This is a genomic window from Desulfuromonas sp., from assembly GCF_002868845.1.
GTDB lineage: Bacteria > Desulfobacterota > Desulfuromonadia > Desulfuromonadales > BM501 > BM501.
Map to the genome: position 1 here is coordinate 1 of NZ_PKUB01000039.1, position 56,075 is coordinate 56,075.

A 56,075-nucleotide genomic window follows, 5' to 3' on the forward strand; every position below is an offset into this window, starting at 1 on the left:
AGTTCTCTCACAGAGAGGCCGGATATACGGCAGCAATCCTGTCCCTGTCATTCAGTTCACAAGCCCTTGCAAAGCGGGGGGAGACCATATATGAGCGAAGGCGAACGGGCGTGAGGCCGATTCTGATTTAGCTTTGCCCGTCCAGCAGACGATGCAGAACGACTGAATTCAACGACAGCGAAGTGCCACACTAGAATGACCTATTGACAGGGGGTGCCATGATGGGAACCAAGCTTCCCGCGACAATTCTGCTCTTTTCCGCCCTGACCCTCGGCGGCGGCAGCGCCGCCCTGGGCGAGGATTTCGATCCCAACGCGTGGTTCGACGAATGTCCCGACGCCCTGTGCGGCGCGCCTCCGGCCGGGGGCGCCGGCGGCGGGGGGGGCGGGGGCGGACCGATCATCGTCAACTACGACCTCGGCCCCAAGTTCTCCCTGCAGGAGGATATCGACGCCGACGGCATCGTCGATACCCGCGACAGTTGCCCCTTCACCCCCAACGACCAGAGCGAAAACGGCGACGGCGACGACCACGGCGACGCCTGCGACAACTGCCCGGGCGTGGCCAACAACCTGCAGACCGACATCGACGGCGACGGCCTGGGCGATGCCTGCGACATGGATCTGGACGGCGACGGGGCGCCCAACGTTGACGACAACTGCGTCGCCGTCCACGACCCCACCCTGGCCGATTACGACGGCGACGGCGTCGGCGACGTCTGCGACGAGGACGACGACAACGACGGCGTCCCCGACCGGGTCGACAACTGCAGCAAGGTCTACAACCCGGGCCAGGAGAACAGCGACTTCTACATGATCGGCGACGTCCTCGGCGATTCCTGCGACGACGACCTGGACAACGACGGCTTTTTGGAGAGCGGCGGGGGCGAACGCGACCTCTGCCCCAACCTCCACACCTACCAGAACACCGATATCGATGACGACGGGGTGGGCGACGCCTGCGACAACTGTCCCGTCATTGCCAATGCCGGTCAGGCCGACGCCGACCGCAACGGGCTGGGAGACGCGTGCGATGGGATATAGACACCTCTGCTTTTTGCTGATCCTGCCCCTGCTGCTGCTCGGTTCCGGCTGCTCCGAGGGCGACCTGGAGCGGACCCAGGCGCGCAGCAAGCTCGCCCTCCAGGGGACATTCATCACCGAGAGCCCCGACGAGATCCGGTTCCCGGTCAAGGTGCTGTTCGCCATCGACTGCTCCCTGAGCATGGGCGATGAGATCAACGGACAGCTCGCCGGCTCCGACCCCTACTTCCTGCGCATCGAGGCGGTCCGCAACTTCATCAACGAGTACAACAGCAACGAGAACACCTCTTTCGAGGTCATGCTCTGGAACAACGACGTCTTCTCCCGCACCCGCACCGCCGACGGCCACGGAGGGTTCACCAAGGATCCGGCGGAGATCAACCGGGTCCTGGACGGCGCCTACAACGACACCATGACCGACTACCTCGGGACCCTCGACGCTGTCTACGGCGACATCGCGCGGGATATCCGCAACACCGACGACGAGGAGAACCTGATCCGGACCAAGTACATCGTCGTCTTCCTGAGCGACGGCATGTCCAACGTCCAGGGCGGCCGCCAGCCCGACGCCGACATCTGGAACGGCGCCAGCGACATCGCCGAGATGGTCGAAGAGAGCGGCGTCGGCGGCTTCAATTTTCACACCTTTTTGCTCCTCGGCATGTTTCCCCCCACCTCCGAGGGCCAGCAGGCCCAGTCCCTCGCCGAGGCGACCCTGGAGGGGATGGCCGACCGGGGCAACGGCCAGTTCCGGCGCTTCGACAACGCCGAGAGCGTCGACTTCATCAACATCGTCGACATGCGCCTGACCGTCGAGTACAAGATCAAGTACCTGCTCGCCTACAACTTCAACGTGCGCCCGGGCGTGGAGCTGGTCCACGTCGACAGCGACGGGGACGGCCTGCCGGACGAGGAGGAGGTGCTCTACGGCAGCGACCCGAACCTGGCCGACAGCGACGGCGACGGCCTCGGGGACTATTTCGAGGTCAAGATGAGTTCCCCGGGGCACGAGCTCGACCCCCTGGTGCAGGACAGCCCCTGCGACCTGGCGCCGGGCGGGGTATGGCCCGACACCGACGACGACGGCCTGACCGACTGCGAGGAGTACGTGAAGGGGACCAACCGGCGCATCGTCGACACCGACCGGGACGGCATTCCCGACGGCATCGAGTTTCTGACCGGCACCAACCCCCTGGAGGTTCAGTACACCACCGACAGCGATTTCGACGGCTCCGAGGACTGGCTCGAGGTGCAGCGCCACACCAACGTTCTGTCCAACGATCCGAAGATCAGGGAGCGCTACAGCTACAACTACGACATCGTCGACAACGGGCTGGTCCCCATCGAGCAGGGCTCCTCCATGCCCTCCTACGTGCGCGAGTACAACTTCCACATCTCCAACATCGACATCATGGACACCGCCGGCTTCGAGGACGAGGAGGGCGTCGTCCTCCGGCCGGAGGGGGACAACCGGCTGCGGTTCTACGTCGCCGAGGTGCCGGAGGACAACCCCGACTCCCCGCCCGTCTTCCGCATGGCGGAGATCGTGGTGAACATGAACGACGAGGGTCGGAACATCGTCCTGACCCCTGCCGATTTTGAACTGATGCCATGAAAGAGGGTGATCTGATGAAAAGAAGCCGCGCTTTGATTTGGGGATTCTGCCTGGTGCTGCTCTCCGCCTGCTCAGGCGGCGACCCGGAGGGGGACGCCTCGGGGGCCAAGACCCTCTCCCTCGGTTCGGAGGTCTCGGGCGCCATCGCCGAGGTCGGCGAGGTCGACTGGTACCGCTACCGGGCCGTCGAGGCGAACAACGTGCTCCAGGTCAGGTGCTCCTCCAACACCTTCCGCCCGGACGTCGATCTGCTGGTGACCGCCTACGAGGTGGACGGGGAGGGGAACAGGGTCCGGATCTACGGCGACCACGCCCCGGAGGGGAGCCAGCTGCCGGCGGACCTCGCCCTGAACCTGTACATCGACACGCCCAAGGATCTCCTCATCGCGGTGCGCGACCTGCTCGACTACGAAGCCTCGTAGCATCCCTACTACCTTTCCCTCGACTATCTCCAGGGCGGCGACGGGGACGAGAACTTCGCCAGCGCAAGTTTCCTGGCGGTCGATGACCCCGGCAGCGGCTACGACGGCAACATCGGCCATGTCGGCGACGTCGACTGCTACACCTTTGTCGCCGGCGCCGACGGCGTGTACGCGGTGACCGTCGATTACACCCCCTTTGCCGGCGGCACCGACGTCGATCTGAAGATCGAGATCTACGACGGGGACGGGGCGCTGGTGATGAGCGATTACGGCCAGAAGAGCAAGTACCGGCTCCTTCCCTGCCTGGCCGCCGGCGACTACTACGTGCTGATCGAGGATTTCGGCCGCGACGACTACGACACCTCCTCCAACTACCACATCGCCGTGCAGACGGCAGCGGCGGCCGAAGCGGGCGCCGACGACAACCGCGGCGAGGCGACCGTCCTCTCCTTCGATGCCGCCCTGCAGAGCTATCTCGGCAGCGGCGCCCTCGAATACGCCGGCGACCAGGACTGGTACCACCTGCCCCTGGCGGGGATTCCGGCCAGCGGGCTGCAGGTCCTCGAGATCAGCTTCGACGACGGCGGGGCCGGCAGCGCCTTCCGGTACCAGATCCAGCTCGAAGACGTATTCGGCGAGGTGCTCCTGGTGCACGACTACCTCGGCGGCTCGGCCACCTACAGGACCGAGATCCTGGCTGGCGGCGGCGATCACTTCCTGAGCGTCCAAAGCGCCGAAGGGCAGGCCGTCGAGGCGGCGGCGCCCTACGAGCTGTCGGTGCAGGTCCTCGACGTCGACGACCCCGCCGAGGCCGGCGCCGGCAACGACAGCATCAACACCGCCCAGGCCCTCGCCCCGGCCAGTACCCCCGAGAACGGCTGGACAGAGGCCAAGATCGCCTACCGCGGCGATGACGACTGGTACTACCTCGATACCGACAACGGCAACCCCCGGGTGCTGGAGATGTTCATGGAGACCGAGGAGCCGTCCCTGGCCGACTACGCGGTCAGCATCCTGCGCGACGACCTGATCGAGAAGGTCTACGACAGCAACGGTGAGGACGGCCCCACCGAACTCAAAACCAGCATCCTGCTGCCGGCCGGGAGCCCGGTCGGCCCCGTCACCTACTTTTTCAAGGTCTCGGACGCCCAGGGCGACGAGGGCGACGGCCTGGTGCCCTACTATATCCGGGGCAACCTGGTCGACATCCCTTCGGCCCTGCCGGCCGATCCCGGCGCCCCGGCCGGGGCCGTCTACTACGATGAAGCCTCGGAAGGGAGCAACCCCGGCGACGCCCATGTGCGCCTTGAACACAATTCCCTGCTGCAGAAGGAATACGCCGTCAATACCGCGCTGCTCGATTTCAACGGGCCCAACCCCTCCCCCGGCATCACCCGCTCGGCCGCAGGCGGCCTGACCACGATCGCGTTCCCCTGGATCGGCGGCTACATCGACTACCAGGGCGATCAGGACTGGTTCGAGCTCGACCTGGGGCCCCTCTATCAACAGGGCGTTCCCGCCGACAGCGACTGGTATTACGACCTGCAGGTGGAGTTGTACGTCGGCGGCGCGGGGTCGCCTGTGGAATACGTCTGGAAGGTCTACCGCGACCACAACGACAACCGCATCCTGGTCGACCGGGCGGGCGATTCGGACGGCTTCTTCGCCAGCGCCGGCGACAGCGATACGGCGGTGGCGCCGCTGAATCTTTTCACGCCCGCGGCCGGTTCCGGTGACCAATTCTGGGTGGGGGATGCCTGGGAAGGCAAGTTCTATCTCAGCCTCGGCGATTTCAACTTCGTCGATGCCGGCCGCCCCGACGACGACTGGGGCTACGAAGTGCCTTACTACTGCAGGCTGACCCTCGTTTATCACCCGGGCGTGTCGCACCCGTAGCAGCGAACAGCCTCCTCGCTGGCTGAGTATTGATCGGAGATGAGCCGTATGGCTCGCAGCACCCGTGTTGCCCCTGACCTGAATAGGAAAGGGGCGTGTTTTTTCTGATGCTTAACCCCCCATGAGGGCCTTGTGGTTTTCATGTTGGGCGAATTGTGAAATTTTTTTTATAAAGTTTCTTGAGTTGTCGGGTTGCCCTGCTAGTATCTGATTATATTTGGGCGGTCAGCGCAGGGCAAATCATCATGGGCCCGTGTTTAAGTCGTTTTTATTATTGAAATGAAAGAAGTGATTTATATTTTTTAAATGGAGAAGGCGATGCAGGGATTAAAATTGAAAGCAAAAAGCGTAACACATGACCATCTCTTGGGTGTTGCAAACAGTTGTCTTTCAATTAAAGAAGAACAGAAAACCATAAGGATTTTGGATGTAGGTTGTGGTAATGGAGACCTTGTTAGTTATCTCTACTTGAGTTTCGAAGCAAAATACCCAAACAAAAATGTAGAGTTGTATGGCTTTGACGTTTTTGAGCATGGAGCAAAAAAAAATGATTATCTCAATGGTGTCATTGGGAAGCTGAGTTCTTTCGGACCGAGTGTTCCTTGGGGTGAAAGAATTACAACAATATCTAATTCAGAGCGTTGGCCCTACGAAGATGATTATTTTGATTTGATTTTATCCAATCAGGTCTTGGAACATGTTCATGATCATGACTTTTTGTTTTCAGAAGTAGCTAGAACCTTAAAGCCTGGAGGGTTCTCTGCCCACTTATTCCCATTGAGTAGTTGTTTTGTTGAGTGTCATATACTGGTTCCTTTAGCCCATAGAATTAAAAATTACGAGTTGCTAAAGAGTTTCATAAGGTTTTTTATTAGGGTTAAGGCGATAAGGCATTTCCCAGATTTATTGGAAAAAAACATGTCCCTGACGAGGCTCTCTGAATCTTATGCAGACTATCTTGTCAATTATACAAATTACCCGAGCACTGCAAAATGTTTGCGCTTGGGCAGAAAATACAAGATGAGAACTTCTTTTAAGTATACTAAGAATTTTTATTTACAGAAGCTAAGGTCTATGGTTGGACTTAATCCCAGACGCACGTATGACAAAAATAACACCTTTGCAGATTATGGTCTTTTCATGTTTTTGAAATATGTTTCCTGTGTCACCCTTTTTATGCAAAAGGAAAATATCAAATAGGGGCATTCAGAGGGCACAAGGCAGATTCTAGTCAAAAGTGTACCGCCGGAGGTATCCCGGAGGCACAATAACGATTTAAATTTTGCGAGGCCGACCGTGGGACATCGGCCGTAGGGAATTCCCGACCAACGTTTCCACCTCCAGAATAAACCTTTCACTTCCAGCCGGGCGCCCTGTCCGGGGCCCTTGAAGGATGTGGCGGGTCTTTTCCACTTCATCTTCACCTTGAAGAAACTCTACCCAATTGCCAACCATCTCAGTCAGGACGCGGCCCCGGTCCAAGGGATCGGTTTCGGCTTACTTCGCATGGCAGCGCGCGCTGGACCAGGGGGAGTCGAAGGCGGATGCCACCATGTTCGATAAGGCATGTCGGCTATTCCCCCCGGCGCACCCCGTTTTCGTCGATCCAGGCGCTGACGAGGCGGGCGGGGGTGATGTCGAAGTAGATGTTGCGCACCGTCAGCCCGGGGCGCTCCGGGGCGTCGAGTTCGGCGGGGTCCATCTCCTCCAGGGGCGGCGGGTCCGTGGTGGATTCGTGGCGCTTGAAACTCTCGCAGCAGACGTAGAAGGGGATGCCCTGATCCCGGGCGGCCAGGGCGAGGGGGTAGGTTCCGGCCTTGTTGACCACCGAGCCGTCGGCGAGCAGGCTGTCGGCTCCCACCAGGGCGAGGTCGGCCTGTCCGGCGAAGAGGCCGAGCTGGGCGTCGGTCACCAGGGTCACGGGGATGCCCCACCCGCAGAGAGACTCGGCCAGTTTGTGCCCCTCGCAGAGGGGGCGCGACTCGCTGATCACCGCCGTGACGCCCTCCTCCCCGAGTCGTGCGAAGACCGTCAGGACCGTGGAACTGAGGCTGTGGGAAAGAACGGTTTTCCCCGCTCCGATCAGCCTGGCGGCGTGCGCCGCCGCCCTCTCCACCGCGACCCTCGAGATCCGGCAGAGTCTGTTCGCGGCCTCGGAGGCGCCCTGGCGGAGAGCCGCCAGGTCTTCTTCCGGAAGGGCGTCGAGGTCCCTTAGCCAGCGCGAAAGCAGGTTGTCGATGGGGGCCATGCTCGGCCGGGCGGCAGCCAGGGCGGCGGCCTGCTCCCGCAGGAGGCGGCGCAGATCCGGCGGGGCGCCCGCCGGGTTCTGCAGGGCGCTGTCGCAGAGGGCCTTGAGGCAGAAGCGGGCGAGCTCGCTGGCCCCCCGGGTGCGGTCGACGGCCAGCTCGACGCATCGCCTCTCGAACTCGCTCTTAGCCATCGGTCTCTCCCACTTCCAGGCAGGCCGACAGGGCCTCGGCCAGGGCCGGCACGGTCTCGAAGCTCTTCACCTCTTCCGGCCTCACCCAGCACGATTCCACGTGCTCCCAGTCGAGGCGGAGCCCCGATGCGTCGTCCAGGTCGAACAGGAAGGGGTGGACGATCCAGCACACCTCCAACTTTCGGTCGAGCACCTCGAGGGGGGCTCCCGCCCTCGCCAGGCGGAGCCTGTCGGCGGGCAGGCCGGTCTCCTCGCGGATTTCTCTCAGGGCCTGGGCGAGGGCCGTGGGGTCTTCCAGAAAGCCGCTCACCCCGGCCCAACGGCCCCGGTAGCTGCCGACCCGGTCGCTTCGCCGCAGGAGCAGGATCCTGCCGTCGTGTCGCAGGAAGGCGGTCACCACCGCCCGTCTTTCCATCTCGGCCGGGACGGCCCTGGGAAGGGTCAAGGAACTCTCCTGTTCTTTGTTCAGGCCGGGGGCGCCCCGGCGACGGGGAAATGAGTCCGGCCTTTCGGGGAGAGCGAAAACGATTTGCCTTTGCCTGGGGTGACGGGACGTTGTATTTTAGGGCGCCCGGCCCGAAGCCGAGGGAAGGAGGCGTGGAAGTGAGAAGAGAGTCCCGAAAGCACATGTTGCAGCGCTACAACAAGGAGCGCCAGCGCAACCTGTTGGCCCGGCCCGGCGCCCACGATTTCGTCCTGGTGCTCGACAACCTCAAGCCGGGCTTCAACGTCCCCAAGATCTTTCGCAGCGCCGAGGCGTTCGGTGCCAGAGAGGTCCACCTGGTCAACATCGGCCCCTTCGACCCGGCGCCGGCCAAGGGCTCCTTCCGCAAGGTTCCGGCCCGTTTCCACGACGATTTCCGTCCGTGCCAAGACAGCCTCCGGTCCGAGGGGTACGATCTGTTCGTTCTCGATCCGGGGTGCCCCGACGTGCTCGGCGCCTTCGAGCTGCCTGAAAAGAGCGCCTTCGTTCTCGGCAACGAGGAGTTCGGGTTCAGCTTCGAACCGACCGATTACCCCTGTTTGCGCCGCCTGTCCATCCCTCAGTTCGGGAGGGTGCAGAGCCTCAACGTGAGCATCGCCGCGTCTATCGTCATGTACGAGTATCTTCGTCAGAGAGGGACGGGGCCGTGAGCCCGGTCTCCTGAGGCGGTGGGGCGGGTTGAGGCTTCACTGGTGGTAATCGCCCTCGCGCCTCTCCTTGCCCTGAAAAAACATTCCCCTCACCCCGCGCAGCGGGTCCCGGCCGACCTGGACCCACCCGTCCGAGCGTTTGAACCTGTCGATGAGTCCGAAATCGACCAGATTCTCGAGGTCCTTGGGCTCGATCGAGCCCTTTTCCCCGTTTTTGAAAACGACAGAAATTCGCATCGCGGTTACCTCATGTCCTGAGGGATTTCATTCCTATATAGCCAACCATATCCTGCGGGCCTTGCAAGACGGGCGAAACGTTTTTTCGCTTGACAAAACGCGGGCAGGGCTTTTTATGGGTCGCAGGCCGAAGGGAAAAGGGCTTGGGGGGGAGGCGCCTTTCCCGCAGACCCGAAAAAGGGCCCCCGAGGGGGCCCTGTCGAGGCTCCGGTACCGGGAGAGTTACTTCTTGTGGCAGTCCTTGCAGCCGGTGGGACCTTTGCCCTCCTTCTTGTGGCAGCCCTTGCAGAGTTCGTGGGCTTTGTCTTTTTCCAGTTCGAAATGGCCCGGTTCGCCGGCGCCGTGGAAGGTCTGGCAGCCGTAGGCATCGGCATGGGTCTTGTGGGGGAGGGAGACGGCCCCCATCTTGTTTTCGAGGGTCATCATTTCCGGGGCCTCGGCCGCCACGGCGACCTTGGACACCGTCGTGGAGACTTCCGCGCCCGCCTGCTCGGCCGCCGCAGTCACGGTCTTCTCGGTCGTGGTGACGGTCTGGGAGACGGCGGTCCCTGCGGCGCCGCCTTCAAACAGCTCTTCCAGGTTCTCTTTGCCCTGGGCCTGCTCGGAGGTGCCCTCCATCATCCCGGCCATTGTCTCCTTGGCCGCCTCGGTCGTCTCCCCGATTTTCTCCCCGGCGCTCTTCGCAGCCTCGGTCACCTTTTCGGCGGCCATCCCCGCGGCTTCTTCGGCCTTCGCCGCGGCGCTTTTGGTCTTCTCCATCATCTTCTCGGTCATCGAGGGCGCGCCCGCCGTCTTCTCCGCGGGGGCCTCCTCCTGTTTGCCGCAGGCCGTCATGAGCAAGACGGCGCATGCCATTGCCAACCACGCTTTGCTTCTCATACCTTCTCCTTTCCGTGTTCGTTTTTTTCTGTGAGAAATGAGTTTACCAGCAAATGTGTCATTCTCCAGAGGGGGAGCATCCGGGCCTCATTTGGTCCAAAGAAGCCGAGCCCGCCTCCGGCCCCCGCCGCTTCCCTATCCAAAGACTCTCTTCTTTAACCATGAAAATACCATGTCTCCGCGCACCTTTCGCAAAGGCCTGTTATTCTTGATGACAATGGCGATTCTCTGACGGCGGCGCGCCCGGGTCTTATGCCCGCGGGCCGAACCTCCGGCGGTCCCCCAGTATTCGAGAAAGCGAGGACGTTCCCCGATGAACCTGGCGCATCAATTTCGCGACAGCTGCGGAGTGGGCCTGCTCGCCCACCTGCGCAACGAACCGAGCCACGGGCTGCTGACCGACTCCATCCGCGCCCTGGACCGCATGATGCACCGCGGTGCGGTCGCCGCCGACGGCAAGAGCGGCGACGGCTGCGGCCTGCTCTGCGCCATGCCGACCCGTTTCATGCGCCGGGTGGCCGGGGAGGAGGGGGTGCCGCTGCCGGAGACATTCGCGGTGGCGACCCTCTTCCTTTCCGACCCGCAGGGGCAGCAGGCGCTCTTCGCCGAGGCCTGCGCCCGCAACGATCTCCGGGCGGTCCTCTTCCGCGAGGTGCCCCTCGACACCGACGCCCTCGGCGAGTACGCCCTGGACCGGATTCCGAAGATCGTCCAGGCTTTCGTGACCCCGGCCGAGCTGATCGCCACCCGCCGCTTCGACGCCCTGCTCTACCTGACCCGCAAGGAGCTGGAGCATGCCCTGGCGGACGATCCCGGCTTCTACATCCCGAGCTTCTCCCGCACTCTCGTCTCCTACAAGGGGCTGGTGACGCCGAGGAACCTGCCCCGGCTCTTTCCCGATTTGAAGCGGGAGGAGTTCGCCACCGGCTTCGTCCTCTTTCACCAGCGCTTCTCCACCAACACCCTGCCCGAGTGGCGCCTGGCCCAGCCCCTGCGCACCCTGGCCCACAACGGCGAGATCAACTCCATCCGCGGCAACCGCTTCAACGCCCTCGCCAAGGCGGCGGCGATGCGCAGCACGGTCTTCTCCGACGACGAGCTGGGGCGCCTGATGCCGATCCTGCAGGCCGGGGCGAGCGACAGCGCCAACCTCGACAACATGTTCGAGTTCCTTCTGGTCAACGGGGTCGATTTTTTCAAGGCGGCGCGGATGCTGATCCCCCCGGCCCGCCACAACGTCGCCCACATGCCGGCCAAGCTGCGCTCCTTCTACGAGTACACCGCCCCGGCCTGGGAGCCCTGGGACGGGCCGGCGGCGGCCTGCGTCACCAACGGCCGCTACGTCGGCTGCGTCCTCGACCGCAACGGCCTGCGACCTGGCAAGTACGTGATCACGGTCGACGACCGGCTGCTGCTGACGAGCGAGTACGGGGTGCTCGGCACCCCTCCGGAGAAGGTGCGGAGCCGCGGCCGCCTGCAGAGCGGCGAGATGATCGCCGCCGACCTGGAGCAGGGGCAGATCTTCTTCACCCGCGACATCGACCGCTACCTGATGAACTCCCAGCCCTACAACGAGTGGCTGACCGACCGCACCTACTACCTGCAGGAGTTCATCGAGCTTCAGTTCGAGGAGCTCGGCGACTACCGGCCCGACGACCTGCACCGCCTGCAGCGCTACCACAACGTCACCAACGAGACCGTGGAGCAGATCGTCAAGCCGATGCTCCTCGAGGGCAAGGAGTCGACCGGCTCCATGGGCGACGACACCCCGCCGGCGGCCTTCTCCACGGTCCAGCGCAGCTTCAGCGACTATTTCCGGCAGAAGTTCGCCCAGGTCACCAACCCCCCCATCGACCCCTACCGGGAGACGGTGGTGATGTCGACCACCATCGGCATCGGCGAGATCGGCAACCCGCTGATCGAGACCCCCGACCGGGGCCGGCGCCTGAAGAGCATCTCGCCGATCCTCTCCCGCGACATCTTCGACGCCCTCCTCTCCTTCGGCGACCCCCACAAGCCCCGTTACGAGCCCTGCTATCGCCACCGGAGCTTCGCCACCGGCTTCGCCGAAGACCTGGAGGGGAGCCTGGAGGCCCTCGGCGGGCGGGTCGTCGCCGCGGTTCGCGAAGAGGGGGTGCGGGTGGTGATCCTCGACGACCGCTGCCTCGGCCCGGAGACCCGAATCATCCCCATGGCCCTGGCGGTCGGCTATCTCAACGGGCGCCTGCTGCGGGAGGGGTTGCGCCACCATGTGTCTCTGGTGGCGGTCACCGGCGCGGTCACCGACGCCCACGGCGCCTGCGTGCTGATCGGCTACGGGGCGGTCGCCGTTTACCCCTGGCTCCTCTACGCCACCGGCCTGCAGGCCTGCGAGCGCCAGGGGGCCACCGCCCGGGAGACCCGCCTCGCCCTGCTCAACCTCTACCGGGCCCTGACCCGGGGGATCCTCAAGGTGATGTCGAAGATGGGCATCAGCACCGTCTCCAGCTACCGCAACGCCGCCCTGTTCGACATCCTCGGACTTTCCCGGGAGGTGGTTGCGGCGTGCTTCCCCGCCTCGCCGGCCCTGCTGCCCGGCCTCGGCTGGGCCGAGCTGGAGGAGCGGATCGCCACGGTCCACCGCCGGGTCTTCCGGCAGAGCTACATGGAGCCGGTCTACCCCCTGGAGCTTGGGAGCTTCTACCGCGCCAACCCCGGCGGCGAGTACCACGACTTCGGCTCGGAGGTGATCGCGGCGCTGCACGCCTATGCCGCCACCCTGCGGCGCGAGGACTACCTGAAATTCCGGAAGCGGATCACCGGTCGGGGGCGCCGCTTCGTGCGCGATTTCCTCGTCTTCGCCAGCGCCCGGGCGCCGGTGCCGCTGGAGGAGGTGGAGCCGGTCGAGGCGATCACCCGGCGCTTCGACTCGGCCGCCATGTCCCTCGGCTCCATCTCCCCCGAGGCCCACGAGGCCCTCGCCGAGGCGATGCACATCCTCGGTGGCCGCTCCAACAGCGGCGAGGGGGGCGAGGACCCGGAGCGGCTGAAGACGGTCCGCAACAGCAAGATCAAGCAGGTCGCCTCGGGCCGCTTCGGGGTCACCCCGGCCTACCTGCGCAGCGCCGAGGAGATCCAGATCAAGGTCGCCCAGGGGGCCAAGCCGGGCGAGGGGGGGCAACTGCCGGGCGAGAAGGTGACCCCCCTGATCGCCTCCCTGCGCTTCACGATCCCCGGGGTCACCCTGATCTCGCCGCCGCCCCACCACGACATCTACTCCATCGAGGACCTGGCCCAGCTGATCTTCGACCTCAAGCAGGTCAATCCCGAGGCCCGGGTCTGCGTCAAGCTCGTCTCCAGCGAGGGGGTCGGCACCATCGCCGCCGGGGTGGCCAAGGCCTACGCCGACCGTATCGTCATCTCCGGCGCCGACGGCGGCACCGGGGCGGCGCCGCAGAGCTCGATCAAGTTCGCCGGCAACCCCTGGGAGCTGGGCCTGGCCGAGGTCAACCAGAGCCTCAAGGGCAACGGCCTGCGCGATCTGGTCCAGCTGCAGACCGACGGCGGCCTCAAAATCGGCGCCGACGTGGTCAAGGCGGCCCTGCTCGGTGCCGAGTCCTACGGTTTCGGCACCGCCCTGCTGGTGATGCTCGGCTGCAAGATGCTGCGGGTCTGCCACCTCAACCGCTGCACCGTCGGCGTCGCCACCCAGGACGATGCGCTGCGCGCCCACTACGTCGGCACGGTGGAGAAGGTGGTGGATTACCTGCGCAACGTGGCCGAGGACGTGCGCGAGGTTCTCGCCGGGCTCGGCCTGCGCAGCCTCGACGAGGCGATCGGCCGGGTCGACCTGCTGCAGGCGGACGACCACCCGGAGGCGCGGAAATTCGACTTCTCCGAGCTGCTGCGGCCCGCCCCCGGCCCCTCCACCTGCCAGAGGCGCAACGATCCCTTCGACCGGAATGCTTTCGAGAAGTCGGTGCTTCAGGAGGTCACCCCGGTCATCAAGAACCCCCTGGAGGAGATCGTCGTCGAGCGCCGCATCGCCAACATCAACCGCTCCTTCGGGGCCCTGATCAGCGGCGAGATCGCCCGCTACTACGGCGACGCCGGCCTGCCCAAGGAGGCGATCACCTTCAGGTTCACCGGGGCCGCCGGCCAGTCCCTCGGCGCCTTCCTGATCCACGGGGTCAACATCTATCTCGAGGGGGTGGCCAACGACTACGTCGGCAAGGGAATGAGCGCCGGCCGCATCATCGTCACCCCCCGCCCCTACCAGGAAGGGGCCGCCGCAGTCGGCAATACCTGCCTGTACGGGGCCACCGGCGGCAAGCTGTTCGTGGCCGGCACCGCCGGCGAGCGCTTCGCGGTGCGCAACTCGGGGGCCCTGGCGGTGGTGGAGGGGACCGGCGACCACGCCTGCGAGTACATGACCGGCGGAACCGTCGTCATTCTCGGCGAGACCGGGATCAACTTCGGCGCCGGCATGACGGGGGGGGCGGCCTTCGTCTACGACCGCCACAAGAACTTCATCGACAAGCTCAACCGGGAGCTGGTGGAGGCGCGGCGCATCGACGTCGACCAGGACAGCGAGGCCAAGCTGTACCTGAAGAAGATCCTGGTCAGCTTCCACAACCGCACCCGCAGCCCACGGGCGCGCCGCATCCTCGACCATTACCGGGAGGAGCTGGCCTATTTCTGGATGATGACGCCGAAGGACATGCGGGCGCCGCTCAATCCGAAAGAGGGAGACTAGGAGCCAGGAAAGGATTACAAGCTAAAAGACCAATTGGGCAACATCAATAAGGCGCCGGCTGTGCCGCAGGTGCGGTGCAGACGGCGGCCGCCGCAAGAGGCACCTATGCAGAGTTTCATCGATAACGAGAGGCAGGAGCCGGAAAAGCGGGACGTCAGCCGCCGCACCCGCTCCTTCGAGGAGATCTACCGCTTCTTCACCCGCCGTCAGGCGGCCCAGCAGGCCGAGCGCTGCGTGCAGTGCGGCGACCCCTTCTGCACCACCCTCGGCTGCCCGCTGAACAACGCCATCCCCCAGTGGCTGGAGGCGATCGCCGAGAAGGACCTGGAGAAGGCCTTCCGCCTCTCCAACGAGACATCGCCCTTTCCCGAGATCCTCGGCCGCATCTGCCCCCACAACCGGGTCTGCGAGGGGGCCTGCACCCTCGAGGACGGCTACGGGGCGATCACCATCGGCGCCATCGAGGCCTCGATCACCGACCTCGGCTTGAAGGCCGGCTACCGGCTTCCCTTCCCCGGGGTTCGGAGCGACAAGAAGGTCGCCGTGGTCGGCTCCGGCCCCGCCGGGTTTTCCTGCGCCCATTTCCTGCTGCGCGCCGGCATCGGCGTCGACATGTACGAGCGCTCCGAGCTGCCCGGGGGACTCCTCTCCTACGGCATTACCGGCTTCAAGCTCGGCAAGGAGCTCATCGCCCGCCGCTTCGGCATCCTCCGGGCGGCGGGCCTGGGTCTGCATCTGGGCAAGGAGGTCGGCACCGACCTGCCCCTCAACGGACTGCTGGACAAGTACGACGCCGTCTTTCTCGGTCTCGGCGCCACCTACGGCAAGCGGGCCGGGATCGAGAACGAGGACCACGAGCAGGTCTTCCTGGCCATGGAGTACCTCTCCAACGTCCAGCGGCGGCTCTACGGGCAGCCGTGGATGGAGGGCTTCGCGGTCGGCGGCAAGCGGGTCGTTGTGGTCGGAGGCGGCGACACCGCCATGGACTGCGTGCGGACCGCGGTGCGGGAGGGGGCCGAGAGCGTGACCTGCCTCTACCGGCGCGACGAGGCCAACATGCCCGGCAGCGCCAAAGAATTCCACAACGCCGTCGAGGAGGGGGTCGTCTTCCTGTTCAACGAGGCCCCCGCGCGTATCGACCTGGACGCCGGCGGGGCCCTCGTCGGCCTCGATGCCGTGCGCACCCGCCTCGGCGAACCCGGCCCCGACGGCCGGCAGAAGGTGTTCGACGTGGAGGGGGGCGAGCACTGCGTGCCGGCCGACGTGGTGATCATGGCCCTGGGGTTCGACACCGGGGCGACCCGCTACCTGCGCGATGCCGGGGTCGAGCTTGGCAAGTGGGGCCAGGTCGTCATCGATCCCGCCACCGGCCGGACCGCCAAGGACAGGGTCTACGCCGGCGGCGACTGCTACCGGGGGGCCGACCTGGTGGTCACCGCCGCGGCCGACGGCCGCCGGGCGGCCCTTGCCATTATGGAGACGTTGCTCGGGGGCGGGGGAGAGGACTAGTTCTTGTCGAGGCGGTGCAGGCCGAGCTCGCCGGCGGTCTTCACCGCGGCGCGGAATTCGGCGAAGGCGGGGCGGCGGTCGAGGGGCGGGTATTCGGCGGCGCGGTAGCAGGGGCGGTACTGGTCCATCAGGTTGAGGTAGGTCTCGGTGGAAATCTCCCGGGCGAGAAAGGCGAGGACCCGGTCGGTGCCGGCGAGGTTCCCGGGGAGGACCAGGTGTCGCACCAGCAGGCCCCGCCGGGCGACCCCCTCCCCGTCGAGGACGAGGTCGCCGACCTGGCGGTGCATCTCACGAACCGCGGCCCGGTTGACCCCGGGGTAGTTCTCCACCCCGAGGTGCTTGCGGGCGACGGCGTCGTCGGCGAACTTCATGTCGGGCATGTAGATATCGACCACCCCGTCGAGCAGCTTCAGGGCCTCGGGACTGTCGTAGCCGCCGGTGTTGTAGACGACCGGCAGGCTCAGCCCCCCCTCGGCGGCGAGGACCAGGGCGGCGAGGAACTGGGCGACGACGTGGCTGGGGGTGACCAGGTTGATGTTGTGGCAGCCCATCCCCTGCAGTTCCAGCATCATGGCGGCCAGTTCCCCGGTCGTGACCTCTCGCCCCTCGCCCCGCTGGCTGATGTCCCAGTTCTGGCAGAAGACGCAGCGCAGGGGGCACCAGCTGAAAAAGATCGTGCCCGAGCCGTAGAGGCCGACCAGGGGCGGTTCTTCACCGTGGTGGGGGCCGTGGCTGCAGACCAGGGCGTACTCCCCCGTGCGGCAGGCCGCGCCCTTGGCCGAGAGGAGGCGGTTGACGCCGCAGCGGCGGGCGCACAGGTCGCAGCGCTCCATGCGGCGGCGGGCCTCGGCGGCTCGCCGTTCGAGCTCTCCGCTCTCGAGGAGTGTGAGGTAGGCGGGGGCAAAGGGGGCGGACATGGGCGGCCTTCCCGGTATCGGGCAGGCCCCGATATCCTCTCTACCGACCCTGTATGGCGGGGGTCAATTCTCCGGGGTGATGTCCCTCGGGTCCTTGCTGCCGAAGATGTTGAGCAGGTCGATCCCGAAGTAGCGCAGGCAGGCCAGGAGCAGGGCCACGGCGCCGGCCTCGTCGAGGTTGCCGAGCAGGGGAATGTTGTCGGGGATGATCTCGAAGAAGCCGGCCCCGGGGTTGAGCACGTAGACCAGGGCGAAGATGCCGAGCAGGGCCACGACCACGCCGCGCATCAGCTGACCCTCACGAAGGGGCGATAGCGCTCGATCATCTCTTCTGTCAGCAGGCCCACACCGCAGCGGTCGCCGACCGTCTCGATCACCACGATCGCCTCGGGATGCTCGAAGTCGACGTGGGCGAGCTGCTCCCGGCGGGCCAGTTCCTCCTCGATGTGGGCGTCGACGGCGCGCTCCACTTCGGGGGAGACGATGGTCCCCTTGAGGCCGCGCCGCTCCAGGCGCACGTAGAAGCGTTTTCCTGCGAGCCGCTCGATATAGGGGGCGATCGCTTCCTTGACCTTGTCGAGGAACTCTTCGGCGCCGAAGGTGAAGGTCCGCTCCACCGGCACCGCCCGGCCCAGGTCCTGGAAGGCGATGAGCCGTTCCTCGCGCCGCTGCCGGACCTCCTCCAGAAAGACCTGCGGGTCGTTTACCTTCCCCAGCAGCACTCCCAAAAACCCGGTCTTGTGAAAATCGCCGTAGGGCCTGAGCTCTTCCAGCAGGTGACGGAAGCGCCCCTCGCTGGCGGTGGTGACGACGAGGTTGAATTCCCACATGGCGGCCTCCTCTGGGTGTCTCTTTCGAGTCTAGCGGAGGTGGCGGGAATGGCAAGGAGGTCCCGCCGGCCGGGCGGGTCAGGGGCAGATCAGGTGGGAGGGGTCGGTTCAGGCCGGCCTGCGGGCGAGAAGGAGAAAGACCGGGTAGCCACGGGGCCCCTGTTCCCGCTTTTTGGTGATGCGGCAGGCGGTGACGAAGCGCACCGCTTCGAAGCCTGCCGCCTCGGCCAACTCCCGGAGCTGGTTGCGGTCGAAGCCGTGGTGGGCGATGCCCGCCGGGTTGTCGTGGAAGGAGCCGTCTTCGGCGTCGAGGTCGGCCAGGGCCAGGATGGCGCCGGGGCGAAGCCCTCGGAAGAAGAGGGAGAGCAGTTCGGCGGTTCCGGGGACGTGGTGCAGGACCATGCAGCTGAAGACCAGGTCATAGGGGCTCTCCGGCAGGGACGGCGGGCCGGCAGGAGAGAGCCAGGCGGTCACGTTGGCCAGGCCGGCGGCCCGCGCCTTCTCCTCCAGCGCGGCGAGCATTCCCGGGGCATTGTCGACGGCGGTGAGATGGGCGAACCGGGGAGCGAGTTGCAGGCCCACCAGTCCGGTGCCGCAGCCGAACTCCAGCGCCTGCATGGCGCCGTCCAGGGGGGTCTCTCGGGCGATCGCCTCGGCCACCGCCCGGGCGAGGGCGGTCCGCCGCGGGTCGGCGTCCCAGGTGGCGGCGGCTTTGCTGAAGTCCCTCGGTTTGGCTTCGCTCATCGGTGACCCGGCCAGTTCAACTGTGGAGGATGTTTCCGAGGTGGACGGCCATGTGGTTGGGGGTGGGGCCGCCGATCCGGCGGAGGAAGCTGGCCAGGGAGAAACTCGGCGCCACCCCCGCATAATCGATGGAGATGTCGGTGATGTTCACGAAAGAGTCGCTCTTTCGGTAGATCTCCTGGGAGTCGGCAATGCCGTTGAAGGTGTGGGCCCGCAGCAGAAAGCGGATGGGCTCCATCTGGGTCTTCCGCTCCTCGTACTCCTGGCGCTTCGCATCGTTGCCCAGGTAGCGGTCCGGGTGGTAGTCGGTCACTGCGAGGAGGTCGTTGACGTCGATGTGGGCGGTGGTCATGCTGGGGCAGATCCGGCGCTGGGGGTCGTTGAGGGCGAAGAATTCGGTGTCTGTCAGGTAGACTTTGCCGGAGCGGTGCATGTGGTCCCGGGCCCAGTGGGTGGCGCTCGACTGTTCGTTGAAGATGTCGGGGATGGTCAGGGCGTAGGGGTCATCGGGCAGGGTGATGGTGCCGACTACCGCGAAGAACTGGTCCTTGGGAAAGAGGATGAGTCTGCGGGCGCTGCTCATAGTGGCCTCTTGGAGGGGGTGAACATCTGAAGACAGGGCGGAGGGGGCTGGCCCCACGCCTGATTTAAGTTAGCATTCATTGGAAGGAAAAGGGAGGGAAAAAATCTTACCGTTGTTTAATGTGGAAAAGGGTGTTCCCTCAGTCCCTGACGGAAAGGACGAAGCAGGGGTTGAGGTAGGCCACCTCCCCGGGGAGGAAGAGGGGGAAGAAGCGTAGCGGCTGGTTCAGGAAATCTCGAACCCGGCAGTTGCCGTCGGGGAGGTTGACGCATACCTCGCCGCGCACCTGCGGTCCGTGGAGGGTCGTCACTTCGACCGGATACCGCCGGCCCAGGGTCATCAGCTCGTCCACCTCTCCGTCGGCGTCGGTCCTGGCCACGCTGATGTTGGCCACGTTCAGGTGCAGCAGACCCTCGGCGGTTTCCACGGGGATAAAGGCGTCTTCGCCGTTGAGCAGTTCGCCCACCCTCTGCGGGCCGAGGCGGTGCATCTCGTAGAGGCTGAGGAAGACCGTCCCTTCGATATCGCTGCCATCGGCGAGGGTGAAGAGGACCCGGCGGCGGTTTTTCTCTATCTTCTGTTCTCCCATGGGAGCCTCCTTATTCGAACAGGGCCTTGTTGACGGCAAAGCGCTGGGCCTCCTCGCGGGAGACCTTCTCCGCGGATAGCAGATCCTGGAGGGCCTGGTCCATCAACTGCATCCCCTGACTCCGGCCGGTCTGGATGATCGAGGGGATCTGGAAGGTCTTGCCCTCGCGGATCAGGTTGGAGACCGCCGGGGTGACGGAGAGGATCTCCAGGGCGGCGCAACGCTTGCCGTCGACGGTCTTGAGCAGCTGCTGGGCAATGACTCCCCGCAGCGATTCGCCGAGCATGGCCCGGACCTGCTCCTGCTGGCTGGTCGGGAAGACGTTGATGATCCGGTCGACGGTCTTGGCGGCGCTGCTGGTGTGCAGGGTGCCGTAGACCAAGTGGCCGGTCTCGGCGGCGGTGATGGCCAGCTCGATGGTCTCCAGGTCGCGCATCTCCCCGACCAGGATGATGTCCGGGTCCTCGCGCAGGGCCGCCTTGAGGGCCGCCGCGAAGGACTGGGTGTGGCGCCCCACCTCCCGCTGGTTGACCAGGCTCTGCTGGCTGAGGTGGACGAACTCGATGGGGTCCTCGACGGTGAGGATGTGCTCCTTGCGGGTCTTGTTGACGTGGTCGATCATCGCCGCCAGGGTCGTCGACTTGCCGCTTCCCGTCGGTCCGGTGACCAGGACCAGGCCCTTCTTGTAGGTGGTGAAGTTGAGGACCGTCTCCGGCAGCCCCAGCTGCTCGGCGGTGAGGATCTCGGTGGGGATGAGGCGGAAGACCGCGCTGATGCCGAGACGGCCCATGAAGATGTTGGCCCGGAAGCGGGATTCCAGGGCGCTCACCTCGTAGGCGAAGTCGAGGTCGCTCGTCTCCTCGAACTGCCGGCGCTGGTCCTCGTTCATGATTTCGTAGAGGAGGGTCTTGTTCTGCTCGTGGCTCAGATCCCGGTTCATGACCGGGACCAGGTCCCCCGACTTGCGCACCAGGGGAGGGTTGCCCGGAGACATGTGGAGGTCCGAGCCCCCCTTTTCCTTCAATACTTTGAACAGTGCGTCAATTTTGGCCATGTCAAGGTCCCGACAGCCTCGTGCCGTTCCCCGGAAGGGGCGGCAAGGATCCGTTGTTAGGGTGGTTTTCGCTCTGCGGGGTGCGACCCGGAAGGGATTCCCGGCGGCGCGGCCCCGCGCCTCCGGGTGAAAATGCAGGATGCGTGCCTTTCCCGGCGGCCGGGACTCAGGGGGCGGGCGGCGGGGAGGCGAAGAAGGCCTCGATGCGGGCGAAGACCTCTTCGGTGGGGGCGGCCACGGTCTCGGCGTCGGGCAGGGAGCGCAGGAAGATGCGGCCGTAGCCCTTCTTTACCACCCGGGCATCGAGGATCAGCACCACCCCGCGGTCCTCCCGGTGGCGGATGAGTCGGCCGAAGCCCTGCTTGAACTTGAGCACTGCCTGGGGAACGGTGTACTCCATGAAGGGATCGCCGCCAGCCCTCTCGATGGCCTCGGCGCGGGCCTCGAGGACCGGCTCGGTGGGGACCTTGAAGGGGAGCCGGGCGATGATCACCTGCTCCAGGGCGCGTCCCGGCACGTCGACCCCTTCCCAGAAGGAGTCGGTGCCGAAAAGGACGCTGGTCGGGTCCTGGGCGAACTTTTGCAGCAGGCGGTGGCGGTTCTCCTCCCCCTGGCGCAGGCAGTGGTAGCCCCGGGCTGCGAGGACAGGCGAGAGTTCGGCGTGGACCCGCTGCAGCAGCGAGTAGGCGGTGAACAGGACGAAGGAGCGGCCGTCGGCGGCGAGGACCGCCCTCTCGACGAGGTCGCGAACCGCCTCCGGGAAGCCGGCCCGCCCCGGCTCGGGGATGTCGGTGGGGACCGCCACCAGGGCCTGGTGGGCGAAGTCGAAGGGGGAGGCCAGCAGCAGCTCGCCGACCCGCCCCGGCTCGGTCCGGTCGAGACCCACCCGGTGCCGGAAGAAGTCGAAGGAGGTGCCGACGGCGAGGGTGGCGCTGGTCATGACCACGGTCTTGAAGCGGTCGTAGATCGCCCGCTTGAGGTGGCCGGCCACCTCGAGCCAGGCGCTGCACAGGCGGGGGACGACCCCGCTGCCCCGGCCGATGCGACCCCGCTTCACCTCGATCCAGGAGCAGGTTCCCTCGGCGCAGGCGACGAAGCCGCCGAGATCGGAGGCGATCCCCTCGAGACGGGCGGCGATGCCCCGGATGTCCACCAGGTTCGAGGAGAGCTTGTCGTGGACCGCCTCGGGAATCTTGTCGCAGGCCCGGAGCAGCTCCCGGACCGCTTTCGCCAGCAGGCCCGTCTCCTTGGAGAGTTTCCTGACCCGCTCCTCGATCTCTCCCCAGGTCTCGCCGGCGGCGAAGGCCGGCACGATCCGGTGCCGGATCTCCTCCCTGTCGGAGAGCCGGCGGCCGAGGGACGCGGCCAGGTCTGTGCCGATCTGCTCCAGGTCCCGCACGGCGCGGTCGAAGCGGGCCTGGCGGTCGACCAGCAGGTTCTCCACCCTGCCGTGAAGGTCCCGGTAAAGCTCGTCCTCGCTGTCGGGCAGTTCCCGGGCGAGGCTTGAGAGGAAGCGGGGCAGGAGTCCCATGTCGGCCTTGCGGGGGTGGCGCAGGCGGTTCAGCACCCGGGCGAAGGAGAAGCGGGTGATTTGGGCTGAGAAGTAGTTTGTGGCCACGTCCTCCAGGTGATGGGCCTCGTCGAGGATGATCCGCTCGAAGGGGGGCAGCACCGCGGCGGCCGAGTAGTTGTCGGTCTGGTCGCGCAGGGCCAGGTCTGACAGGAGCAGGGCGTGGTTGACCACCAGGAGGTCGGCCTGGGCCGCCCGGCGGCGCGCCCGGTGGAAGAAGCAGGCGCCGTAGTGCTGGCAGCGCACCCGGGCGCACTGGTCGAACTCGCAGCGCACCTCCTCCCAGACCTGTTGCCGGGGGAGAAAGGTCAGCTCCTCTTTCGAGCCGTCGGCCGTCTTTGCCGCCCACTCGCCGACCGCGGCCAGCTCGCCGGCGTGCTCGTCGTCGAACAGGCCCGGCTCCAGGCGGGCGCTCTCCAGCCGCCGGAGGCACAGGTAGTTGCCTCGCCCCTTGACCAGCACCGCACGGAACTGCAGTCCGGAGACCCGCTGCAGGAAGGGGATGTCCTTGCGGACGAGCTGCTCCTGGAGATTGATGGTGTTGGTGGAGACGACCACCCGCTCTTCGTTGCCCAGCGCCCAGAGGATGGCGGGAACCAGGTAGGCCAGGCTCTTGCCGGTGCCGGTGCCGGCCTCGACGACGCCCAGCTTCCCCCCGTTGAAGGCCTCGCCGACGGCGAAGGCCATGCGCAGCTGCTCTGGGCGATCTTCGTAGCCGGGCAGGCTCTTCGCCACCTCCCCGCCGGGCCCGAGGATGGCGTCGATCCGCTCCGGCTCGACCCGCTGCTCGGTGCGGGGAGCGAAGGCCTCGACCACCCGGTAGACCCTCTCCGCCCCGTTGTCGACGATGTAGAAGCCGACCCCGAGGGCGCCCAGCCGGGAGGCGATCTCGATGTCGGCTCCCGAGGGCTGAAGGTGGCCGGAGGGATGATTGTGGATGACGACCTCCCCGTGGGAGCAGGCCTGCATGATCGCCGGGACCGCCTCCTGCGAGCCGCGGGCCAGCACCTCCACCTCGACCACACGAAGGTCGGCGTCGGTGCGGCCGACGAAGAAGACCTCGTTGCCGCCGGCATCGGTGATCGCAGCCCGCATCAGCTGCCGGGCGTCGGGGGAAAAGCTTTGTTCCATGATTGCTCCTTCGCGCGGGCATTATAGGGGAGGGGCGGGGAAAAGGGAAGGGAGGGAGAGGGGTCGGCCGTCCGGGAGGCTTAATGGGCGGGAGCTCTGCGCTTCGCAGCCCCTCTGCTATACTTGGCTGAAAGGGACTATCTCGCGGCAATCATTGGAAGAATCGTTTCGGTGGCGGTTGGTCACGCCAAAACGGCCGCATCGAGGCAGGAGGTCCGATGGAAGAGGGCACCCTCAGGGAAGTCGTCAGGCTGGAGCGGGAGATCCACCGGCAACTCGCCGAGGAGCAGTTGCGGGCCGACGAAGGGCTCGAACGACTCCGCCGGGAACTCGAAGAGGAATACGAGGAGCAGTCGAAGGCCCTGGCCGAGGCCCTGGAACAGGCCGTCGAGGAGGCGAAGCGACAGAGCGAGGAGCGGGCGGCCGGGATGCTGGCCGAGTCGCGCCGCCAGGCCGAGCGCCTGGCGGCGATGAGCGATGAACAGCTGGGGAGGATCGTCCATAGGCAGATAGCCCTCATCGTGCCGGGAGAGGCGCATGATCGTCCGGATGTCGAAGGTTGAAATCGTCGGCACCAAGGGGCGGCTGATGGAGACCCTGACCCTGCTGCGGGAGCGCGGGGTGTTCCAGATCGAGCCGGAGATCGAGGAGCTGGCCGAGGGGGGCTACTGGGGCCGTGTCCGGGCCCTGGCTCCCGACGAAAAGGCCCTGTCGGAGCGGCTTTTTTTCCAGGACCTGCGGGACAGGATCGAGGAGCTCCTCTCCTACCTGCCCAAGGTCGACGTGCGCAGGGGCTATCTGGAGCCGCTGTCGGTGATCGACATTTTCCCGCCCCTGGTGGAGAAGCACCTGGCGGCGTGCCGGGAGCGGCATCTGGCGAAGGAGTCGCGCCTGAAGGAGCTGGCCGAGTTCGGCGGCTACTCGGACCTGCTCGGAGCGCTGGAGCCCCTGCTCGAGGGGGTGGACCGGGAGACCGGCCTGGAGCTGGTCGGGGTCACCATCAGGGCGCCGGAACTGGTCGGCCGTCTCCGCGAACTCGCCGAACAGATCACCGAGGGCCGCTTCCAGATGGAGACGGCCCGCTCGGAGAACGGCACCGTTGTGGGCCTGATCGCCACCGAGAAGGGGTTCGCCGACACCATCCGCTCGGCCCTGCAGGCCGAGCAGGTGCCGGAGATGACCTTTCCCGCCGGCTTTGCGGAGCTGCCTTTTGCCCAGAAGGCAGCAGCGCTGAGGGCCCAGTTCGCCGAGGTCGCCGAGCAGGTCGCGGTGCTCGAGGGAGAGCTGGAGGGTTTCGCCCGGCGCTGGCTTCCCATGTACCGGCGGGTCCGGGAGTGGCTCGAGGAAAGGCTTGCCCTGCTCCAGGTCACCGCCTCTGTCTTCGAGACCGAGATGTGCTTCTTCTGCCACGGCTGGGTCCCCTCGGCGGAGGCGGCGGCGCTTCGGCAGGTCCTCGCCGAGCGCTTCGGCGGCGAGGTCCACCTCGCGGTGAAAAAAATCCTGGAGCGGGATCTGGAGCGGGTCCCGGTCGCCCTGAAGAACCCCGCCTATTTCCGGCCCTTCGAACTCTTCGCCCGGCTGCTGCCGCTGCCCAGTTACACCTCCTACGACCCGACCCCCTTCCTCGGGATCTTCTTTCCCCTCTTCTTCGGCATGATCCTCGGCGACATCGGCTACGGGGTGCTCCTGCTGCTGGCCGCCCTGATCCTGATCCGCCTTTGCAGGGCCCGGACCCTTGTTTCCGACGGAGCCAAGATCCTCGGGGTTTCCGCCCTGTACTGCATTCTGTTCGGGATCCTCTTCGGAGAGTGCTTCGGCGACCTCGGCCACCGCCTGTTCGGGCTGCAGCCCCTCTGCTTCGAGCGCAGCGCCGCGATCGTGCCGATGATTTATTTCACCCTTTCCGTCGGGGTGATGCACGTCTGCCTGGGGCTCCTTATCGGGGCGTTTTCGGCCCTCAAGCGCAGGCTCCGCGGCGAGGCCATGTTCAGGTTGTTAAGCCTGGTGATCGTGCTCTGCGCCGTTGTGTTGCTGGTCGGCGTCATCGCACCCCTGCCCTGGCAGGTGAATCGCCCGCTGCTGGCCACGGTCCTGGTCGCCGCCCCGTTGCTGGTGCTCGCCAAGGGGCTGCTCGCGCCCCTGGAGTTGCTCAAGATTTTCGGCAACATTATTTCCTACGTCCGCATCATGGCCATCGGCCTGACCTCGGTTCTGCTGGCCCAGGTGGCCAACCGCCTCGGCGGGATGACCGGCGACATCGTGGCCGGCATCCTGGTGGCCGGCCTGCTCCATGCCTTCAACCTGCTGCTCGGGGTGTTCGCCCCCACCGTCCACTCCCTGCGTCTGCACTACGTGGAGTTTTTCGGCAAGTTCCTTGAGTTCGGGGGGCGCCGCTTCGAGCCCTTGGAGAAAGGGCCGAAGTGAGGGGGCGCCAAGAGGCCGTCACCGACCCGGAAAGGGAGAGAAAGGAGAATGTGTCCATGGAAAAGGCGATAATCGCATTTGCCGCGGCTCTGGCGGTGGGACTGCCGGCCCTGGCCACGGCCTGGGCCCAGTCGCGCATCGGCGCCGCTGGAGCGGGGACCCTGGCCGAAAAGCCCGAATTGACCGGAACCATCATCATCCTGGTGGCCATTCCCGAGACCATGACCATCCTCGGCTTCGTGGTCTCGGTGATGATCCTGCTGATGTACTGAGCCCATGAGCCAGGAGAAGCTTTTGGAGGCTCTGCGACGTCAGGGGGAGGAGAAGACCCGGGCGGTGCGGGAGCAGGCCGAGGCAGAGGAACAGAAGGCCCGCGGCGAGGCCCTGGAGCGGCTCGATCGGCTGGAGGCGGAGTTCCGGGAGCGGCGGGGCAGGGCCCTGGACGAGCAGTCCGGAGCCCTGCTGGGGGAGGCGGCCGCAAAGATGCGCAGGGTTCGCCTGGAGGCCGAGCATGCTCTGGCCGAGCGCCTCTGGAGCCTGGCCCGCGACGCCCTGCCCCGACTTCGCGGGGACGGGTACCCGGCGGCCTTTGCCGGCCTGGTGGGGGAGTTGCACCCCCTCGAGTGGCAGACCGTTCGGGTCAACCCCGCCGACCGGGACCTGGCCGCCGGGCACTTCCCCGGGGCCGAGATCGGCACCGACCCGGGCATTGTCGGCGGCCTGGAGGCGGTCGCTCCGGGTGGAAAAGTCCGGGTCTGCTCCACCTGGGAAAAACGCCTGGAGAGGGCCTGGGACGAACTGCTGCCCGGCCTGTTCCGGGAAATCCGCCGTGAGCTGGAGGACGATGACGCTGCTGCGAAGTCTTGAGAACCGGGGGTATCCGGGCGACTACCTCCTGGCCCGGGTGCGGGGGCGGCGGGGGAGGCTGGTGGCCGACTGGCGGGCCGCCGCGGCCCTCCCCTCTTCTCCGGAGGGGCACCCGGGAGACGCCTGGGGGCTTTTCCAGCGCGAGCTGTGCTGGCTCGCCGCCCAGATGAACCGTTCCCTGCAGAAGGCCTTTGTGCCGGTTTTCGAATACCTCTAGCTGCGGACGGTGATCCTCTGCCTGAGAAACAAGCAGGGCCGGGAGGACGGCACGGTGAGGGACCTGCTGCGGCAGAGCCTGCTCGACCGGCGGGTGAAGCGGATGCTGACGGAGAGCCGCGACGCCCATGCCGCGGCGAGGGCCCTGGAAACCCTCCTCCTTTGCTACGATCCCCTGTTCAAGGGGCTGGCGGCAGGCTATGCCCAGGAGGGACTGCGAAGCTTCGAAGAGCGGCTCTCCGGCGGCTTCCTGGTCCTGAGGGCGGGGCAGAAGCTTCACCCTGCGGTTGCCGCCTTCTTCCGCTACCTTGTCGACATCCGCAACCTGCTCTCCCTCTACAAGCACCTGCGCTGGAAGCTCCGCGAAGCTCCTCCCGTCCTGGCGGGGGGGAAGATCCAAAGGGGGCTGCTGGTGCAGGTCTGGAAGGGGGGCGATCCGTCCGGCCTCGGCCCCCTTCTCGAGCGCCTGACCGGATCGCGGCCTGAGCTGACCGCCAGCGGCCTGGAAGGGGCACTGCTCGGCGGGCTGAGTGACCTGCTGCGGCGCCAGGGGCGGGATCCCCTGCAGGCCGGGGTGCTCCTCGACTATCTGTGGCGCAGCTACGTTCAGGCTCGCAACCGGAGCCTGCTGCAGAGGATGGGGGACAGCTTTGAGGGGGACCTGGCCGAGGAGCTGATCCGGTGAGGCGGGTCGTGTTTCTCACCCCCGCGGCGGCCCGCCACGGCTTCGCCCTGGCCGGGATGGGGGAGCGGACCGTGGCCGAGGGGGAGACCCGGCAGGCTCTGCAGGAGGTCATGGCCGAGCCCGACGTGGGGGTGGTGGTGGCCGACGAGCGCTTGCTGCGTGAGGTATCCGAGGAGAGTCTGCGGGAGATGGAGGGCCGCTGGGGGGGGATCCTGCTCGCCCTGCCGACCCCGGAAAAGGGTGCCGCCGAGGAGCTGGACTACGCCCAGAGGCTGATCCGCAGGGCCCTCGGCTACCATGTGAGGCTGAAGCTATGAGCGGACGCATAACCGGCCTGTCCGGGCCGACGGTGACCGTCGACCTCCGGGGCTTGAAGCTCTACGACCGGGTCTTCGTCGGGCGGGCGCGGCTCGCCGGTGAGGTGGTGCGGCTTGAGCGGGACCGGGCGGTCGTCCAGGTCTACGAGGACACCCGGGGACTGGGGGTGGGCGAGCCGGCCGAGAGCAGCGAAAGGCCCCTGACCGTCAAGCTCGGCCCGGGCCTGCTCGCCGGGATGTTCGACGGCCTGCAACGCCCCCTGGAGGCCCTGCGGGAGGAGACCGGCCCCTTTATCGGCAGCGGCCGGGAGCTCTTCCCCCTCGACCTCGACCATAGCTGGACCTTCCATCCCCTGGCCCGGGCAGGGCAGAGGGTGGAGGAGGGCGAGGCTCTCGGCTACGTGGAGGAGGGGCCCTTCCGTCACCTGATCGCCGCCGGCGCCGCCGGAACCATCGCCTCCCTGGCGGAGGGGGAGATCACCCTCCGCGAGCCGCTTGGCCACCTTCAGGACGGACAGGCGCTGAAGGCCTGGCAGGAGTGGCCGGCGCGCCAGCCGCGTCCCTACCGCAGGCACCTGGCGCCCACCCAGCCCCTGGTCACCGGGCAGCGCTGCATCGATTTCCTCTTCCCCCTGGTCAAGGGGGGGACCGCCATCTTCCCCGGCGGATTCGGCACCGGCAAGACGGTTCTCGAGCAGTCGATCGCCAAATTCGCCGACGTGGACCTGGTGGTCTACGTCGGCTGCGGCGAGCGGGGCAACGAGATGGCCGAACTGCTCGGGGAGATCGTCACCCTGTCGGACCCCTGGAGGGAGGGGGACCTGATGTCTCGGACGATGGTGGTGGTGAACACCTCCAACATGCCGGTGGCGGCCCGGGAGGCCTCCATCTACACGGCGGTGACCATGGCCGAGTACTACCGGGACATGGGCTACCACGTCCTCTTCCTGGCCGACAGTATCTCCCGCTGGGCCGAGGCCCTGCGGGAGATCTCCGCCTCCCTGGAGGAGATGCCGGGGGAGGAGGGGTACCCGACCTATCTCGGTTCGCGCCTGTCGGCCTTTCTGGAGCGGGCGGGGGTGGTGGAGACGGCGGGCGGAGCGACCGGCTCGCTGAGCATGATCCTCTCGGTCTCCCCGCCGGGAGGGGACTTTACCGAGCCGGTGACCCAGGCCTGCCTGCGCAGCGCCGGGGCCTTCTTCATGCTCGACACCTCCCTGGCCCACAGCCGCCACTTCCCCGCCATCCATTGGGGGCAGAGCTACTCCCTGTACGAGGGGGAGGCCGCGGTCTTCTTCGCCGAGCAGGTCTCCCCCCAATGGGAGGAGCAGAGGGGGCGCTGTCGGGAGCTGCTGCGCCGGGAGGAGGCCCTCAAGGAGGTGGCGGAGATCGTCGGCATGGAGGGCCTGCAGGACGCCGACCGCCTGCTGATGGTGGCCGCCGAGAGGATTCGCCGCGAGTTCCTTTGCCAGAACGCCTATACCGAAGACGCCTTCTCTCCTCCGGAGAAGACCCTGGCCGCCATCGGGGAGATCCTTGCCTTTTACGCCGGGGCCGAGGAGCGGCTCGCCGCCGGGGAAGCCCTGGACGAAATTCTTTCGAGGTAGCGCGATGCGCCTTGCCGAACACGCCTATGCAACCATCGCCTCCATCCGGGGGGCCCTGCTCTTTCTGGACGGGGTCCACGGGGCCCGCCTCGGCGAGGCGGTGCGTATCGTCTTCCCGGACGGCAGAGGCATGGCCGGGGAGGTCCTGAAGGTCGAGAGAGAGACGGTGCTGATCCAGGCCTTCGGGGAGACCCGGGGGCTTGACGTGGAGAACTCCGCGGTGGTCTTCAGCGACGCGCTGAAGAGGGCGCCGCTCTCCGCGGACTGCATCGGACGGGTCTTCGACGGCTCCTTTCGGCCCATCGACGGCCTGCCCATGTTCGTCCCCGAGGGGTGGGTGCCGCTGCTCGGTGCTCCCATCAACCCCGCCGCCCGGGCCGAGCCGGAGGAGTTCATCGAGACCGGCTTTTCCACCATCGACGGACTCAACACCCTCGTCAAGGGGCAGAAACTGCCGGTCTTCTCCTGCGCCGGGCTTCCCTCCAAGGAGATGGCCGCGGCCATCCTCCAGGGCTCTCGGCTGGCCGGGGGGGGCGACTTCGTGGTGGTCTTCGTGGCCCTCGGCCTGACCCACCACGACTTCACCTTCTACCTTCAGGCCCTGGAGGGGATGAAGGGCGACTTCGTGGCCTTCGTCAACCGGGCCGACGAGCCGGTGGTCGAAAGGCTGCTGGCGCCGCGCCTCGGCCTGGCCGTCGCCGAGGACCTGGCCTTCTCCCGGGGGATGGACGTGCTGGTGCTGGTCACCGACATGGCCAATTACTGCGACGCCCTGCGCGAGGTCTCCACCGCCCGGGAAGAGCTCCCCGGGCGGCGGGGCTACCCCGGCTACATGTACTCGGACCTGGCCTCCATCTACGAGCGGGCCGGGCGTATCAAGGGCCGGCCCGGGTCGGTGACGATGGTTCCGGTGGTGACCATGCCCGAGGACGACATCACCCACCCCATCCCCGACCTCACCGGCTATATCACCGAGGGGCAGGTCGTCCTCTCCCGGGAGCTTCACCAGAAGGGGATCTTCCCCCCCGTAGACGTCCTTCCCAGCCTCTCCCGGCTCATGCAGCACGGCATCGGCGAGGGCCACACCCGGGCCGACCACCGGCGCATCGCCAACCTGCTCTACCGCACCTACGCCAAGGGGCGCGAACTGCGCAAGCTGGAGGCGATCGTCGGTCGGGAGGGGATGATCGAGGCCGACCAGCAGATGCTCGACCTGGCCGACGCCTTCGAGGAGGAGATCGTCAGGCAGGGCCTGGAGCGTCGCAGCATCGGCCAGACCCTCGACGCCGGCCTGGAGTTGCTGCGGCGCTTCGGAGTGGAGGAGCCATGATTCACCCGACCCGGACCAACCTGCTCCTGCTCAAGGACAAGTCCCGCTCGGTGGTCAACAGCATCGCCATCCTCAAGGGGCGCCGCCAGGCGCTGATCCGCGAGCTGCTCTCCGCCAGCCTCCCCCTGCTGCGGGCCCGGGACGAGATCCGTACCCTCTACGGCCGGGCCCTGACCGAGCTGCAGCTGAGCCTCGGCCACGAGGGAGACGATTTCGTCCGTTCCCTGGTGCCGCTGAGCCGCCGGGAGCTGGGGCTGCAGATCGTCCCCCGCAAGGTCATGGGGGTCGCCTACCGCGACGTGACCGTAGAGCAGAGCCCGGTCCGTTCTCCGGACCAGAGGGAGTACGACTTCGCAGTCACCACCCCTCACCTGGAGGAGGCGATCGGCCTGTTCGAGACGGTCGTCGAGGAGATGCTGCGCATCGCCGCCTTCGAGGCGAAGCTGAAGCGCCTGGGGGCAGAACTGCTGCGCATAACCCGGCGCATTCGGGTCCTGGAGGAGCGCATCCAGCCGCGGTTGCGGGCCCAGATCCGCAGTATCGCCCAGTATCTCGGCGAGCGGGAGCGGGAGGCCCACTACCGGCTCAAACTGTTCAAGGGGAAGGTGGTCGGAGGTTAGCCAGCGAGGATCTCCTTCACCCCCTCGGCGAAGGAGACCGGGGAGAGCCCGAAGGTCTCGGCCCAGGGGCCAGGGTCGCAGACGTTCCCCTCGAGGAGCATGGTCAGTTGGTCGCTGGTGATGGGGAAGCGGGGCACCCCCTCGAGCAGGGCGACGAGGGGTTTCATCAGGAGCAGGGGCTGGTGGACTTTGCACACGCGGCTCTTGCCAACGGCCGCGCCGATGGCGTCGAGGACCTCGTCGTAGCTGTAGTCCTGCGGGCCGCAGCAGAGGTAGGTCTGGCCGATGGTCTCCGGCTTGTCCAGGGCGAGGGCGAAGCTTCGGGCCACGTCCTCCACCGCCACCGGGGCCATGCGGTAGCGGCCGTCGCCGAAAACCGGGACTACCGGCAGGCGACGGACCAGTTCGGCGAGGGTGTTGACGAACTCGCCCCCCGCCCCGAAGACGAGGGACGGGCGGAAGATCGTCCAGTCGAGGGAGGAGGCGCGCACAGCCTTCTCGGCCAGCCACTTGGTCCGGTGATAGCCGGTGGCGGCTCCTTCGCGGGAGCCGTTGGCGCTCATCTGCAGGTAGCGTCGCACCCCCTGGCTCTGAGCCGCCGCGACCACGTTGCGGGTCGCCTCGGCGTGCAGCTTTTCAAAGGTGATCCCCCGCCCCGGGAACTCCCGGATGATGCCGACCAGGTGGATGACCGCGTCGCACCCTTCGAGGGCCCCAGCCAGGGTCGCGGGGTCGGCGGCGTCGCCCGGTCGGGTCTCGATCCCCTCGCGGGTCGCAAGCTTCTTCTCGGAGCCGGGGCGCACCAGGCAGCGCACTTCGTGCCCCGCCGCGCCCAGCTGGCGCAGGATCTCTCCCCCCACGAAACCGGTCCCCCCGGTGACGAAAACCTTCATGGCAACCTCCGAAAAAATTTGAATTCAGAATCCGGGAGCCAGAATCCAGAATAGAATCCCTGACTGCTGAAAATCCGGCGCCTCAATTCCTCTCTGGCTCCTGGCTCTACCCCTTCACCACCGCCAGCGGGCGGAGGCGGGCGACGATCTTGCCGATGCCGTCCTGCTGAACTACCTGAACCACTTCGGCGACGTCCTTGTACGCCTCGGGAATCTCCTCGGCGACGGTGGCCCGGCCCGCGGCGCGGATGAGGATGCCCCGGGCCGCCAGTTCGGCCTCGATGTTGCGGCCGCGGGCAAGTTTCTTGGCGGCGTGTCGCGACAGCATCCGGCCGGCGCCGTGGCAGGTGGAGCCGAAGGTCTCCGCGAAGCCCCCCTCGGTTCCGACCAGTACGTAGGAGTAGCGCCCCATGTCCCCGGGGATGAGGACCGGCTGCCCTACCGCGCGGTACGCCTCGGGAGTCTCGGGGTGGCCGGGGGGGAAGGCGCGGGTGGCCCCCTTGCGGTGGACGCAGAGGCGCCGCTCGCGGCCCCCGACGGTGTGGGTCTCCCACTTGGCGATGTTGTGGCAGACGTCGTAGATGACCGACAGGCGCAGGTCGCCCGGTCCCAGGCCGAGCACCTGCTCGAAGGACTCGCGCACCCAGGCGGTGATGAGCTGGCGGTTGGCGAAGGCGAAGTTGGCTGCGCAGGCCATGGCGGCCATGTACTGGAGCGCTTCGGGGCTCTTCAGGGGAGCGCAGCACAGTTGCCGGTCGGGCAGGTCGATGCCGTACCTGCGGCTCGCCGCGAGCATGACCAGGATGTAGTCGTCGCAGACCTGGTGGCCGAACCCCCGGCTTCCGGTGTGGATGGTCACGGTCAGCTGGCCGGGGAAGAGCCCCAGGGCGTCGGCGGCCTTGCGGTCCTGAATCTCCTCCACCTCCTGAACCTCCAGAAAGTGATTCCCGCTGCCCAGGGTGCCGAGCTGGGCCCGACCCCTCTCCATGGCACGATCGGAGACGAACTCCGGATCGGCCCCGGCGATGGTGCCCCCCGCTTCGATGTGGCGCAAATCCTCCTCGCCGCCATAGCCGTGCTCCACCGCCCAGCGTGCTCCCTTCTGCAGCACCTTGCGCTCTTCCTGATGCAAAAGCTTCAGGTCGCGGCGCTGTGAGCCGACCCCGGAGGGGACGTTGCGGAACAGGGTGTTGACCAGTTCCTTGAGTCGGGGGCGGGCCTCTGCGGCGGCCAGGCCGCTGCGCAGCAGGCGTACCCCGCAGTTGATGTCGTAGCCGACCCCGCCGGGGGAAACGACCCCTTCTTCGGGCTCGAAGGCGGCGACTCCGCCGATGGGGAAGCCGTAGCCCCAGTGAATGTCGGGCATGGCGATGGAGGGGCCGACGATGCCGGGAAGGGTGGCCACGTTGCGCACCTGCTCGAGGGCCTGCTCCTTCTGCAGGAAGGCCATCATCGCCTCGCTGGCGAAGACCAGCCCCTCGGTGCGCATCGCCCCTTCCCGGGGGATGCGCCAGCGGCAGGCGTCGATTTTCTCGATTTTCACGGTCATTGCAAAAAAGGCTTCAGGGGGCAGACCTCCCCGGCCCCTTCAGCCCGTCGCCTTTCTCCGTGGTGTTTTACAGGTCCAGGTAGACCCGGGCCCGCCACAGATCGTCCCTTTTCTCCACCTTGACCTGGTGGTAGGTTGCGGCTTTGACTTCCCTCTGCACAAGATGTTCCTTCGGGTCGAAGGGCGTCCCGCGAACCACGCCTTTCAGGAAGTCCTTCCCGACTTCCGAGACCTGGAAATCGAGGGGCACCAGGCTGCGGATCTCAAAGAGGAACAGAATCTCGTTGAGCCAGTTGACGAGCAACTCCTCCCGATCCGCTCCGCCGATGGTGACCGTCTCCTCCACGAACGGGGAAGCCTCAATGACTCCGAAGAGGATTTCTGTCAGGCCACGGGCGGCCTCGACAAAGAGCTCTTCAAGGGTCGCGGCGGAGGCCTCGATTCCCATGTCGGCAGTGTGTTCCAGCAGCCGGTAGCTCGCCACGGACTTCCCTCTTCACGCCCGCGGCGCAGCATCGGCCCCGGGGTCGGTTTAGGCCCTTCGTTCCCACGTCACCCTGCAGACCGAGTGCTCATCGGTCCAGGATACCCGCAGATCCCCCTGGTGGGCCTTGTGCAGAGCCCTGCCGAGGTGTTCGGCCAACTTCTGCTCGGTCGTCTCGATGCAAAGGTCGTCCCCCTGCCGGTCGACGCTGATGATCCGCTCCAGGGGGTTTTTGGCCCTGGCTTTGCTCTCCTCGTTCTTGAGAATGTTGCGGATCTCCTCCTCATGTTCCCACAGGTAGCTGCCGCGCAGGGTGACGATCCCCTCGGGATAGTGCTCGGCGACCTTGCGGCAGGCGGGGCAGGTGACCCAGCCCACGTCTTTGCTCTTCCTGGCTTCTTCGAATCCCGCCGGGTCTGTGTACCAGCGTTTGTTGCGGTAGACGGACTGGCAGCTGCCGCAGACGGAGGTCTCTTTCAGGCCTTCCTCGGGCAGGTAGGGGTCGCTGCTGGTCTGGGCGCGGCCGCGCTTGTCGCTGATTCCAAATTTGGTGTCTTTTCGCATTCTTATCACCCTTTTCTGGCTGGAGGTTTGCCTCCCTGATTTCAGTATAGCACCATTGTCGGGGGTGTGTTTTTCAGGGCCCTTCCTTGCCTTTGCGCATCTTTTTGTAGACCAGGGGCAGTACGACCACCATGACCAGGAAAAGCCCGAGGGGCAGAAGGAAGTCGGGGGTGAGGAAGGCCCGCCATCCCCCCCCCGCGGCCTTCTGAGTCGCTTCGGTGAGGTAGCAGTAGGCAAAGGTGCCCGGAATGATCCCGAGGGCGGTGGAGATGAAGTAGTACCGGAAGCTGACCTTGGAGAGGCCCGCTCCGAAGTTGATGCCGTTGAAGGGGAAGAGGGGGATCAGGCGCATGATGAAGAGGATCTTGAGACCGTGCTTTTCGATGCTCTCGTCGAAATCCTTGAGTTTGCCCCCCCGCAGGAAGCGGGCCACGAAGTCCCGGCCCAGGGTGCGGGCCATGAGAAAACAGCCGCAGGCGCCGATCGTGGCGCCGGCGACGATGTAGAGGGTGGCGGGCAGGGCGCCGAAGGCCAGGGCCCCGGCGATGGTGAGGACCACCCCCGGGAAGGCGAAGACGGTGAAGACGATGTAGAGCACGATGTAGATCAGCGGCGCCCAGAAGCCCGCCTGCTCCAGGAAGCGGCCGAGCTGCTCCTGGGACAGGTAGCTGCCGACGCCGGTGAACTTGGCCAGCGCCACCAGAGCGGCCAGAAACAGGATCAGCAGGGCGAACTTGAGGCCGGCCTTGCTAGACGTTTCGCTCATGCCCGAAATCTCCTTTTGTTCCTAGCGCGGCCAGCGGGTGTGGTGCTCTTCGCGAGTGGGCGGCGCTTCGGGGGCGCGCAGAACGGCCCGGCAGGGAGCGCCCTCGGCGCCGTCGAGACGCAGCGGCAGGCAGATCAGCTCGTAAGGGCCCCGTTTCACCCCGGACAGGTTGAGCCCCTCGAGCACGGTCACGCCGGCCTCCAGGAGGGTCCGGTGCACCGCCCCGGTGGAGCGGAAGGGCTCGATCGAGAGGTAGTCGATGCCCACCAACCGGACCCCGATCTCTACCAGGTAGGCGGCCCCGTCCGGGGTCAGGCCGTCGTAGTCCTCGCTGAAGTCGGACCGGGACCAGAGCAGGGAGTTGCGGGTGCGCAGCAGGAGGCGGCCCTGGCCCTTCAGCTTGAGTTTTCTCAGTTCTTCTCCCCTGATGTCCCCCCGGCGGTGGGCCAGGTCCACCACCATGCACGGCCCGACGAGGGTCTCCAGGGGAATGTCTCCGACGGTTCCCTCCTCCCCCAGCAGGTGGGCGGGGGCGTCGAGGTGGGTGCCGGCGTGGCTACCCAGGCGCAGCCGGCTGAGGCGGAAACTCTCTGGCGTACCCGGGACCGTTTCCTCCATCCTTTCGAAGGGGGGATCCCCCGGATAGCGGGGGAGGGCGGGGGAGAGGGGGACGCTGATGTCGTGCAGGGGCATGGCGCGGTTGTCCTTTTCGGGGTGGCGGCGGAGGCGGAATTTGTCCCCGGTCGCTTGCTTAAGCCGGTTTGGAACCTATAATGAATAGCACATGCGGAAGGGATCCGTAAAACCCCTCTTCCCAAAGTATACGAAACCACAGGTGGATTTCTTGACAGAGGGGCGTCAAAATAATAAAACAATGTTATTATTTTCTTGGGATATGGCCAAGTTCTTCCTTTTCGGCCTTAAAATAAAAACATAATACCGTTTGTTTGTCATTCTGCCTTGCGGAAAGGAGGTCAGATCTATGAAGGACCACCACCCGTCCGATCAGGCTTCGGTGCCTGAAGGAATCCTGGAGAGCTGGGAGGCCAAAGGGGTCAGTCGTCGGGATTTTCTCAAGTTCTGCAGCGCGATGACCGCTACCCTGGCCCTGCCGGCGACCTTCGTGCCCCGCATCGCCCAGGCCCTCGAGGACACGCGGATACCGGTCATCTGGCTCGAGTTCCAGGCCTGCACCGGGGACACCGAAGCCCTGCTGCGGGGCAACCAGCCGACCGCGGCCGAGCTGATCCTCGACCACCTCTCGGTGGAATACATCGAGACAGTGATGGCCGCCGCCGGCCACCAGGCCGAAGAAGCCAAGAACCGGGCGGTGGAGAAGTACAAGGGGCAGTACCTGGTCCTGGTGGACGGTTCGGTGCCGACCGGCGAGGGAGGGGCCTATTGCACCATCGCCGGCGAGAGCGCCCTCGAGGTCGCGCGCAAGGTGTGCGGCAACGCCGCCGCCACGATCGCCGTGGGCAGCTGTGCCTCCTTCGGGGGGGTGCCGGCCGCGGCGCCCAATCCCACCGGGGCGGTCTCCATCGCCGAGGCGGTGCCCGGGGCGACGGTGCTCAACATGCCGGGCTGCCCGGTCAACGCCCAGAACCTGACGGCGGTCATCGTCCACTTCCTCACCTTCGGCAGGCTCCCCGCCACCGACCGCCTGGGCCGCCCTCTCTTCGCCTACGGCAAGCGCATCCACGACAACTGCGAGCGGCGCATCCACTTCGACGCCGGCCAGTACGCCGAGGGTTTCGGCGACGAGGGGCACCGCAAGGGCTACTGCCTGTACAAGCTCGGCTGCAAGGGTCCCGAGACCTTCCACAACTGCCCGTCGGTGCGTTACAACGAGGGGCAGAGCTGGCCGGTCATGGCCGGCCACGGCTGCATCGGCTGCTCGGAGCCCGGCTTCTGGGACACCATGAGTCCCTTCTACCGGCGCCTTCCCAATGTGCCCGGTTTCGGCGTCGAGGCCACCGCCGACAAGATCGGCCTCGGCCTGGCGGCGGCCACCGCCCTGGCCTTCGGGGCCCACGGGGTGGCGAGCGCCTTCCGCAAGGGGGATAAGGTCGAAGCTGATAAAGTGATCAAGGAGGACTAGCCCATGGCCAAGAAGATTGTTGTCGATCCGATTACCCGTATTGAGGGCCACCTGCGCATCGAGGCCCAGATAGAGGGGGGCAAGATCGCCGCGGCCTGGAGCTCCTCCACCGCCTTCCGCGGCATCGAAACCATCCTCAAGGGGCGCGACCCGCGCGACGCTCACCACTTCACCCAGCGTTTCTGCGGGGTCTGCACGACGGTCCACTCCATGGCGAGCATCCGTTGCGTCGAGGACGCCCTCAAGATCCAGATTCCCGACAACGCCCGCCTGATCCGCAACCTGATCATGGCCAGCCAGAACGTACAGGACCACGTCATCCACTTCTACCACCTGCACGCTCTCGACTGGGTGGACATCACCGGGGCTCTCAAGGCCGACCCGGCCGCCACCGCCAAGCTGGCCCAGTCCCTGTCGGACTGGCCCAAGTCGAGCGCCGCCTATTTCAAGACGGTCCAGGAGAGGATCGGCGCCTTTGTCGGCACCGGCCGCCTCGGCCCCTTTCAGAACGCCTACTGGGGGCACAGCGCCTACAAGCTGCCGCCCGAGGCCAACCTGATGGCGGTGGCCCACTACCTCGAGGCCCTCGAATGGCAGAAGGACGTGATCAAGGTCCACGCCATCCTCGGCGCCAAGAACCCCCATCCCCAGACCTTCCTCGTCGGGGGGATGGCGATCCCCGTCGATCCCGACAGCCAGAACGCCCTCAACGCCGACAAGCTCGCCCTGATCCGCAAACTGCTGCGCAAGGCCCACAGGTTCGTCGAGCAGGTCTACATCCCCGACCTGCTGGCGGTGGCCTCCTTTTACAAGGAGTGGGCCGGCATCGGCGGCGGGGTCGGCAACTTCCTCGCCTACGGCGACTTCCCCATGGACAATGGCGGCGCTTCGGAGAACCTCTACTTCCCCCGCGGGGTGGTCATGGGCAAGGACCTGGCCAACGTCATGGAGATGGACCCGGCCAAGATCACCGAATACGTGACCCACTCGTGGTACACCTACGACCAGGGGGACGACAAGGGGTTGCATCCCTTCGACGGAGAGACCAGCCCCAAGTACACCGGCCCAAAACCACCCTACGAGCATCTCGATACCGACCAGAAGTACTCCTGGGTCAAATCGCCCCGCTACCTGGACCAACCGATGGAGGTCGGTCCCCTGGCGCGCATGGTCATCGCCTACGCCAAGGGGCATCCCGAGGTCCAGCAGACGGTCAATTTCGTCCTCGGCAAGCTGGGGGTCGGCCCCGAGGCCCTCTTCTCCACCCTCGGCCGCACCGCCGCCCGGGGCATCGAGACCCTGCTCCTTTCGGGCAAGGCAGAAGAGTGGCTCAACGGACTGGCGGACAACATGGGCCGGGGCATTCTCGAAGTGCACAACGGCGACCGGTGGGATCCTTCCACATGGCCTGCCGAGGCCCAGGGCTTCGGTTTTCACGAGGCCCCCCGCGGGGCCCTCGGCCATTGGGTCCGCATCGAAAATGGGGCCATCGCCAACTATCAGGCCGTGGTCCCCTCCACCTGGAACGCCGGTCCGCGCGACGCCCTGGGGCAGATGGGCCCTTACGAGGCCGCCCTGGTCGGCACCCCTGTGGCCGACCCGGAAAAGCCGGTGGAAATCCTGCGCACGATCCATTCCTTCGACCCCTGCCTGGCCTGCGCGGTCCACGTCCTGGACGGGACCGGCTCGGAAATCGTCCGGGTTCGGGCTCTTTAGAGCAAGGAGGGACGCCATGGAAATACGCTATGTCTGGGAACTTCCGGTCCGCCTGACCCACTGGGTCAACGCTCTGTGCGTGGTGGTGCTGTCCCTCACAGGCTTCTACATCGGACATCCCTTTATTGGCGGTGCCGGCTCGGCGGCCTTCGTCATGGGCTGGGTCCGCTTTGTCCACTTCACTTTCGCCTACCTCTTCCTCGTCTCGGTGCTGGTCAGGTACTACTGGTTCTTCGCCGGAAACCACGACTCTTCCTGGAGGATGTACACCTCCTGGTTCACCAGGGAGGGACGGGGCAGGGCCTTGAAATTCTTCCGTTACTACACCTTCACCGGCCGGACCATCCCCTACGAGGTCGGCCATAACCCCCTTGCAGTGCTGGCCTACGCCGCGGTCTTCACCCTCTTCGTGGTCCAGATCGTGACCGGCTTCGCCCTCTACGGCCAGTTCGCCCCGGGCGGATTCTGGGACGGCACGCTCGGGTGGCTGCTGGTCAGCTTCGATTCCCAGAACCTGCGTCTGGTCCATCATCTGGTGATGTGGCTGCTGACAGGTTTCGCCATTAACCACGTCTACAGCGCCTGGCTGATGGACGTGAAGGAGATGAACGGCACCATGAGCAGCATTTTCGGCGGTTACAAGTACATCGAGCCGGAGGACCTCTCGTGAGGGCGCTGATACTCGGCCTCGGTAATGCCCTGATGACCGATGACGCCCTCGGGGTGCTGGCGGTCGAAGAACTGCAAAGCCGGTACCGCTTTCCTGCCGGGGTGAGAGTCGTGGACGGCGGAACCCTCGGACTCGATCTGCTGCCCCTCCTGGAGGGGGTGGACCGGCTGCTGCTGGTCGATGCTCTGCAGATGGGGGCCAAGCCGGGGGCGGTCTTCCGGTTGGCCGGGGAGGAGGTGCCGCGGGCCCTGGCCAGCAAGTTGTCGGTGCACCAGATGGGGGCTCAGGATCTGCTTGCTCTGGCCGAGCTGCGCGGGCACCTGCCCGGGGAGCTGGTGGTCTGGGGGGTCCAGCCACGCTAAGTGGAGGTCGGTCTGAAGCTGACCCCGCCCGTGGCCGCAGCCCTCGATTCCCTGCTCGAAGGGATTCTCGGGGAAGTGGCCGGGTGGGGCTTGGCGCCGCGTCCGGCCACCGGGCGGCGCTCTTCCCGGGACCGATCGGTGCGCTTCCCTTTCTTCGCCGGGTGAGACCATGCGCCTTGCCCTTCTGGCCGCCGGCATGCTCTTCTTCCTTTCCGCCTGCAGCGACTCCCCCTCCTTCCCCCGCCGGGAGCCTCCCGCAGCTCTCCTGACCGATCCGGGCAGCCGGGCCGCCGGGGCGGGGCTCTTTGCCCGCCACTGCGCCGTCTGTCATGGCAGCCCCGCAGAGGGGCGCAGCTCCCGCGCCGATTTCTTCCTGCCCCCCGCCTCCTCTTTCCGGGAAAGTCGTTATCGTCGCCTCGATCCCGCCTATCTGTTCTGGCGCATCGAGGTCGGCAAGACCGCCGAGCCTTACCGCTCCCGCGGATCGGTGATGCCCGCCTGGGGGCCCCACTTTTCCGAGGAGCAGATTTGGCAGATCGTCGCCTATCTGCTCGGGCGAAGCGGAGGAGAGTCTTAGGCGAAAATGGAAATTTAACAGTAAAAAAACCCCTTCCGAATGGAGGGGTGTTTTTATTCACACTTTTTCATTTTTTATTTTGGATAAATTTGTTACAAGGGGCGCTGGATGAAACGGCGTCCCTTTTTTCTAAATATGGGAAAACGGGAAACATGTGGGATCGGGTTTGGCCGTTTCCTGGAAGAATCCGCGGAAGCGGGCGGTTTTATGAAGCGCCAATGAAACGGTCGGGAGGATCCCTGCGGAGGGCGTCTTTCCCGGCGGCACGGGGCGCAATAATGCAGGATTCGACAGCACGGAAGGAGAAGGACATGTCGAAAACGGTGGAACTGGATGCGGCAATGCTCGGCCTGAAAAGTGTCGGCAAGCTCTATCACAACCTGAGTTACGATGAGCTTTTCGAGCATGAGACCAAAAACAGCGAGGGCCAGGTGTCGGACAACGGCACCATGATGGTCGACACCGGCAAGTTCACCGGTCGCTCCCCCAAAGACAAGTACTTCGTCCACCAGTTGCCCTCCTTCGAGAACATCGCCTGGGGCAAGATCAACAAGGCTGTGGCTCCCGAGGTCTTCGACGAGCTCTACGCCGAGGTGACCGACTACCTCTCGGGCAAGGACCTCTATGTCACCGATGGCTTCTGCGGTTCCAATGAGAAGACCCGCAAGTCGGTGCGTTTCGTCACCGAGTTCGGCTGGCAGTCCCACTTCGTCAAGAACATGTTCATTCGCCCCGGCGAGCAGGACCTGGAGGGGTTCGCCCCCGGCTTCACCGTCTACAACGCCAGCAACCTGAGCAACAAGGACTGGGAGCGCCACGGTCTCAACTCCGAGGTTTTCGTCATTTTCAACATCGAGAAGAACGTGGCGATCATCGGCGGCACCTGGTACGGCGGGGAGATGAAGAAGGGCATCTTCACCATGATGAACTACTGGCTGCCGCTGCAGGGGATCCTCTCCATGCACTGCTCGGCCAACGTCGGCGCCGCCGGAGACGTATGCCTCTTCTTCGGCCTTTCCGGTACCGGCAAGACGACCCTCTCCACCGACGCCTCCCGCAAACTCATCGGCGACGACGAGCACGGCTGGGACGACGACGGCATCTTCAACTTCGAGGGGGGCTGCTACGCCAAGACCATCAACCTGAGCCAGGAGAGCGAGCCGGAGATCTACCAGGCGATCCAGCGCGACGCGCTGCTCGAGAACGTCGTCGCCTGCGACAAGGGAATCATCGACTTTGACGACGATTCCAAGACCGAGAACACCCGCGTCTCCTATCCCATCGAGCACATCGAGAACCACGAGCCGTCCCTGAAGGCGGATCATCCGAAGAACATCATCTTCCTCACCTGCGACGCCTTCGGTGTGTTGCCCCCGGTCAGCAAGCTGACCCGCGAGCAGGCAATGTACTACTTCCTCTCCGGCTACACCGCCAAGGTCGCCGGGACCGAGCGCGGTGTCACCGAGCCTTCGGCGACCTTCTCCGCCTGCTTCGGCGAGGCCTTCCTCCCCCTGCACCCCACCGCCTACGCCAAGCTCCTCGGCGAGAAGATGGAGAAGCACGGGGTCAACGCCTACCTGGTCAACACCGGCTGGGCCGGCGGCGGCTACGGCGTCGGCAAGCGGATGAGCATCAAGGCGACCCGGGCCTGCGTCAACGCCATCCTCGACGGCAGCATCGAGAACGCCGAGTTTGACCAGACCCGCTGGTTCCGCTTGAACATCCCGAAGGAGCTGCCCGGTGTCGACAGCGCCCTGCTCAACCCGCGCAACGCCTGGACCGACAAAGAGGACTTCGACGCGACCGCCAACAAGCTTGCCGGGATGTTCATCGAGAACTTCAAGAAGTACATCCAGGACGGCGACGACTTCGACTTCACTCAGGCCGGGCCGCGGATGTAGGGTCTGTTTTTAAAAGTGATGACTGAAAAGGGGCAGCCCCGCCGGGGCCGCCCCTTTTTCTTTGGGTTGAAATTCCCTTCCTGATCTGAGAGGGTGGGAAGCAGCAGGGCAAGCGCTCCGTGGAGATCTTCGCAACATGTGCCTTATCCTCTTTTCCTACAACCAGCATCCCGATAATCGCCTTGTCATGGCGGCCAACCGCGACGAGTTCTTCGCCCGGCCCACCGCCCCGGCCGCCTTCTGGGAAGAGGCGCCGGGGGTTCTTTCGGGGCGGGACCTGCAGGGCGGCGGGAGTTGGTTCGGCATCACCCGCTGCGGACGGCTGGCGGCGGTGACCAATTTCCGGGACCGGGGCGAGCTTCAGGAGGGCGGCACGTCCCGCGGCCTGCTGGTGAGCGACTACCTTCTGGGGGAAGAGCCGCCCGGGGACTACCTGCGGCGGGTGGCCCGCCGCGGTGCTGAATACAAGGGGTTCAACCTGCTGGCCGGCGATGGTGAGGGGCTCTGGTACTATTCCAACCGCCAGGGGCGCGTCCGCCGCCTTCCGCCGGGGCTTTACGGACTGAGCAATCATCTGCTCGACACCCCCTGGCCCAAGGTGGCGGGGGGCAAGGTCGCCCTGGCCGCTGCTCTGGACGGGACACCGGACCCGGAGGCCCTCTTCGCCCTGCTCGCCGACACCACCCGGGTCGCCGATGCCGAGCTGCCCGATACGGGGTTCGGCCCGGAGTGGGAGCGCATTCTCTCCTCCCGGTTCATCGCCGGCCCCGATTACGGCACCCGCTCCAGCTCCGTGTTGCTGGTCGGCCGGGAAGGCCGGGTGGAATTCACCGAGAGGAGCTACGCGAAAAACCACGGCTCGTGGCGGGAGGAACGTTTTACGTTTCAAATCGCTTGCAATGATTAGCGCGGCCACAACCCGCTGGACATTTATTTGATATTTATGTATTTTTGGCAACGAAGCTAGTCGGCAGGTTCACCTCAGCTTTCGGAGCCAGGCTTGGACCAATCTATCGAGAAGAGAGAGCCGCACATCCCCGAGGAGATCCCTCTCCTTCCCGTTCGGGACGTTGTCATATTCCCCTACATGATCCTCCCCCTCTTTGTGGGGCGCGAAAAATCGGTCGCGGCGGTCGATGCGGCCCTGTCCCGTGACCGTCTTATCTTCCTGGCTTCCCAGAAGGAGCTGGCCGAGGAAGAGCCGGAACCCGAGGACATCTATCGGGTCGGCACCGTGGCCATGATCATGCGCATGCTCAAGCTCCCCGACGGCCGGCTGAAGGTTCTGGTCCAGGGACTCGGCAAGGCGCGCCTTGCCGAATTTCTCTCCCGGGAGCCCTTCTTCCATGTCCGGGTCGAGCGCCTTGACGAGCCCGGTCAGGCCGAGCTGCCCCTGGAGACCGAGGCTCTCATGCGCACCGTGCACGACCAGCTCGCTCAGCTGGTCAATATGGGCAAGGCGATCTCCCCCGAGGTCATGGTCGTGGTGGAGAATATCGAGGAACCGGGCGGCCTGGCGGACCTTGTTGCGAGCAACATCGGTCTCAAGGTCGCCGACGCCCAGGAAATGCTCGAACTTTTTGACCCCGTGGAGCGCCTGCGGCGGGTCAAGGACATGCTGGCCAAGGAGCTTGAACTGACAGCGGTTCAGAGCCGCATCCAGACCCAGGCCCAGGAGGAGATGGGCAAGACCCAGCGCGAGTATTTCCTGCGCGAGCAGCTGCGAGCCATTCAGGCCGAGTTGGGAGAGAGCGATCCGCGGGCCGAGGACGTGGCCGAGCTGCGCCTCAAACTCAAGGACGCCAGGCTTCCGGAGGAGGCCCTGGCCGATGCCGAGAAGCAGCTGCGGCGCCTCGAGAGCATGCACCACGAGGCGGCCGAGTATTCCATGCTGCGCACCTACCTGGACTGGCTGGTGGATCTGCCCTGGGGCCGGGTAACCCGCGACAATCTCGACCTGAAAAAGGCCAAGGCCGTTCTCGACGAGGACCATTACAACCTGGAGAAGGTCAAGGACCGGATTCTGGAATTTCTCGCCGTGCGCAAGCTGAAACGGGAGCCGAAGGGGCCGGTGCTCTGCTTCGTCGGCCCGCCCGGGGTGGGCAAGACGAGCCTGGGCAAGTCGATCGCCCGGGCCCTGGGGCGCAAGTTCGTGCGCATTTCCCTCGGCGGGGTGCGCGACGAGGCGGAGATCCGGGGGCACCGCCGCACCTACGTGGGCGCCCTGCCCGGGCGCATCCTTCAGGGCATGAAACAAGCCGGCACCAACAACCCGGTCTTCATGCTCGACGAGCTGGACAAGGTCGGGGCCGATTTCCGCGGCGACCCCTCGGCGGCGCTGCTGGAGCTGCTCGACCCCGAGCAGAACCACGCTTTCTCCGACCACTACATCAACCTCCCCTTCGACCTCTCCCGGGTTCTGTTCATCGCCACCGCCAACATCATGGATCCGGTCCCCTCGGCCCTCAAGGACCGCCTCGAGGTCATCCGGCTCTCGGGCTACACCGCCGAGGAGAAGCTGCACATCGCCCGGCGCTTTCTGGTTCCGCGGCAGATTCAGGAAAACGGTCTCAAGGAGGGACAGGTGCGCTTCTCCGGAACCGCCCTTCTCAAGCTGGTTGCCGGCTACACCGCCGAGGCCGGCTTGCGCAACCTGGAGCGGGAGATCGGCAGCATTTGCCGCAAGGTGGCCCGGCGCTTCGGCGAGGGCAAGAAACGGCCGGTGCTGGTCACCGAGGCCGCGGTGGAGCGCTTCCTTGGACCCGTGCGTTACCTGCCCGAGGAGGAACGCCTGGAGAGCGAGGTGGGGGTCGCCACCGGCCTGGCCTGGACCGAGGTGGGTGGCGAGGTCCTCTACGTCGAGGTCAATACCATGAAGGGCAAGGGGGACCTGACCCTTACCGGGCACCTGGGGGAGGTCATGAAGGAGAGCGCTCAGGCCGCCCTCTCCTACGCCCGGGCCCATGCCGGAGAACTCGGGATCGACCCCGGCTTTTTCGAAGAACGGGACGTCCACATCCACGTTCCTGCGGGGGCCATCCCCAAGGACGGCCCGAGCGCCGGGGTCACCATGGCGGTAGCCCTTATCTCGGCCCTTTCCGGCCGCCGGGTCAGTAAGGACGTGGCCATGACCGGCGAGATCACCCTGCGCGGCAAGGTGCTGCCGGTGGGGGGGCTCAAGGAGAAGACCTTGGCGGCGCTGCGGGCCCATATAAATACGATCATCGTTCCCCACCGCAACGCCAAGGACTTGGAGGAGATTCCGGCGCACCTGCGCAAGAAGCTGCGCTTCGTGGTGGCGAAAAGCATGGAGGAGGTGCTCTGCGCGGCCCTCGAAGGCGTGGAATGAAGCTCTCCGACCTGGGAGAGTTCTGCTTTATCGAGCGGCTGCGGGATTCGGTCCCGGCCGGCAGCGGGGTGCGCTGCGGCATCGGTGACGACTGCGCGGCCCTCGAGCTTCCGCCGGGGGAGTTGCTCCTGACGACCACCGACATGCTTATCGAGGAGGTTCACTTCCGCCGTCAGTGGACCGACCTGCGGTTGCTCGGGCGCAAGAGCGTGGCGGTGAACGTGAGCGACGTCGCCGCCATGGGCGGCACCCCGCGGCATCTCTTTCTCGGCCTGGGGATTCCCCGGGAGATGGAGGTGGAGGAGCTGGACGCCTTCATGGCGGGATTTCTGGAGAGTGCCGCCCGGTACGGCGCCTGCCTCGCGGGAGGCGACACCTGCCGGTCGCCGGGGCCGCTGTTGATCTCCGTCACTGCGGAGGGATCGGTTCCCGAAGGGGAGCTGGTCGGCCGGGAGGGCGCCCGGCCCGGGGATGCCGTCTACGTTTCGGGAACCCTGGGGGACAGCGCCCTGGCCCTGCGCCTGCTGCAGGACGAGTGCTCCCCCGATCCCCACCTGGCCCGACGCCACCACGATCCCGAGGCGCGGGTCGGTCTGGGCCGGGCCCTGGCGCGGGCCGGCCTGCCCACGGCGATGATCGACCTGTCCGACGGGCTGCTCGCCGATCTGGGGCACATCCTGGAGGCCTCCAAGGTCGGGGCCCGGGTGGACGAGGCGGCCCTGCCCCTCTCCGAGCCCTTCCGCCGCGCCAGCGAAAGGGATCCGGCCCTTCTGGAGCTGGCCCTGGCCGGCGGGGAGGACTACGAACTGTTGTTCACCGTTCCCCCGGACCGGGAGGCGGGGATCTCAGGACTGGCCCGGGAGGCGGGCCTGCCCCTGACCCGGGTGGGGAGCGTGGGGCTGGCTAATGACGGGCTGACCGTCCAGGATCGCCAGGGAGCGGTTCGGCGGCCGACGCGCGGCGGCTTCAACCACTTTGGCCGGAAGTAGGGGAGCGGCCCTTCCGGTCCGCGACAAGATTCTCCGGGGCCGTTGGGTCGATGTTTGCTGAAGGGACGGGACATGACTGCAGTGGCGCAGGAACAGCACGGCGATGTGAGACCGGTCCCATTCGTGGGCAGCTGCTTCCCCGAGGAGCAGTTCGCCGCGCTGCGCGACCTGCTCGTGGCCCGCAGGGGGTTTGACCTGTCCCAGTACAAGGACCGGGGCGTCAAGCGCCGGGTCGCAAAGCGGGTGCGGGCCCGGGGGTTTCACCAGGCCGGCCCCTACCTGGAACTGCTGGTAAAGGACGAAGCGGAGCTGGATGCCCTGCTGGGGGCGCTGACCGTGCACGTCTCCCACTTTTTCCGGAACCCTTCGACCTTCGCCGCGCTTGAGACGAGGGTTCTGCCCGAGCTTTTCGACCGGTCCCGGCGACTGGGGCAGGCCGCCTTGCGCCTCTGGAGTGTCGGTTGTTCCAGCGGGGAGGAGCCCTATTCCCTGGCCCTGCTGCTCGAGGGACTGTCCCGCCCGGAGGCCGATGTCTCCATTCTGGCCACGGATGTCAGCGCGGCGATCTTGGAGCGGGCCCGGGAGGGGGTATTCGATTCAGGGCGGCTGGGCGAGGTGCCGCCGGCGCTCAAAGAGCGCTATTTCGTTCCCCGCGGCAGCAGCTACCGGCTGGCAGAGGAGATCCGCGCCAAGGTGGCGTTCCGGTCTCACGACCTGTTGAGTTCGGAAGCCTACCCCGGGGCCGAGCTCGTGTTGTGCCGCAACGTGCTCATCTACTTCTCCCGGGAGGCGCAGGAGAGGATATTGTGCCGTCTTGGCGATGCCCTGCCCAGCGGCGGCTACCTGGTCCTCGGCAAGGCCGAGACTCTGCTGGGGGAGGCCCGTCAGAGGTTTCTCGTCGAGAGTCCTGCGGAGAGGATCTACCGGCGCTGCTGAGTCCCGGAGCGGGGGCCGGTCGCTGCATTTGAAGCCTGGCAGGTCTGACTTTTTCAAGGAGCGGGTCGATGCGTGTGGAAATCAGTTACAAATTCATTATGGGCTTCATCATCGTGGTGGGCTCGATCGTGCTGGTCAATGTCCTGGTCCCCTATCTGGGGATTCCTGCCGACTGGCAGCAGCTCTTCACGGTGGCCTGCGCGATTCTCGTGGGCCTGGTACTCGGCTGGGTCTTCTCCAAGGCCTTTACCGCCAATATCAGGATCCTCACCGAGGCCGCCGAGCGGCTCAGCCACGGCGACCTGACCCGCAACGTCCGTCTGCGCGAGAGCCTGCTCGTGGACGAGACGGCCGATCTGGCCGGCTCCCTGAACCGGGTGGTGGACAGCCTGCGGGAGCTGGTCGGCTACATCCGCTCCTCTTCGGTGAAGGTCGCCGAGTCGTCCCAGGGGCTTTCCGCCACCTCCCAGCAGATGAGCGCTTCCACCCAGGATGTGACCAAGACCGTCGAGCAGATCAGCGAGGGGGCGGAGACCCAGGCCGAGATGGTGGAGAAGTCCTCCCAGTTCATCAAGGAGATGGCCGTCTCGATCGATCTCATCGCCGCCTCGGCCCACAAGCTCGCCGCTTCTGCGAGCGATACCGCCCGGGTCGCCCAGCACGGCGGGGAGATGGCCGGGGCCACCATGAAGAAAATGAACCAGGTCCTCGACGGGGTGGAGAGGAACGGAAAGCAGATGGCTTCTTTCGGGGGTCAGGTACAAAAAATCGGCAAGATTGTCGACGTCATCACCGGCATTGCCCAGAAGACGAACCTCCTGGCCATGAACGCCACCATCGAGGCGGCCCGGGCCGGCGAGTACGGACGCGGCTTCGCCGTGGTGGCCGAGGAGATCAGCAAGCTCGCAGACTCGGCCGGTGAGTCGGCCGGGGAGATCACAGATCTGGTGGAGTCGATTCGCGAGGAGAGCCAGCAGGTCCAGGTCTCGATTCAGGAGAGCATTCAGGAGATCGGTTCCGGACGGGAGGCCGTCGACACCACCGGGAGCGCATTCGAAGAGATTATTCAGAACGCCAATCTCACCCGGACCAAGGCCACCAGCATAGCCGAGCTTTCGGACACGCAGACCGAGGGGGCCCGGAATATGGTGGCCGCCATCGAGGAGATCTCGCGGGTGGTCACGGACAACGCCGCCGCCACCCAGCAGGTCTCCGCGGCCACCGAGCAGCAGTCGGCCTCCATGGAGGAGATGGCCCAGTCGGCCGGGGACCTCTCGGCTTTGGCGGAGGACCTGCTGAACGTGGTCAGCAAATTCCAACTCGGTGGCGAGAAGAGCGAGGCATGAACCAGGTTCTGGTCTTTCGCCAGGGGGGTGCCCTCTACGGCCTGGAGGTCACCGACATCCAGGAACTCGTCGAGGCCCCTCCCCTATACTACATCCCCCGGGCCGCAGGCCACTACTCCGGGGCGATCAATTTCCACGGCAACGTCGTGCCGGTTCTCGACCTGGGGGTCTGGCTGGCCCGGCCGGGGCAGGGCAGGGACCACAGGGTCATTGTCCTCTCTCTCCAGCTGGGCGCTCTGGCCCTCGCCGTGGAGGCGGTGCAGAGGATCGTGCCCCTCGATGCCGAGGCTCTTCAGCCGGCCTCCGAGGAACGGTCGGAGGGAATGTTTATCCGTGCGGTATTCGTTCGGGAAGAGCAGCCCATCAACCTGCTCGACCCGGCCAAGCTGATTGCTGGCCTGGAACAGGCTTGAATGAATTACGGGAGGTAAAGATGGGGATTCGGATTTTGATTGTTGACGATGCCCTTTTCATGCGCAACATGCTGAAGGACATTTTCGTTCGCGCCGGCTATGAGGTGGTCGGCGAGGCTTCCAACGGCGTGGAAGCGGTGGAGAGGTACCGGGAACTCCGGCCCGCCCTTGTCACCATGGACATCGTCATGCCCATCAAGAGCGGTATCGAGGCTCTTCAGGAGATCACCAAGGAGAACCCCGAGGCTTGCGTGGTCATGTGCAGTGCCCTCGGCCAGGAGTCCCTGGTGGTCGAGGCGGTGCAGGCCGGGGCCAAGGAATTCATCGTCAAGCCCTTTCAGGAAAAGCGGGTGCTCGACGTGGTGGAGCGTGTCGTCGCGCAAAATTAGGCCGGCGGCCGTTTTCGCCCGCCGCTCCGCGGCAGGATCTCCCCTGTTTCGGACAGGCCGTTTACACGCAAGATAGGCATCCCCATGGACATGTCCAAATACCGCGAGATGTACCTGGCCGAGGCCAAGGAACATCTCCAGAACATGGGAGACCTTCTGCTGACCCTAGAGAAGGACCCGGGGGACCGCGAAGGTATCGACGCCCTGTTTCGCGAGGCCCATTCCATCAAGGGGATGGCGGCCTCTATGGGCTTCGAGAAGAGTGCCGCCGTGGCGCACAGCATGGAAGATCTCATGGACGGCTTCCGCAAGTCGGGCGTCGTTCCTGCCGAGGCGATCGACCGCCTGCTTGAGGGCTCCGACCTGCTGGAAGGCCTGCTCGAGGATGTGCAGGCCGACCGGGAAGAACGCTCCGTGGAGGCCTACCTCTCGGCAGAGGCTCCTGTCGAGGCGGCCGCTCCAGCTCCCCCTCCGCGGGCGAGCGCGACCCGGGCCGCCGCCTCTCCTGAGTCCACTCGCGGGGCCGGCCTGGATGTGCGGGTGGAACTGGCCGCCGACGCCCTGGCCCCCGCTGCCCGCTCCCTGCTGATCCTTCGGGAACTCGAGGGGTTGGGACGGGTCGTAGCCTGTCGCCCCAGCGCCGAGCAGTTGAGCGCCGGGAAGTCCTCCCGGACCCTGGTGGCGCGCTTGGCCGCAGGCGTCGAAGGCGTACGGGTAGAAAAGGCCCTGGCGTCGATGCCTGATGTGGCCCGGGTCGCCGTGGCCACCCTGGCCCCGAAGGCGCCCCCCGCTCCCCAGCGGCGCAAGGAGGACCTGAGTCCCTCGGTCCGGGTGCGTACTGCCCTTCTGGATCGATTCGTCAACCTCACCGGTGAGCTGATCACCAGCCGCTATACTCTGCAGGCGGCCGCCGCTCATGAAAGCTGGCCGGAGGTCCGCGAGGGGGTCGCCCAGCTCGCCCGCCTGGTCAGCAATCTTCATCACCATGTGCTGCGGGTGCGCATGATGCCCCTGGAGAGCATCACCGGGCGGCTGCCCCGCCTGGTTCGGGACCTCGGCCGCAAGACCGGAAAGAAGGTGCGTCTGCGCATCGAAGGGGAAGCTGTCGAGCTGGACCGGGCCATCCTTGAGGCACTGGCCGATCCCCTGGTTCACATGGTGCGCAATGCGGTGGACCACGGCATCGAGCGCAGCGGGGACGTTCTGGTCAGGGCCCGGCGGGAGAAGGACATGGCCCTGCTGGAGGTTGTGGACAACGGGCGGGGCATGGACCCGGCGGTTATCCGCGCCAAGGCGCTGGAAAAGGGTCTGGTCTCTGCGGCCCAGGCCGACGCCCTTTCCGATCGGGCGTCGCTGCGCCTGGTCTGCCTGCCCGGTTTCTCGACTGCTGTCGAGGTCAGCCAGACCTCCGGCCGCGGTGTCGGTATGGACGTGGTCAAGTCTGCCGTGGAGAGCCTCGGAGGCTCCTTCGACATCGCCTCCCAACCGGGGCGCGGCACCCGACTGCGACTCAGGTTTCCCCTGTCGGTGGCCATTGTCCAGGTCCTGCTGGTCGAATGCGCCGGCCACCTTCTCGGCATTCCCACAACCAAGGTGATCAGCACCCTGGAGGCGGCGCCCGGTCAGGTGAAGCGTTCCGGCCGCGGCATGGCCGTTTCCCTGGACGAGGCCCTTGTTCCGCTCCTTTCCCTGCGCAAGATTCTGGGCCTGCCGGCGCGTCCCTCCCGGGGCAACCTTCCCCTCGTCCTGACGGAAATCCGGGGGCGCCGGGTCGCCCTGACAGTCGATCGCCTCGCCGGGGTGCGCGAGGTCTTCGTCAAGAACCTTGCCCCTCCCCTTGACCGGCACGGAGGGGTCTCCGGAACCACCATCCTGGGCGACGGAAGCGTCGTCTTTATTATCGACCCCCGGTCCCTTTTGGAGACCCGGCCTCGCAAGGTCGCCGCCTGAAAGCCAGGAGAAAGATCCTATGTCATTCAATCGCCTGACCGAAGGGCAGCTCGACGCCCTCAAGGAGATCAGCAACATCGGGATGGGGCACGCCGCAACGGCTCTCTCCCAGCTCATCGGCTCCACCGTTTATCTGCGGGTGCCGAAGATCACCGTAGTCGACATCGCCCGGGTTCCCGAACAGCTGGGGGGGGCGGAAAGGGTCGTGGCCGGGGTCACCCTGCAGGTCCTCGGCGACGCCCGGGGAAACATCCTGCTGGTCTTTCCCCAGAAGAGCGCCCTCCAGCTCCTCTCGCGCCTCATCAAGCAGGAGGGCGAGGAGTTGGTAATGAACGAGATCAACGCCTCGACCCTCAAGGAGGTGGGGAATATCCTGGCTTCGGCTTACCTCAGCGCCCTCGGCAGCCTGCTCCACATGACCCTCATCCCGTCCATTCCCCTGCTCGCCTACGACATGGCGGGGGCCATCGTGGACAACGTCCTCATCGAGTTGAGCATGGCCGGGGACATGGCCCTCATGGTGGAGACCGAATTCAGCGGCGAGGGTGCCGACGACCTCGGGGTCAAGGGGCACTTCCTTCTCCTTCCCGATCCGGAAACGCTCCACATCCTGATCAATGCCGTGGGAGGCGATCTATGACCTCCAAGGTGCGGGTGGGAATCTCCGAGTACCGGGTGGCCGAAGGCCCCGCTGTGCTGGTGACCTACGGCCTCGGGTCGTGCCTTGGAATCGTCCTCTATGATGCCCGGGTCAGGGTGGGCGGGCTGGCCCACACCCTGCTGCCCCGGCCGCGCCCGGGGATGGAGCAGACCCGAATGACCAAGTTCGTCGATGCCGCCCTGCGGCTCATGCTCGAGGAGCTTCTGGTCATGGGGGCCGAGCGGGAACGCCTGCAGGCCAGGATCGTCGGCGGGGCCAACATGTTCGAGCCCCTGCACGGCGCGGCCAAGGAGACCATCGGCGAGCGCAACGTGCGCGCCGCCAGGGAAACCCTCCGGGAGCTGGGCATTCCCCTGCTCGCCGAGGACGTCGGCGGTCGCCACGGACGGACCGTGGAGTTCGACCTGGGCAGCGGAGAAGTCCGGGTGCGCTCGATGAGGGGGGAACATGCATTGCTTCCCCTCTAGGGCTTCGGGAGTCGCCATGCGCGCATCGGCGCTTGTTCTGATTCTGATTGTTTCGGCCCTGGCGCTGCCCGGCCGGTCCGGTGCGGCAGCTGAACCTCGTCTCGAGGCCGTGGTCAGCGCCCTGGAGAGCCCCTTTCGGGAAGGGGCTGCCGCGCAGAGTGCGATTGCCGACTTCGAGGCCGATTTCTTCCAGAAGGCTTACCTCGTCTCCCTCGACCGCCTTCAGGAAGGCCGGGGGCGGGTCGCGGTCAAATTCGACCGCACCGGCACGGACGGTCTGCCGAGGACCCTTTTTCGCTGGGAGTACGAGCAGCCGGCGGTCCAGCAGATCGTCTCGGACGGGCGCACCATGTGGGTTTATCTCCCCGAAAACCGGCAGGTGCTTCGCTCTGAGATCGACCTGGCGGCCCCGACCCGGCCCGACGATCCCCTCATTTTCCTGACCGGACTGGGCAACCTGGAGCGGGATTTTCACATCGCCTGGGCCGTTCCCGACCGGGATGCGGCCGGCAATTTCGTTCTCGAGCTCAAACCCCGTGCTTCCTCGACCTTTATCCAGAGCCTGATGTTCGTGGTGGATCGGGGGGCCGTCGCTTCCCCGAAAAATGCGGATTTCCCCATTCTCTCGGCGACCCTTTTCGATCCGGGCGGCAATCGCACCACCATCGAGTTCGCCCGGGGGCGGACCAACCAGGGGCTGCCCGACAGCCGGTTCCGCTTCGAGGTCCCCGAGGGGGTGGAGATCTTCAATCCGGCCGACCTCATGCAGTAAAGGCGGGTTTCCCCTTCCCTTTCGGGACCTTACCGTGATAAAGTTTCTTTTTTGACGGGACCCGTTCGCGTTCGGAACGCCTTTCTTCGGAGCGACCTCCGGAACAAAGACGCCAACCCAGGTATCGAGAACGCGGAGAAACCCGAGGCATCCGTCTGTCTTTGCAAGGCCTTTCCCGCTGCGGCTCTGCGTTGCCGCGCTAAAGGCCCTTCGTATTTTCCCAGGGAGATCGAGCTCATGCCCAGTTTCGACATCGTTTCGAAGGCCGATATGCAAGAGGTGGACAACGCGGTCAACCAGACCAGCAAGGAAATTGCCCAGCGCTATGATTTCAAGGGGACGCACAACGAGATCGCCCTTGAGGAAGACTCCATCCTGCTCTTGGGGGCCGATGATTACAAACTCGACGCCATGATCGACGTGCTGAAGGGGAAGCTGGTCCGGCGCAGCGTCTCGCCCAAGTGCCTCGATTTCGGCAAAAAGGAGCCGGCCTCCGGCGGCGCGGTACGCCAGCGGGTCGCCATCGTTCAGGGGGTCTCCAAAGAGAAGGGCAAGGAGATCGTCAAGATCGTCAAGGAGACCAAGATCAAGGTGCAGGCCCAGATTATGGAGGACCAGGTGCGGGTGACCGGGAAAAAGATCGATGACCTTCAGGAAGTCATGGGACTCCTCAAGAAAAAGGACCTGGGCATCGAGTTGCAGTTTGTCAACATGAGGTCCTAGGGCCCCGCCTGGCGAGCCGCGTCGATTAGAAAACGGAATTTGCCGCACGGGATCGAGACAAGAGAAGCGTGGGGAAGGTTTTCACGCCATTCTCCCCGCGGCGTTACGAAGGGAATACGCATTGGAAAGACAAAAGGTCTGCCTGGTCAGCCTTGGCTGCCCGAAAAACCTGGTCGATGCCGAGGTCATGCTCGGACACCTGCCCGAGGACCGCTTCGAGATCATCGTCGACGAGTCCGAGGCCGATATCATCATCGTCAACACCTGCTCCTTCATCAAGGAGGCCAAGGAGGAGTCGGTGGAGACCATCCTCGAGGTGGCCGACTACAAGACCAATGGGCACTGCCGCCTGCTGGCGGTGTGCGGCTGTCTCCCCCAGCGCTACCGGGAGGAGCTGGCCGAGGACCTTCCAGAGGTCGACCTGTTCATGGGGACCGGCGACGCTCCCCGCATCGTCGAGCTGCTAGATGCCGTGGAGGCGGGGGCGCAGGCCCTGCAGGCCGTGGGGGAGCCCGAGTTCCTCTACGATCACACCACCCCCCGGGTCACCTCGTCCCCCTTCTACTCGACCTACGTCAAGATCGCCGAGGGGTGCGCCAACCTCTGCTCTTACTGCGTCATTCCCCAGGTGCGCGGGACCCTGCGCTCGCGCAGCATCGCCTCGGTGGTCGACGAGGTGCGGACCCTCGCTGCGGCCGGGGTCAAGGAAATCAACCTCATCGCCCAGGACATCACCGCCTATGGCAGTGACCGGGACGACGGGGCCCGGATCGAGGATTTGCTGCGCGAGCTGGTCAAGATCGAGGGCCTGGCCTGGCTGCGCCTGCTCTACGCCTACCCTGACGGCATCAGCGACGAGCTTCTCGATCTGATGGCCTCGGAGGAGAAGATCTGCAACTATCTCGACATCCCCCTGCAGCACATCGACGACGCGGTCCTTGCCATGATGAATCGCCGCGTTGACGAGGCCGGCATCCGAAGCCTCCTTGATCGGATCCGCAGGCGCATCCCCGACGTCACCCTGCGCACCTCTTTTATCGTCGGCTTCCCCGGAGAAACCGAGGGGCAGTTCTCCCGGCTTCACGAGTTCGTCAAAGAGGGGC

Annotated in this window: 56 protein-coding genes (1 of these 56 running past the window's edge); 38 read left to right on the top strand and 18 right to left on the bottom strand. The window is 65.8% G+C overall.

The window, feature by feature from the left end; genetic code table 11:
* The first annotated feature begins 218 nt into the window (after positions 1-218).
* The 5 genes from C0617_RS11450 to C0617_RS11470 all read left to right on the top strand — a co-directional run bounded on the left by C0617_RS11450 (position 219) and on the right by C0617_RS11470 (position 6,176).
* Positions 219-1,043, top strand: a complete 825-nt coding sequence (locus C0617_RS11450; RefSeq protein WP_291317161.1) for a thrombospondin type 3 repeat-containing protein — start codon at positions 219-221, stop codon at positions 1,041-1,043.
* Complete coding sequence (locus C0617_RS11455; protein ID WP_291317162.1) at positions 1,033-2,658, top strand: hypothetical protein; 1,626 nt, start codon at positions 1,033-1,035, stop codon at positions 2,656-2,658. Before C0617_RS11450 ends, C0617_RS11455 begins: the two co-directional genes overlap by 11 nt.
* A 14-nt stretch (positions 2,659-2,672) precedes the next feature.
* Positions 2,673-3,080: a hypothetical protein gene (locus C0617_RS11460; protein WP_291317163.1), complete on the top strand. Its 408-nt coding sequence runs from the start codon at positions 2,673-2,675 to the stop codon at positions 3,078-3,080.
* Between the two features lie 165 nt (positions 3,081-3,245).
* Complete coding sequence (locus tag C0617_RS11465; protein WP_291317164.1) at positions 3,246-4,976, top strand: hypothetical protein; 1,731 nt, start codon at positions 3,246-3,248, stop codon at positions 4,974-4,976.
* Positions 4,977-5,294: 318 nt separating this feature from the next.
* Positions 5,295-6,176 carry a class I SAM-dependent methyltransferase gene (locus C0617_RS11470; RefSeq protein ID WP_291317165.1) on the top strand — a complete coding sequence of 294 codons (882 nt, stop codon included), beginning with the start codon at positions 5,295-5,297 and terminating at the stop codon, positions 6,174-6,176.
* 373 nt (positions 6,177-6,549) lie between these two features.
* On the opposite strand, the gene C0617_RS11475 is transcribed toward C0617_RS11470, so the two are convergent.
* Both C0617_RS11475 and C0617_RS11480 read right to left on the bottom strand, forming a co-directional pair.
* Entirely contained in the window at positions 6,550-7,416 is an 867-nt protein-coding gene (locus C0617_RS11475) for a translation initiation factor eIF-2B (protein WP_291317166.1), read from the bottom strand.
* On the bottom strand, positions 7,409-7,861 hold the full coding sequence (locus C0617_RS11480; protein ID WP_291317167.1) for an NUDIX pyrophosphatase: 453 nt from the start codon (positions 7,859-7,861) through the stop codon (positions 7,409-7,411). The genes C0617_RS11475 and C0617_RS11480 overlap by 8 nt, the downstream gene beginning before the upstream one ends.
* A 158-nt stretch (positions 7,862-8,019) precedes the next feature.
* On the opposite strand from C0617_RS11480, the gene C0617_RS11485 reads away from it, so the two are divergent.
* A complete protein-coding gene (locus tag C0617_RS11485) occupies positions 8,020-8,550 on the top strand; it encodes a TrmH family RNA methyltransferase (protein ID WP_291317168.1) in 531 nt (176 codons plus the stop codon).
* A 36-nt stretch (positions 8,551-8,586) separates the two neighbouring features.
* Here the strand turns inward: C0617_RS11485 and C0617_RS11490 are convergent, their stop codons facing one another.
* Positions 8,587-8,787, bottom strand: coding sequence for a GSU3473 family protein (locus C0617_RS11490; protein WP_291317169.1), 201 nt, complete (start codon positions 8,785-8,787; stop codon positions 8,587-8,589).
* A gap of 222 nt (positions 8,788-9,009) precedes the next feature.
* Positions 9,010-9,666: a cytochrome c3 family protein gene (locus C0617_RS11495; RefSeq protein ID WP_291317170.1), complete on the bottom strand. Its 657-nt coding sequence runs from the start codon at positions 9,664-9,666 to the stop codon at positions 9,010-9,012.
* 313 nt (positions 9,667-9,979) lie between these two features.
* On the opposite strand from C0617_RS11495, the gene gltB reads away from it, so the two are divergent.
* Positions 9,980-14,401 (top strand): glutamate synthase large subunit, encoded by a 4,422-nt coding sequence (gene gltB, locus C0617_RS11500; protein WP_291317171.1) that lies wholly within the window; start codon positions 9,980-9,982, stop codon positions 14,399-14,401.
* A 105-nt stretch (positions 14,402-14,506) separates the two neighbouring features.
* The gene (locus C0617_RS11505) at positions 14,507-15,910 is read left to right on the top strand and encodes a glutamate synthase subunit beta (RefSeq protein WP_291317172.1); all 1,404 of its coding nucleotides are present in this window, start codon (positions 14,507-14,509) and stop codon (positions 15,908-15,910) included.
* On the opposite strand, the gene C0617_RS11510 is transcribed toward C0617_RS11505, so the two are convergent.
* The 8 genes from C0617_RS11510 to C0617_RS11545 form a co-directional block, all read right to left on the bottom strand.
* Entirely contained in the window at positions 15,907-16,827 is a 921-nt protein-coding gene (locus C0617_RS11510; RefSeq protein ID WP_291317173.1) for a radical SAM protein, read from the bottom strand. The genes C0617_RS11505 and C0617_RS11510 overlap by 4 nt on opposite strands.
* Before the next feature lie 63 nt (positions 16,828-16,890).
* A complete protein-coding gene (locus C0617_RS11515) occupies positions 16,891-17,115 on the bottom strand; it encodes a DUF1232 domain-containing protein (protein WP_291317174.1) in 225 nt (74 codons plus the stop codon).
* Positions 17,115-17,657 carry a THUMP domain-containing protein gene (locus C0617_RS11520; protein ID WP_291317175.1) on the bottom strand — a complete coding sequence of 181 codons (543 nt, stop codon included), beginning with the start codon at positions 17,655-17,657 and terminating at the stop codon, positions 17,115-17,117. The genes C0617_RS11515 and C0617_RS11520 overlap by 1 nt, the downstream gene beginning before the upstream one ends.
* 108 nt (positions 17,658-17,765) lie before the next feature.
* A complete protein-coding gene (locus tag C0617_RS11525) occupies positions 17,766-18,401 on the bottom strand; it encodes a class I SAM-dependent methyltransferase (RefSeq protein WP_291317176.1) in 636 nt (211 codons plus the stop codon).
* Between the two features lie 16 nt (positions 18,402-18,417).
* On the bottom strand, positions 18,418-18,984 hold the full coding sequence (locus C0617_RS11530; protein WP_291317177.1) for a hypothetical protein: 567 nt from the start codon (positions 18,982-18,984) through the stop codon (positions 18,418-18,420).
* A gap of 139 nt (positions 18,985-19,123) precedes the next feature.
* Positions 19,124-19,573: a hypothetical protein gene (locus C0617_RS11535; protein WP_291317178.1), complete on the bottom strand. Its 450-nt coding sequence runs from the start codon at positions 19,571-19,573 to the stop codon at positions 19,124-19,126.
* A 10-nt stretch (positions 19,574-19,583) separates the two neighbouring features.
* Entirely contained in the window at positions 19,584-20,627 is a 1,044-nt protein-coding gene (locus C0617_RS11540) for a type IV pilus twitching motility protein PilT (protein ID WP_291317179.1), read from the bottom strand.
* 166 nt (positions 20,628-20,793) lie between these two features.
* Entirely contained in the window at positions 20,794-23,328 is a 2,535-nt protein-coding gene (locus C0617_RS11545) for a helicase C-terminal domain-containing protein (RefSeq protein WP_291317180.1), read from the bottom strand.
* A 218-nt stretch (positions 23,329-23,546) separates the two neighbouring features.
* On the opposite strand from C0617_RS11545, the gene C0617_RS11550 reads away from it, so the two are divergent.
* The 10 genes from C0617_RS11550 to C0617_RS11595 are packed head-to-tail and all read left to right on the top strand — an operon-like array spanning position 23,547 to position 31,394.
* On the top strand, positions 23,547-23,891 hold the full coding sequence (locus C0617_RS11550; RefSeq protein ID WP_291317181.1) for a hypothetical protein: 345 nt from the start codon (positions 23,547-23,549) through the stop codon (positions 23,889-23,891).
* Positions 23,866-25,752, top strand: coding sequence for a V-type ATPase 116kDa subunit family protein (locus C0617_RS11555; RefSeq protein ID WP_291317182.1), 1,887 nt, complete (start codon positions 23,866-23,868; stop codon positions 25,750-25,752). The genes C0617_RS11550 and C0617_RS11555 overlap by 26 nt, the downstream gene beginning before the upstream one ends.
* A gap of 56 nt (positions 25,753-25,808) precedes the next feature.
* Complete coding sequence (locus C0617_RS11560) at positions 25,809-26,024, top strand: hypothetical protein (protein WP_291317183.1); 216 nt, start codon at positions 25,809-25,811, stop codon at positions 26,022-26,024.
* A 22-nt stretch (positions 26,025-26,046) separates the two neighbouring features.
* Positions 26,047-26,619 (top strand): V-type ATP synthase subunit E family protein, encoded by a 573-nt coding sequence (locus C0617_RS11565; RefSeq protein ID WP_291317184.1) that lies wholly within the window; start codon positions 26,047-26,049, stop codon positions 26,617-26,619.
* On the top strand, positions 26,597-26,836 hold the full coding sequence (locus C0617_RS11570) for a hypothetical protein (protein WP_291317185.1): 240 nt from the start codon (positions 26,597-26,599) through the stop codon (positions 26,834-26,836). The genes C0617_RS11565 and C0617_RS11570 overlap by 23 nt, the downstream gene beginning before the upstream one ends.
* Before the next feature lie 54 nt (positions 26,837-26,890).
* Complete coding sequence (locus C0617_RS11575) at positions 26,891-27,520, top strand: hypothetical protein (RefSeq protein WP_291317186.1); 630 nt, start codon at positions 26,891-26,893, stop codon at positions 27,518-27,520.
* Positions 27,517-27,837 (top strand): V-type ATP synthase subunit F, encoded by a 321-nt coding sequence (locus tag C0617_RS11580; protein WP_291317187.1) that lies wholly within the window; start codon positions 27,517-27,519, stop codon positions 27,835-27,837. The genes C0617_RS11575 and C0617_RS11580 overlap by 4 nt, the downstream gene beginning before the upstream one ends.
* Positions 27,834-29,444: a V-type ATP synthase subunit A gene (locus C0617_RS11585; protein ID WP_291317188.1), complete on the top strand. Its 1,611-nt coding sequence runs from the start codon at positions 27,834-27,836 to the stop codon at positions 29,442-29,444. The genes C0617_RS11580 and C0617_RS11585 overlap by 4 nt, the downstream gene beginning before the upstream one ends.
* 4 nt (positions 29,445-29,448) lie before the next feature.
* Positions 29,449-30,774, top strand: a complete 1,326-nt coding sequence (locus C0617_RS11590) for a V-type ATP synthase subunit B (protein ID WP_291317189.1) — start codon at positions 29,449-29,451, stop codon at positions 30,772-30,774.
* Positions 30,771-31,394 carry a V-type ATP synthase subunit D gene (locus C0617_RS11595; protein WP_291317190.1) on the top strand — a complete coding sequence of 208 codons (624 nt, stop codon included), beginning with the start codon at positions 30,771-30,773 and terminating at the stop codon, positions 31,392-31,394. The genes C0617_RS11590 and C0617_RS11595 overlap by 4 nt, the downstream gene beginning before the upstream one ends.
* Here the strand turns inward: C0617_RS11595 and C0617_RS11600 are convergent.
* The 6 genes from C0617_RS11600 to C0617_RS11625 form a co-directional block, all read right to left on the bottom strand.
* Positions 31,391-32,287, bottom strand: coding sequence for a complex I NDUFA9 subunit family protein (locus tag C0617_RS11600; RefSeq protein WP_291317191.1), 897 nt, complete (start codon positions 32,285-32,287; stop codon positions 31,391-31,393). The genes C0617_RS11595 and C0617_RS11600 overlap by 4 nt on opposite strands.
* 106 nt (positions 32,288-32,393) lie before the next feature.
* The gene (locus tag C0617_RS11605) at positions 32,394-33,836 is read right to left on the bottom strand and encodes an RtcB family protein (RefSeq protein WP_291317192.1); all 1,443 of its coding nucleotides are present in this window, start codon (positions 33,834-33,836) and stop codon (positions 32,394-32,396) included.
* Between the two features lie 67 nt (positions 33,837-33,903).
* Positions 33,904-34,320, bottom strand: a complete 417-nt coding sequence (locus C0617_RS11610; protein WP_291317193.1) for an archease — start codon at positions 34,318-34,320, stop codon at positions 33,904-33,906.
* Between the two features lie 48 nt (positions 34,321-34,368).
* Complete coding sequence (locus tag C0617_RS11615; protein WP_291317194.1) at positions 34,369-34,884, bottom strand: BCAM0308 family protein; 516 nt, start codon at positions 34,882-34,884, stop codon at positions 34,369-34,371.
* A 73-nt stretch (positions 34,885-34,957) separates the two neighbouring features.
* Positions 34,958-35,650 carry a TVP38/TMEM64 family protein gene (locus C0617_RS11620; RefSeq protein ID WP_291317195.1) on the bottom strand — a complete coding sequence of 231 codons (693 nt, stop codon included), beginning with the start codon at positions 35,648-35,650 and terminating at the stop codon, positions 34,958-34,960.
* A 21-nt stretch (positions 35,651-35,671) separates the two neighbouring features.
* On the bottom strand, positions 35,672-36,343 hold the full coding sequence (locus tag C0617_RS11625; protein ID WP_291317196.1) for a cyclase family protein: 672 nt from the start codon (positions 36,341-36,343) through the stop codon (positions 35,672-35,674).
* 289 nt (positions 36,344-36,632) lie between these two features.
* Here C0617_RS11625 and C0617_RS11630 point away from each other — a divergent pair, with 289 nt between their 5' ends.
* From C0617_RS11630 to rimO, 20 genes are all read left to right on the top strand, one after another.
* Positions 36,633-37,751, top strand: a complete 1,119-nt coding sequence (locus tag C0617_RS11630; protein ID WP_291317197.1) for a hydrogenase small subunit — start codon at positions 36,633-36,635, stop codon at positions 37,749-37,751.
* A 3-nt stretch (positions 37,752-37,754) separates the two neighbouring features.
* Positions 37,755-39,467 carry a nickel-dependent hydrogenase large subunit gene (locus tag C0617_RS11635; RefSeq protein ID WP_291317198.1) on the top strand — a complete coding sequence of 571 codons (1,713 nt, stop codon included), beginning with the start codon at positions 37,755-37,757 and terminating at the stop codon, positions 39,465-39,467.
* Positions 39,468-39,483: 16 nt separating this feature from the next.
* The gene (gene cybH / locus C0617_RS11640; RefSeq protein WP_291317199.1) at positions 39,484-40,137 is read left to right on the top strand and encodes a Ni/Fe-hydrogenase, b-type cytochrome subunit; all 654 of its coding nucleotides are present in this window, start codon (positions 39,484-39,486) and stop codon (positions 40,135-40,137) included.
* Positions 40,134-40,499, top strand: coding sequence for a hydrogenase maturation protease (locus tag C0617_RS11645; RefSeq protein WP_291317200.1), 366 nt, complete (start codon positions 40,134-40,136; stop codon positions 40,497-40,499). The genes cybH and C0617_RS11645 overlap by 4 nt, the downstream gene beginning before the upstream one ends.
* Positions 40,500-40,664 (top strand): hypothetical protein, encoded by a 165-nt coding sequence (locus C0617_RS11650; RefSeq protein ID WP_291317201.1) that lies wholly within the window; start codon positions 40,500-40,502, stop codon positions 40,662-40,664.
* 4 nt (positions 40,665-40,668) lie between these two features.
* Positions 40,669-41,076 carry a cytochrome c gene (locus tag C0617_RS11655; protein ID WP_291317202.1) on the top strand — a complete coding sequence of 136 codons (408 nt, stop codon included), beginning with the start codon at positions 40,669-40,671 and terminating at the stop codon, positions 41,074-41,076.
* 311 nt (positions 41,077-41,387) lie between these two features.
* The gene (gene pckA, locus C0617_RS11660) at positions 41,388-42,977 is read left to right on the top strand and encodes a phosphoenolpyruvate carboxykinase (ATP) (protein ID WP_291317203.1); all 1,590 of its coding nucleotides are present in this window, start codon (positions 41,388-41,390) and stop codon (positions 42,975-42,977) included.
* 136 nt (positions 42,978-43,113) lie between these two features.
* On the top strand, positions 43,114-43,884 hold the full coding sequence (locus C0617_RS11665) for an NRDE family protein (RefSeq protein WP_291317204.1): 771 nt from the start codon (positions 43,114-43,116) through the stop codon (positions 43,882-43,884).
* 93 nt (positions 43,885-43,977) lie between these two features.
* Positions 43,978-46,326, top strand: a complete 2,349-nt coding sequence (gene lon, locus C0617_RS11670; protein WP_291317205.1) for an endopeptidase La — start codon at positions 43,978-43,980, stop codon at positions 46,324-46,326.
* Positions 46,323-47,315: a thiamine-phosphate kinase gene (thiL, locus tag C0617_RS11675; protein WP_291317206.1), complete on the top strand. Its 993-nt coding sequence runs from the start codon at positions 46,323-46,325 to the stop codon at positions 47,313-47,315. Before lon ends, thiL begins: the two co-directional genes overlap by 4 nt.
* Before the next feature lie 72 nt (positions 47,316-47,387).
* Positions 47,388-48,251 (top strand): protein-glutamate O-methyltransferase CheR, encoded by an 864-nt coding sequence (locus tag C0617_RS11680; protein ID WP_291317207.1) that lies wholly within the window; start codon positions 47,388-47,390, stop codon positions 48,249-48,251.
* A 68-nt stretch (positions 48,252-48,319) separates the two neighbouring features.
* On the top strand, positions 48,320-49,597 hold the full coding sequence (locus C0617_RS11685; protein ID WP_291317208.1) for a HAMP domain-containing methyl-accepting chemotaxis protein: 1,278 nt from the start codon (positions 48,320-48,322) through the stop codon (positions 49,595-49,597).
* Positions 49,594-50,010 carry a chemotaxis protein CheW gene (locus C0617_RS11690; RefSeq protein ID WP_291317209.1) on the top strand — a complete coding sequence of 139 codons (417 nt, stop codon included), beginning with the start codon at positions 49,594-49,596 and terminating at the stop codon, positions 50,008-50,010. The genes C0617_RS11685 and C0617_RS11690 overlap by 4 nt, the downstream gene beginning before the upstream one ends.
* A 20-nt stretch (positions 50,011-50,030) precedes the next feature.
* Positions 50,031-50,399 (top strand): response regulator, encoded by a 369-nt coding sequence (locus C0617_RS11695; RefSeq protein WP_291317210.1) that lies wholly within the window; start codon positions 50,031-50,033, stop codon positions 50,397-50,399.
* 84 nt (positions 50,400-50,483) lie between these two features.
* Entirely contained in the window at positions 50,484-52,349 is a 1,866-nt protein-coding gene (locus C0617_RS11700) for a chemotaxis protein CheA (protein ID WP_291317211.1), read from the top strand.
* A 19-nt stretch (positions 52,350-52,368) separates the two neighbouring features.
* Complete coding sequence (locus C0617_RS11705; protein ID WP_291317212.1) at positions 52,369-52,989, top strand: chemotaxis protein CheC; 621 nt, start codon at positions 52,369-52,371, stop codon at positions 52,987-52,989.
* Positions 52,986-53,477, top strand: a complete 492-nt coding sequence (locus C0617_RS11710; RefSeq protein ID WP_291317213.1) for a chemotaxis protein CheD — start codon at positions 52,986-52,988, stop codon at positions 53,475-53,477. Before C0617_RS11705 ends, C0617_RS11710 begins: the two co-directional genes overlap by 4 nt.
* A gap of 16 nt (positions 53,478-53,493) precedes the next feature.
* Positions 53,494-54,249, top strand: coding sequence for an outer membrane lipoprotein carrier protein LolA (locus C0617_RS11715; protein ID WP_291317214.1), 756 nt, complete (start codon positions 53,494-53,496; stop codon positions 54,247-54,249).
* A 237-nt stretch (positions 54,250-54,486) separates the two neighbouring features.
* The gene (locus C0617_RS11720) at positions 54,487-54,972 is read left to right on the top strand and encodes a YajQ family cyclic di-GMP-binding protein (RefSeq protein ID WP_291317215.1); all 486 of its coding nucleotides are present in this window, start codon (positions 54,487-54,489) and stop codon (positions 54,970-54,972) included.
* Positions 54,973-55,093: 121 nt separating this feature from the next.
* Positions 55,094-56,075: the 5' portion of a 30S ribosomal protein S12 methylthiotransferase RimO gene (gene rimO, locus C0617_RS11725; RefSeq protein ID WP_291317216.1), read on the top strand. Its footprint extends 386 nt past the window's final position; the window shows 982 of its 1,368 coding nt (coding positions 1-982); the start codon lies at positions 55,094-55,096; its stop codon lies beyond the right edge, outside the window.

Excerpts from the sequence above, each read along its gene's own strand:
- C0617_RS11555 (WP_291317182.1), top strand. The coding sequence starts at position 23,866 with ATGATCGTCCGGATGTCGAAGGTTGAAATCGTCGGCACCAAGGGGCGG.
- C0617_RS11550 (WP_291317181.1), top strand. The coding sequence starts at position 23,547 with ATGGAAGAGGGCACCCTCAGGGAAGTCGTCAGGCTGGAGCGGGAGATC.
- C0617_RS11635 (WP_291317198.1), top strand. The coding sequence starts at position 37,755 with ATGGCCAAGAAGATTGTTGTCGATCCGATTACCCGTATTGAGGGCCAC.
- C0617_RS11495 (WP_291317170.1), bottom strand. The coding sequence starts at position 9,666 with ATGAGAAGCAAAGCGTGGTTGGCAATGGCATGCGCCGTCTTGCTCATG.
- C0617_RS11665 (WP_291317204.1), top strand. The coding sequence starts at position 43,114 with ATGTGCCTTATCCTCTTTTCCTACAACCAGCATCCCGATAATCGCCTT.
- C0617_RS11490 (WP_291317169.1), bottom strand. The coding sequence starts at position 8,787 with ATGCGAATTTCTGTCGTTTTCAAAAACGGGGAAAAGGGCTCGATCGAG.
- cybH (WP_291317199.1), top strand. The coding sequence starts at position 39,484 with ATGGAAATACGCTATGTCTGGGAACTTCCGGTCCGCCTGACCCACTGG.
- C0617_RS11605 (WP_291317192.1), bottom strand. The coding sequence starts at position 33,836 with ATGACCGTGAAAATCGAGAAAATCGACGCCTGCCGCTGGCGCATCCCC.
- C0617_RS11615 (WP_291317194.1), bottom strand. The coding sequence starts at position 34,884 with ATGCGAAAAGACACCAAATTTGGAATCAGCGACAAGCGCGGCCGCGCC.
- C0617_RS11455 (WP_291317162.1), top strand. The coding sequence starts at position 1,033 with ATGGGATATAGACACCTCTGCTTTTTGCTGATCCTGCCCCTGCTGCTG.
- C0617_RS11585 (WP_291317188.1), top strand. The coding sequence starts at position 27,834 with ATGAGCGGACGCATAACCGGCCTGTCCGGGCCGACGGTGACCGTCGAC.
- C0617_RS11700 (WP_291317211.1), top strand. The coding sequence starts at position 50,484 with ATGGACATGTCCAAATACCGCGAGATGTACCTGGCCGAGGCCAAGGAA.
- C0617_RS11680 (WP_291317207.1), top strand. The coding sequence starts at position 47,388 with ATGACTGCAGTGGCGCAGGAACAGCACGGCGATGTGAGACCGGTCCCA.
- C0617_RS11510 (WP_291317173.1), bottom strand. The coding sequence starts at position 16,827 with ATGTCCGCCCCCTTTGCCCCCGCCTACCTCACACTCCTCGAGAGCGGA.
- C0617_RS11515 (WP_291317174.1), bottom strand. The coding sequence starts at position 17,115 with ATGCGCGGCGTGGTCGTGGCCCTGCTCGGCATCTTCGCCCTGGTCTAC.
- C0617_RS11570 (WP_291317185.1), top strand. The coding sequence starts at position 26,597 with ATGACGCTGCTGCGAAGTCTTGAGAACCGGGGGTATCCGGGCGACTAC.
- C0617_RS11450 (WP_291317161.1), top strand. The coding sequence starts at position 219 with ATGATGGGAACCAAGCTTCCCGCGACAATTCTGCTCTTTTCCGCCCTG.
- thiL (WP_291317206.1), top strand. The coding sequence starts at position 46,323 with ATGAAGCTCTCCGACCTGGGAGAGTTCTGCTTTATCGAGCGGCTGCGG.
- C0617_RS11630 (WP_291317197.1), top strand. The coding sequence starts at position 36,633 with ATGAAGGACCACCACCCGTCCGATCAGGCTTCGGTGCCTGAAGGAATC.
- C0617_RS11475 (WP_291317166.1), bottom strand. The coding sequence starts at position 7,416 with ATGGCTAAGAGCGAGTTCGAGAGGCGATGCGTCGAGCTGGCCGTCGAC.
- gltB (WP_291317171.1), top strand. The coding sequence starts at position 9,980 with ATGAACCTGGCGCATCAATTTCGCGACAGCTGCGGAGTGGGCCTGCTC.
- C0617_RS11715 (WP_291317214.1), top strand. The coding sequence starts at position 53,494 with ATGCGCGCATCGGCGCTTGTTCTGATTCTGATTGTTTCGGCCCTGGCG.
- C0617_RS11545 (WP_291317180.1), bottom strand. The coding sequence starts at position 23,328 with ATGGAACAAAGCTTTTCCCCCGACGCCCGGCAGCTGATGCGGGCTGCG.
- C0617_RS11520 (WP_291317175.1), bottom strand. The coding sequence starts at position 17,657 with ATGTGGGAATTCAACCTCGTCGTCACCACCGCCAGCGAGGGGCGCTTC.
- C0617_RS11655 (WP_291317202.1), top strand. The coding sequence starts at position 40,669 with ATGCGCCTTGCCCTTCTGGCCGCCGGCATGCTCTTCTTCCTTTCCGCC.
- C0617_RS11505 (WP_291317172.1), top strand. The coding sequence starts at position 14,507 with ATGCAGAGTTTCATCGATAACGAGAGGCAGGAGCCGGAAAAGCGGGAC.
- C0617_RS11530 (WP_291317177.1), bottom strand. The coding sequence starts at position 18,984 with ATGAGCAGCGCCCGCAGACTCATCCTCTTTCCCAAGGACCAGTTCTTC.
- C0617_RS11540 (WP_291317179.1), bottom strand. The coding sequence starts at position 20,627 with ATGGCCAAAATTGACGCACTGTTCAAAGTATTGAAGGAAAAGGGGGGC.
- C0617_RS11560 (WP_291317183.1), top strand. The coding sequence starts at position 25,809 with ATGGAAAAGGCGATAATCGCATTTGCCGCGGCTCTGGCGGTGGGACTG.
- C0617_RS11710 (WP_291317213.1), top strand. The coding sequence starts at position 52,986 with ATGACCTCCAAGGTGCGGGTGGGAATCTCCGAGTACCGGGTGGCCGAA.
- C0617_RS11695 (WP_291317210.1), top strand. The coding sequence starts at position 50,031 with ATGGGGATTCGGATTTTGATTGTTGACGATGCCCTTTTCATGCGCAAC.
- C0617_RS11625 (WP_291317196.1), bottom strand. The coding sequence starts at position 36,343 with ATGCCCCTGCACGACATCAGCGTCCCCCTCTCCCCCGCCCTCCCCCGC.
- C0617_RS11535 (WP_291317178.1), bottom strand. The coding sequence starts at position 19,573 with ATGGGAGAACAGAAGATAGAGAAAAACCGCCGCCGGGTCCTCTTCACC.
- C0617_RS11460 (WP_291317163.1), top strand. The coding sequence starts at position 2,673 with ATGAAAAGAAGCCGCGCTTTGATTTGGGGATTCTGCCTGGTGCTGCTC.
- C0617_RS11620 (WP_291317195.1), bottom strand. The coding sequence starts at position 35,650 with ATGAGCGAAACGTCTAGCAAGGCCGGCCTCAAGTTCGCCCTGCTGATC.
- C0617_RS11600 (WP_291317191.1), bottom strand. The coding sequence starts at position 32,287 with ATGAAGGTTTTCGTCACCGGGGGGACCGGTTTCGTGGGGGGAGAGATC.
- C0617_RS11720 (WP_291317215.1), top strand. The coding sequence starts at position 54,487 with ATGCCCAGTTTCGACATCGTTTCGAAGGCCGATATGCAAGAGGTGGAC.
- C0617_RS11705 (WP_291317212.1), top strand. The coding sequence starts at position 52,369 with ATGTCATTCAATCGCCTGACCGAAGGGCAGCTCGACGCCCTCAAGGAG.
- C0617_RS11590 (WP_291317189.1), top strand. The coding sequence starts at position 29,449 with ATGCGCCTTGCCGAACACGCCTATGCAACCATCGCCTCCATCCGGGGG.
- pckA (WP_291317203.1), top strand. The coding sequence starts at position 41,388 with ATGTCGAAAACGGTGGAACTGGATGCGGCAATGCTCGGCCTGAAAAGT.
- C0617_RS11685 (WP_291317208.1), top strand. The coding sequence starts at position 48,320 with ATGCGTGTGGAAATCAGTTACAAATTCATTATGGGCTTCATCATCGTG.
- C0617_RS11525 (WP_291317176.1), bottom strand. The coding sequence starts at position 18,401 with ATGAGCGAAGCCAAACCGAGGGACTTCAGCAAAGCCGCCGCCACCTGG.
- C0617_RS11690 (WP_291317209.1), top strand. The coding sequence starts at position 49,594 with ATGAACCAGGTTCTGGTCTTTCGCCAGGGGGGTGCCCTCTACGGCCTG.
- C0617_RS11595 (WP_291317190.1), top strand. The coding sequence starts at position 30,771 with ATGATTCACCCGACCCGGACCAACCTGCTCCTGCTCAAGGACAAGTCC.
- C0617_RS11470 (WP_291317165.1), top strand. The coding sequence starts at position 5,295 with ATGCAGGGATTAAAATTGAAAGCAAAAAGCGTAACACATGACCATCTC.